Here is a 55,367-nt window from a genome sequence, read left to right as displayed (position 1 = left end):
AGCCCTGACCGCGTCCTGACGCGGCCTGCAGGCGCTCGATCTCTTCGGATGCCTGCGCCTTGGTGAGGTCGGCGGGCACCTGCTCCCCGGCTTCGCGCGCGAGGGTGTCGAGGTAGGACCGCTGCGGGCCGGTCATGGGCTCGTCGCCCGTGACCCACGTCGAGGGGTCCTTCTCCGCGGAGTTGTCGGAGCCGGCATCGGGCTCGGTGGCGCCGAGCATCTCGCGGTCGTCGTCGGGGGTGGGGTTCGTTGTGGACATGGGTTGACGGTAGGCCCGCCCGTCGACACCCGGTCCGGGGTTGACAGGCCCGGGTGGACAGACCCCGCGGGATCAGTCGTCGACGACGGTGACCGTGACCTCGATGTTGCCGCGGGTGGCGTTGGAGTACGGGCACACCTGGTGCGCCGCGTCCGCCAGCTGCTGGGCGACGGCGTGATCGAGTTCGGGGATGTTCACTTCGAGGGCGACGGCGAGGCCGAATCCGCCCTGTCCGTTCGATCCGAGGGCGACGCGGGATCCGACGCTCGAGCCTTCGATCGAGACCTTCTGGGCGCGCGCGACGCTCTGGAGGGCGCTGTGGAAGCAGGCCGCGTAGCCGGCGGCGAAGAGCAGTTCGGGGTTCGGTGCGCCGCCGGCGCCGCCGAGCTCCTTCGGGGTGCGGACGTCGGTGTCGAGGATGCCGTCCGCGGTGCGGACGTGACCGTCACGGCCTCCGCCGGTGGCGAGCGCTTCTGCGGTGTAGAGAGTCTCCATGGGGGAGTTCCTTTCTTTCGGGGGAGGGGTACGAGGGAAAGACAGGGGAGTCAGGATGCCGCGCGCAGCCCGCTCGCGAGCGCACGCATGTTCGCCGTGATGGCCGTGAGCTGCTCCAGCAGTTCCGGCAGGCTGCGGCCGCTGTCGACGAAGGCGGGCACGAGGCAGCCCACCGCGCCGATGACTTCGCCGTGCACGCGTCGCCCGTCCTCGCTCAGCGAGACCCGGACCACGCGCTCGTCCTGATCGTCACGGCGACGGTCGACGAGTCCGCGGGTTTCCAGTCGGCGCAGCAGGGGCGACAGGGTGCCGGAGTCGAGGGCCAGTTCCTCGCCGAGGGAGCTCACGGTGCGCTCGCCGGTGGCGAGGACCACCATCGCGAGGTACTGCGGGTACGTCAGCGACCAGGGCTTCAGTACTTCGCGGTACGCCTGCGTCGTCGCGTGCGACGCGGAGTACATCGCGAAGCACACGAACTCGTCGAGCGTGGTGGCTGCCATTGCAAAAGCATTGCACGCAACTCAATTGCCCACAACCTAATGCCGAGACGCGCCTCCCCCCCCAACCCGCCCCGGATGTGACACTTTCGGACGATGCCCTCGCCCGACCCCGATTCCTACGCTGGATCCATGACCGCGAGCACGACCCCCACGGCCCCCACACCTCCCGCAGAACCACGAGCGACCGCCCCGACCCGTGCCCGCCGGGTCGGGCGCGAGATCGCCGCGATCGTCTCCGTCGGCCTCGCGGGTGCCCTGATCTTCATCATCAACTTCGGTCTGAGCGTCGATTCCGGGGCTGACGACACCGCGCTGCGCTTCGCCGGCATCTTCTTCCTCGACCTTCTGCTCGGGCTTCTCGCCGTCGGTCTCGTCCCGCTCCGCCGGTACGTCCCGCTCACGACCGCGATCCTTCTGGCGGTCGCGGCGGCCCTGTCGTCGTTCGCGGTTCCGGCGGCTCTGCTCGCGCTCGTGTCGCTCGCCACCCACCGCCGCACGCGTGACATCGCCATCGCGACCGCGGTCTGGCTCGTTTCCGGCGCCGCCGCCGCGCTTCTCGGCCTCGACCTGATCGGCGCCCCGCTCGCCCCCGTCGATCTCGCGATCACCCTCGCGGTCACGGCGCTCCTCCTCGCCGTCGCGATCGCCATCGGCGTCTCGATCGGATCCCGCCGCGCCCTCGTCGCCTCCCTCCAGGAGCGCGCGATCCTCGTCGAAGAAGAGCAGCGCCTCCGCGAGGATGCCGCGCGTGACCACGAGCGCGCCCGCATAGCCCGTGAGATGCACGACTCGCTCGCGCACCGCCTGTCCCTGACGGCGATGCACGCGAGTGCGCTCCGCTACCGCGACGATCTCGACGCCGACGAGCGCGCTGCGGTCGTCGAGACCGTCCACGACAACGCCCGCGCGTCGCTCGGTGAGCTCCGTGACATCCTCGCCGTCGTCCGCGCTCCCGGGTCGGCCGAGTCCGACCACCCGCAGCCGACCCTCGACGACCTCGAGGCCCTCATCGCCACCGTCACCGCCGCCACCTCGGTCGACACCCGCATCGCCGTCGACACCGCGTCGCTGTCCCCGACGGTCAGTCGCCACGCGTACCGCATCGTGCAGGAGTGCCTCACGAATGCCCGCCGTCACGCCCCCGGTGCGCCGGTCACCCTCACGGTCGCCGGCACGGTCGGCGACCGCCTCGCCCTCACCGTCCGCAACCCCCTGCCCGCCGACGCCCAGACCCCCACACACGCTCAGGCCCCCACCCCCGGCTTCGGCCTGATCGGGATCGATGAGCGCGTCCGCGCCGTCCAGGGCACCCTCGACATCACCCCGGGTCCCGACGAGTTCCGCGTGGAGGTGAGCCTCCCGTGGTCGATCAGCGCATGACGGATGCCGTCACCGTCGTCCTTGTCGACGACGACCCGCAGGTGCGATCGGCGCTGCGTCTCGTTCTCGGAACCGACGCGGCCCTCACCGTCGTCGGCGAGGCGGCGGACGGACTCGAGGCCGAAGCGGTCATCGCCCGTCACCGCCCCGATGTCGTCCTCATGGACATCCGGATGCCGCGCTGCGACGGCCTCACCGCGACCGCCCGCGAGATCGCGCGCGATCCGTCGCAGGCGATCATCGTGCTCACGACCTTCGATGCTGATGAGGACGTCGTCCGCGCGCTCCGCGCCGGCGCCCGCGGATTCCTCCTGAAGGATGCTCCGCCGTCCGAGCTCGTCGCGGCGATCCGCGCCGCCGCCGAGGGCCGCCCCGTCCTCGCGCCGGGTGTCCTCGACACCGTGATGCGTCTCGCCGCCGACCACACCCGCCTCCCCGACGCCGCCGATCAGAAGGCTCTGGCGTCCCTCACTCCGCGCGAGCTCGAGATCGCGCAGGCCGTCGCGCGCGGCGCCTCGAATGCCGAGATCTCCGCCGAGCTGTTCCTCTCCATTCCCACGGTGAAGACGCATGTCAGTCGCGTGCTCGGCAAACTCGGCGTCGAGAGTCGCACCCAGGCCGCCGCTCTGATCCTCCGCGCCGGTCGCGGCTAGGGTTCCCCCAGGAGCGAGCAGGAGGAGTGACGCATGACGATCGCTGAGATCACGGTCGTGCCGGTGCCGGCGGATCGCCGGGTCGCCTATGTCGACTTCTCGAAGAGGATGGCGGCGGTCTATCGCGACCATGGTGCCCTCCGCGTGACCGACTACTGGCAGTCGAGCGCATCCCCCGATCAGGCCGACTTCCATGCCGAGGGCACATCGTATGAGGCCGGCGAGCTCCGGAGCTTCGCCGACCTCGTCGGCGCGAGTGCGTCCGAGTCCGTCGTCGTATCGATTACCGTCTGGCCCTCACGTGAGGCACGGGATCGGGGAGCGGCGGCTGCGTCGCGAGACCCACGGGTCCTCGCGACGATGGACGAGGATGCCGTTTTCGACGGTGCGCGCGTGACCGGCGACGTTTTCGATATCGCGCTGACTGTCCCCGGCGCCGACTGAGCCCGCCCGCGCCCGTGTAGCTCCGCTCCGCCCGAAACGCAACCGCCGACACGTCCCACGCCCCGGTGGAACAGTGGAGTCATGCCTCGGAATCCGGACCCGAACCGGACCCGACCCGGGGCCAGCGATACGAAAGGCGAGAGACACATGACTGCACGATTCACCGACCGCACCGTCCTCATCACCGGCGCCGGCTCCGGCCTCGGCCGCGCGAGCGCCGTCCGCCTGGCTTCCGAGGGCGCGAACCTCTCCCTCGTCGACCTGTCCGAGGAGGGCCTGAAGGCGACGACGGATGCCGTCCGCGAGGTCGCGCCGGACGCCAAGCTCCTCACCGTCACCGCGGATGTCTCCAGCGAGGAGGACACGCAGCGCTACGTCGATGAGACAGTGTCGACCTTCGGCCGCATCGACGGCTTCTTCAACAACGCCGGCATCGAGGGCAAGCAGAACCTCACCGAGGACTTCAGTGCCGACGAGTTCGATCGTGTCGTCTCGATCAACCTGCGTGGCGTCTTCCTCGGTCTCGAGAAGGTCCTGAAGGTCATGCGTGAGCAGGGGAGCGGCGCTGTCGTGAACACCGCGAGCGTCGGTGGTATCCGCGGCATCGGTCGCCAGTCCGGTTACGCCGCCGCGAAGCACGGTGTCGTGGGTCTGACTCGCAACTCGGCCGTCGAGTACGGCGAGTTCGGTGTCCGCCTGAACGCGATCGCCCCGGGTGCGATCTGGACGCCCATGGTTGAGAACTCCATGAAGCAGCTCGACCCCGACGACCCCCGCGGCGCGGCCGAGCAGTTCATCCAGGCGAACCCCACCAAGCGCTACGGCGAGGCTCCCGAGATCGCGGCGGTGGTCGCCTTCCTCCTCTCCGACGACGCCTCCTACGTCAACGCCACGGTCATTCCGATCGACGGTGGCCAGTCCGCCAAGTACTGAGGAGTCCAACGGCGCGGGACACGGTGTCCGACCACGGACGCCGTGTCCCGCGCCAGCCCTGACGCCACGGATCAGCGCCTGCCCGCCTGCAACTCTGCGTCTTCCAGTCGGGAAACTTGATCTCATCGTCTGCTCAACGCCGTGGGCATGAGCAACTGGCACCCGTTCTGGCGACCTGACCGGCGGACTCGACGCCCCCGGCGTTATCGGCAGTGTTCGCGATCAGGCCGGCAGCCGGACCGCTTTGACCTCGAGGAACTCTTCGAATCCGAAGTGGCCGAACTCGCGCCCCAAGCCGGACTGCTTGTATCCGCCGAACGGTGCGCGGATGTCCATCCCGCCTCCGTTGACAGAGATCATTCCCGCTTCGATGCGTGAAGCCACGGCGAGGGCCCAGTCGCGATCGCCGCTGTACACGGCGGCGGCGAGACCGTATTCGGTGTCGTTCGCGAGGCGGACCGCGTCTTCGACGTCGTCGTAGGCCTGGATCGATAGGACGGGGCCGAAGATCTCCTCGCGCGCGATCGTCATTTCGGGTGTTACCTCGGAGAACACGGTCGGCCTCACGAAATAGCCTCCCCGGTTCTCCTCCGTGAGCTCCGGGTCCTCGGGCCCACCGACCACGAGCTTCGCGCCCTCATGGATGCCGGTCTCGATGTAGGAGCGGACGCGGTCCTTCTGCGCCTGTGAGGCAAGCGGCCCGATCTCGTTCTGTTCGCTCGAGGAGGGGCCGACCCGTCGGGTGGACATCATGTCTGCCGCGAGCTTCTCGACCTCGCCGAGCCGGTCGCGCGGGACGATCATGCGGGTGTAGCCGTCGCATCGCTGGCCGTTGTTCAGCAGAAGGTCTTCCACACCGAATCGGACGGCCTCTTCGAACGGCGCGTCGGGAAGGATCACGAGGGGACTCTTTCCGCCCAGTTCCAGTGCGACCTTGGCGACCTTCTGAGCGGCGAGCTCGCCGATGCGACGCCCGGCGCGCGTGGATCCGGTGAAGGAGATCATCCGGACGGTGGGGTGGGCGACGAGCGGTTCCCCCACGTCGGGGCCGTTCCCGAAGACGACGTTGATCACGCCCGCCGGCAGTCCCGCGGTGTGGAGGACTTCGGCGAAGACCGCGGCGGTCAGGGGGGCGACTTCGCTCGGCTTGACCACGACGGTGTTCCCGGCCGCGATGGCGAAGGCCGCCTTGACGGTGACGAGGTGAAGCGGGAAATTCCACGCCGTGATCGCCCCGACGACGCCGATCGGCTCGCGCACGATGAGGTTGTCTCCGAGGGATTCGGTGAACGCGTAGGTCTCGGCGATGTCGGCTGCAATGTCGAAGCTCATCACCGGAGTCAGGGTCTGCGACCCCGCGGAGATGGCCGCGTTGGCTCCCACCTCTCGCGCGATGAGGCTCGCCATCTGGTCGTGTCGAGCCTCGAGTTCTCGCGCGATGGCTCGCAGGTATTGGGCGCGGTCGCGTCCGCTTACGTTCCGCCAGCCCTCGAGCGCGTTCTCTGCGGCGGCGACGGCCCGCTCGACATCGCGGCCGTCGCTGAGCGGTGCGGACCCCATCACCTCCCCGGTGTTCGAGTCGAACACGTCCGCGGTCGTCGCGGTGGAGGGGGCGATCCACACGCCGCCGATGTAGTTGTGGGTGATGTCGAGCCGGTTGTCTGCGGCGTTCATTCGGGTTCTCCTGACTGAGGCGGGGTCTGAGGGCGGGGATGGATTCTGGGGGGTCGATGCGCGTCGACCGACGGCGGGACCTCGTCGAGGCGCTCGAGGTCGACGAGACAGGTATGGGCGGACGGGCCCTGGGCCAGCGAGGATGTGCCGATGTCTACGGTGAGCACGTTGGGATTGCCGTGTCGGTCGAGCGAGCCGGCTTCGGCCGGATCTACCGGGTCGTACCATGCCCCGGTGGGGAGGGAGAGCACTCCTGGACGGATGCCGGTGTCGATGCGAACGGCGGCGAGGCACGCTCCACGCGCGTTGAAGATGCGCACGACCTCGTCGTCGGTCACCATGCGTCGCGCGGCGTCCTCGGGCGAGATCCGCACCACGGTGCGCCCGTCGACCTTGTGACGACGGGATTCCGAGCCGTGGTCGTACTGACTGTGTAGTTTGCCGTCCGGCTGGGGCGAGACGAGGTGGAACGGGTAGGTCCGTGCGAGGTCCCCGCCGAGCCATTCCGCGGGTTCCATCCACCGCGCCCATCCGGGGCAGTCCGCGTACCCGAAGTCGTCGATCGTCGCCGAGTACAACTCGATCCTTCCCGAGGGCGTGGTCAGCGGGTTCTCCTGGGGGTTGCGCCGCAGCGAGGAGAACGCGGTCGGCGCGACGCGCGGCATGTCGAGCTGGATGCTCCCTCGCCGGCGGAAGGTCTCGAGATCGGGGAGGTCGAACCCGAGGCTCCGCGCTTTCGAGCGAGTCTCATCCCACAGCCGTTCGACCCATTGCGCAGGGCTCCGGCCTTCGGTGAAGGTCTCTCCGAAGCCCATGTGGGTGGTGATCGCGGCAAACGTTTCGTAGTCGGTGACGACGCCGGGAGGTGGGTCGGCGACCCGATCCATCCAGCTCAGCCAGTTGTCGGCCATGCCGATGGTGAAGTCCTCGCGTTCGAGGGATGTGGCGGCGGGGAAGACGATGTCTGCGCGCTTGGCGAGCGCGTTCCAGTAGGGCTCGTGCACCACGATGGTGTCGGGCTTCTCCCATGCGCGCATCAGACGGTTGAGATCTTGATGATGGTGAAAGGGATTTCCCCCGACCCAGTAAACGAGGCGGATGTCGGGATACCGCGCGGTGCGGCCGTTGTACTCGAAGGCCTCGCCGGGGTGGAGCAGCAGATCCGCGATACGGGCCACGGGGATGAACGAGCTCACGGGATTCTTCCCCTGGGGGAGCGCGGCGGCGGGGGACAGTCGATCCCACACGTGGGCGTTGTGCATCGAGGAGTATCCGGTGCCGAACCCGCCGCCGGGGAGACCCAGGGATCCGGACATCGCCGCGAGCGTGAGGGCCGCCCAGTACGCCATCTCACCGTGATGCTGCCGCTGCAACGACCACGTCACCGCGATCAGGCTGCGGTGCGATCCGATGCGATGGGCCAGGTCGATGATGACGGATTCGGGGACCTCGGTGATCTCGGAGGCCCACCTCGCGTCCTTGGCCTGACCGTCGATGCTGCCGGTCAACTCCGCCCGGACGCGTTCCCACCCCACGCAGCACCGTTGGAGAAAGTCGATGTCGGCGAGTCCCGCATCGAGGATCGTGTGCGCCAATCCGAGCATGAGAGCGACGTCGGTGTTCGGCCGGAGCGGCACCCACTGCCCTCCGAGCTGCTCCACGGTATCGGTGCGCACCGGAGTGATCAGTGTGAAGCTCACGCCCGCCTGTGCGGCGGCCTCCTGGCCGGCGAGATTGACGTGGGCGCCGACCCCGCCGGGATTCACTTGAGTGCTGCGGGCGGGGAGCCCGCCGAAGGCGACGAATTCCTGCGTGTGCTCGGCGATCTCCTTCCAGGAAGGGACGGAACGGAGGAACTCGGCGCGGTCTCCGACGAGGTGGGGGAGGATGACTTCGTCCGCCGCGTGCGAGTACGTGTTGACGGACCGCGTGTATCCGCCGATTGAGTTGAGGAACCGGTGGACCTGCGACTGCGCATGGTGGAAGCGCCCGGCGCTTCCCCAGCCGTAGGAGCCGCCGAAGATGCTCTCGTTGCCGTACTCGCGCCCGATCCGCTCGAGTTCGGACGCGACCAGTTCCACCGCTTCGTCGGCGGTCACCTCGACGAACTCGTCGGCGCCGCGGCCCTTGCGCGAGCGGTTCTCGAGCCACCCTTTCCTCACGGCAGGTGCCGTGATGCGCGGACCGCCCCGAAGGTTCCCCCGATAGTTCTGCCCTATCGGCGAGGGGGCTGGATCATCCGGAACCGGCGTGACGCCCACCACCTCGTCATCCACGGTGTCGACGAGATAACTGCCCCAGTGGCTGGCGGTGCGGCCGCGCCGAGCGTTGCTCACACGCCCACCTCGACCCCGTCGACGCGGCGCGGTAGGTGCCACGGGTTGGCGTCGCGGAGAGCCGGCGGAAGCATCTCGTCGGTCATCCCCTGATATGCGACCGGTCGCTGGAAGCGGCGCACGGCGGTCGCGCCCACCGAGGTGAACATGCCGCCCGCGGATGACGCCGGGTACGGGCCGGCGTGATTCTGCGCCCAGGTCACGGCGACGCCCGTCGGGACGCTGTTGAGGATCACTCGTCCGCTCTGCGCCTCGGCCGCGGTGATCAGCGAGGCGGTCGTGCTCTTCTCGTCGGCGTCTGCGGCGGTGGTATCAGCGAAGACCGAGACGGTCAGCGACGGCGGGACGACCCGCAGAGCGGCGAGGAGTTCCGGTATACCGTCGTACCGCACCACGAGCGTGGCGGGGCCGAAGCACTCGACGAGCGCCCGAGGCGAGGTGCGCAGAGCGGCAGCGGTGATCTGAGCGAGTCCCGGCGTCACCGCCGACCCGGCGGCCGGGTGTGGGGCCACCAGCAGATCCGCTCCGGCGTTGGCAACATCGCTCACGTGGGACACGAAGCTGTCACGGATGCCCTCGGTGAGGAGGAATGCCGCATCCATCGCGGACAGCGAGCCGACGAGGGCATCGACGATGTCGTCGCCCTCCTCGCCGGAGGGGAGGAACACCAGGCCCGGTTTCGTGCAGAACTGTCCCGCGCCGAGAGTGACCGAGCCGGCGAGGTCGCGGGCCAGGCCCGGGCGTCGCGCGGCGCTGGGCAGGACGATGAGCGGATTCAAGGAACCCATCTCCGCGTAGACCGGGATGGGCCGCTCACGCGCCGCGGCGAGATCCATGAGGAGTCGGCCGACGGATTCGCTGCCGGTGAATCCGACGGCACTGATCGCGGGGTGCTCGACCACTCGACGTCCGGCGTCTCGACCGAACACGATAGACACCGCATCCGGCTGACCGTGCGCGTCGGCGGTGCGACGCATCGTTTCCATCACGGCGGCGTCGAGCGCTGGGTGGGCCCCGTGGGCCTTCACCACGACCGGGCACCCGGCCGCCAGCGCGGAGGCGGTGTCGCCCCCGGCTGCGGAGAATGCGAACGGGAAGTTGCTTGCGCCGAACACGGCGACGGGGCCGAGCGGGATCAGCATGCGGCGAAGATCCGGTGCGGCTCCGGCGGCGTGGTCGATGACGACCTCGAACATTGCACCGTCTCGAAGCACCTTCGCGAACAGGCGGAGCTGTCCGGTCGTGCGACTGAGCTCGCCGTCCAACCGCGCGTGGCCGAGTGCGGACTCACGGTCAGCCAGGGCCACCAGCTGCTCGCGGCGACCGTCGAGGTCGTTGGCCATCGCCTCGAGCATCTCGGCTCGCTGCGTGGGAGATGTCGCGGCGAGGGCCTCGGCACCGGCGGCGGCTGCCGCGCAGATCCGGTCGACCTCGACATCGCTCGTCTCCTCGGCGACCCGTTCGATCGCGTCTCCCGAACGGGGGTCGACGGACATCACCTGACCCATGCGGGGGTCTCCTTTCCGAGGTGTTCCAGAATGCGCGTCGCGCAACGCAGGGCCATGGCGCCGATGGTGCTCGTAGGGTTCACGGCGCCCCCGGTCGGCATCGACGACCCGTCGCAGATGTAGAGGCCCGGCGCATCCCATGCCTGGTGGTCTGGATCGATCACCGAGGTCGCGGGGTCATCGCCGAGCGGTGCCGTGCCCATGAGGTGCCACGCGGGCGGCATGTAGTCGCCGCCGGCGCCGCGGAAGCGATTGACCTTCACCTCGCGCGCGCCGGCTGCCTCCAGGATGTCGACGGCCCGGGCGCAGGCGTACTCGAGCAGGCGCTCGTCGTTGTCGTCGAGACGATAATGAATGAAGGGTGCGGGCACGCCGTCCGCGTCCACGAGATCGGGGTCGAGCGTGACGCGGTTGGTCGGCGAGGGCAGGTCCTCGGTCTGAACGAGCACCGCCATCCCGCGGTTGAGGTGCTGATCCATCCACTGGTGGTGATCGGCGCCCCATGGGGCGACATTCCCCGAGTGTGAACCGTTGGCTTGGAAGCCCGGCCCGTTCATTCCCGAGCAGAGCAGCGTGAACCCGTTGATGAACCCGCGCTCGACGTCCGTCTCCGCGTACTCGGCCGAGTACGCGGCCGCGCAGATAACGCCTTTGTGCGGATCGAGCATCTCATCCGTCCACCCCTCGACGATTGCCAGGCCGTGGAACATGAGGTTCCGGCCGACGAGGTCGGAGCTGTTCGCGAGCCCCTGGGGGTGGCTGTCGGATGCTGATGCGAGCAGCAGGCGCGGGGTTCCGATGCCGTTGGCGCAGAGGATGACGCGATCCGCGGGCTGGAAGTAGCGGGCTCCCGTCTCCGCGCTCACGTAGGTCGCTCCAGTGACGCGCCCGGTGTCGTCGGATTCGATCCGGACCACGCGGGATCCGGTGCGCAACTCCACACCCGCCGCAAGCGCGCGGGGCCAATAGGTGTTGTGCGAGCCGGCCAGAGCGTCGATCGAGCAGCCGCTCTGACAGTCACCGCAGGCGTTGCACGCCGCGCGGCCGCGATATTCGCGCGAGTTCACCGCCATCGGGAACGGCCACCAGTGCCAGCCGAGTTGCTCGCAGCCACGCGCGAAGGCCTCTCCGCGGCGACCGATCGGCAGCGGCGGGTTGGGGTACGGATCGTGGGCGGGGAACGCGGGATCGCCGTCGAGCCCGCTCACTCCCATCGACCGGTCGTTCTCCGCGTAGAACGGGGAGAGGTCGTCGTAGGAATACGGCCAGTTCTCGCTGCGGCCGTGCTCGTCTTTCTTCACGAAATCCGTTGGGCGGAAGCGTGGCCAGGCGGCGGTGTAGATCGCGGTCGATCCACCCACCTCATTGAACATGAGCGGTTGCACGGCATCGGTGCCGATCGGGTAGTCCTCGGCCCACCCGCGCGTGTTCGGAGAGGTGCTCCACGCGTATTGCCGTTCGAGTTCGTAGTAGCGGTCGGCATGCGGGCGGGACCCGCCGGGCACCCACCGTCCCTGCTCGAGGCAGACGACCGGCACACCGGCTTCGGCGAGGGTGCAGCTGATCGCACCGCCGGCCATGCCCGCTCCGATCACGAGAACGGGTACCGGGGGAAGGGTCTCCGTCGGTGTTGTCATGATGCTTCCTTCAAACTCAGGCCGACGCGGTCGGCCGGGATCCACACACGTCGCGAGCGGTCGACGTTCGCGACGACATCCGGTGTCATGGGCGGCATCCTGTACCCGCGTGGTTGCGGCGCCTCGTTGATGTCGTAGCCCTGCTCGCGCAGCACCCGGATGACGACGGGCTGGGCGTAATAGCCGAAATACACGCATCGCCGCAGCACGTCGAAAAGATCGGGCGAGTCCTGCTCCAGGGCAGCCACTGCATCGTGGCGGGCGCCCTGGTTGAGGGTGCCGAAACGATCGGGTGCGCCGATCTGTTCGCACGCGAGGCGCAGCGTATCGGTCTCCGTGGGCCGGAGCCGACCTAGCAGGTCGACGCCGAGGTGCACCTCCGACGGTGCGGGGCGCCCACGCTCGGCGGGGATGAGCACGTCAGCGATCAGATCGATGGCACGCGCGAGGTCATCATGCGTCATCTGCCGACTCCAGGATCTCGTAGGGGCTCGCGGTCGGCCAGGTCGGCAGGAGCGGGACGAGCATGATGCCGCCGATGACGGCGAGGCGCAGGGTGGTGTCGCCGGTGCAGAAGACCCGATGATCCACATTGATCCTGTTCAGCACGGCGTCGCCGGTCGCGAGGGGGAAGTTCTCGCCCTCCTGCTCGACGTATCCCTCGCCCTCGATCACGTAGTACACCTCTTCGCAGTTGTGACGGTGGAGAGGGGAGTGGTGCCCGGGATCGATCTCGACCAGACCGAGGCATAGCGTCGACGCATCGAATCCGACTTCGGGATAGATGAGCTTGCGATCCCGCACGCCGGCGCGACCCACCTCCATCGGTGCTCCCGAACCGAAGTCCTCCGGGCTGATCACAACCCGCTGCCCCGCGGCGTTGTGGGTGGTGCTCTGGCTGATCGATGTCGTGGTCATTGTTCCTCCTTGGGTAGGTGTTCTTTCGTATAGGTGACGATCCAGTCGACGGCGTCGTCGAGGTGTGCCCGCATGGCGTCCCGAGCACCGACTTCGTCTTGACGTCGGATCGCATCGAAGATCTCCGAGTGGTCATCGACGGCGCGTTGGGTCTGACCCGGGACGCCGAGCGAGAGCCGCCGCTCAGCGCCGCCCTCGTCTTGGATCTGGTCGATCAGGCGCGAGATGGCGGGGTTGCCGATGCTGTGCCCGATGAGTCGGTGAAATTCTGCGTCCGCCGCCACGACGCGCGGGTGATCACGAGGGGAATCTCCCGCCATCTGCGTGATTGTCGCTTCGAGGGGTCCCAGGTGCGCTTCCTTCCTCTGCAGCGCCGCCAGTCCCGCGATGCCGGGCTCGACCGCCCGCCGCAGCTCGAACAGCTCGAGGATGTGGATGTCCTTCGCTATCCATGCGGCCAGCGAGCCGTCGGCGATTGGTTCCGGCAGCCGGGCATACGTCCCCGAACCGGGACGAGTCTCGACGTAGCCAGTGGATTGCAGAACGCGCAGCGATTCGCGAAGCGAGATCCTGCTGATTCCGAACTGCGCGCACAGGTCCCGCTCGGACGGCAGACGGGCGCCGACGGGTATGTCACCCGATTCGATTCGCTCTCTGATCTGATCAGCGGCTGCCGTCCACAGGGGCTTTGGAGTCAGTCGCTCGTAAGGCGTGTCGTTGCTCATAGCGTTCGATACTCCTCTACGACCTGCATGCGTGGTGCGGGACTGAGGCCGGGCCCCTCGTAGGGGAGCGCGCGGCGGGGACTGATCTGCAAGGGTTGCGAGAGCAGCTCGGTCCGCAGCGGCCACGGGCTGACATCCCGAAGTATCGGCGCGGGCTCGCCGACCACCGCGCACAGCGCGAGCATCGCCGCGAACCCGATATCCGACGCGTAATGATGCGTGCTGTAGGTGAGGTCCGCCCCGCGCGCTGCCCGCGCTCCGGCGATGGCTGCGCTGAGACCGCCGACTCGGGCGAGATCGGGCATGACCACTTCCACGGATCCAGAACCCGCCAACGCGGTGAGCTCCTCCTCGCAGTAGCAGTTCTCACCGGCTGCGATCGGCATCGTCGCCCGCTCGTGCAGCTCCGCGTAGCCGGCGACGTCGTCGCGGACGAGGGGCTCTTCGAGCCAGCCGAGGTCGTACGGCTCGAAGCGGTCGATCATCGCGGAGGCTTCGGCACGGGACCAGCCCATGTTGGCGTCGACAAGCAGCCCTCCTCCGATTCGCTTCGAGACGGTGCGCACGAGCTCTTCATCGACCTCCGGGCCGAATCCGACGCGGACCTTCACATTGGAGAAGCCCTCGGCGAGTGCGGATGCTGCAGCCGCGGCCGTCTCGGCGGGGGTCCCGCCGAAGCCCACGGCGTACAGCGGAACGGCGAGCTGCCTTCCGCCGAGGATCTCCCAGACCGGCTTCTCGATCGACTTGCCGTACGCGTCCCACAGCGCCATTTCGATGGCGCCGAGCGCGGCGCTGATCCCGACCGGTGACCACAGGCTGCGGAGCCGTTCGGTGCGTGTGCGAGCCGCCGAGATCGCGGTGCTGATGTCGGCCTGCTGATCGAGGGGAAGGCCGATGAACATCGGCGCGAGCGCCGCGACGGTCGCCGCGCGTTCTTCGAGCGACCACAGGGGGAAGGTCACACTCGTTTCACCCCAGCCTTCGACGCCGGAGTCCAACCGCACCCGCACGAGGCCGACGTTTCGCTCCGAGGCCGAGCCCCAGGAGAAGACGGCGGGAGTGGGGAGCGGCGAGCGGAGGCCGAGGAACGTGATGTCGGAGATTGTCATTGCGTCCTCACTTGATCGCGCCGCTGGTCAGGCCGCCGACGAGATACCGTTGCATGAAGACCGCGGCGATGTACACGGGGATGATCGCGGCGAGGGACGCGGCGGCCATCTGGCCGAATTGCACACCGCGATCGCCTTGGAACAGCGAGATCGCCACCGGCAGGGTCTGGGACTCGTTGCTCTGCAGCACGGTCAGGGCGAACAGCAGCTCGTTGTAGTTGAGGATCAGGATGATGATCCCTGTCGCGATCAGTCCGGGGGCGAGGAGCGGTATGACGACGCTGATCATCGTTCGCAGGGGGCCGGCGCCGTCGATCTGCGCCGCCTCCTCCAGCTCGACCGGAATGCGTTCGATGAACGGTTCCAGCAGGGCGGTGGCGACCGCGACATTGACCAGTCCGTAGATCAGACCGAGGCCGATGGGGCTGTTCGTCAGCTCGAGGGAGCGGAGGAGGAAGAAGAGGGGAATGATCGCGACGACCGGCGGGGCGACGAAGCTCGCCAGGACGTAGACCGGGAGGAAGCTTCCGCCGGTGCGGTAGCGCGCGATGGCGAACGCGACCAGGGTGGCGATCACCAACGACAGAACACACCCCAGCACGGCCGCGACGATCGAGTTGAGCGCGTACAGCAGGATCGGCATTCGTTCCCACATGGCGGTCCAGTTCCCGAGCGTCAGTTCGTCGGGAACGATACGCCCGGTCGCGATCTGCGACTGCGGCGTGAACGACAGCAGGATGAGGTAGATGATCGGCAGGAGTGTGCCGGCGAGGACCAGGCCCCACAGGCCGCCGCGGCCGACCCGACCGAACCCGCTGCGCACGTGGGCGCGCCCGGCCGAGCGGCGCCGCGGCATGCGGCGACCACGGGGGGTCGTCACCAGTGCCGTCGTGGGGGCGTTCGCGGTGTCTGTCGAGTACATCAGGACCACCTTGTGCGGTTGCGGAGCATGGTCACGGGGATGGTGACGAGGGTGACGACGATGACGAAGATCAGCGTCTGGGCGGCGGCGTAACCGACGTCGAACTCGCGCATCGCGGTGCGGAAGATCAGGAAGCCGGACAGCATGGAGGCGTCCGCCGGGCCGCCCGCGGTGAGGATGTAGATCAGGTCGAAGACTTTGAACGAGATGATCAGCTTGATCAGAAGCACCGCGGTGATGGTGGGAAGGACCATGGGGAAGGTGATGTAGCGGAATGTCTGCCACGGTCCCGCGCCTTCGACCTGCGCTGCCTCGTACACCGACTGCGGCAACGCCAGCAGTCCCGCATAGAGGATGAGAGCCACGAAAGGCGTCCATTGCCAGGAGTCCGCCAGGGCCACCATGATGATCGCCCAGAATGACGATCCCAGCAGGGAGATCGGTTCGGTGGTGAGGCCGAGCTGCATGAGCACGGCGTTGAACAGGCCACCGTTCGGCGCGAGGATCAGTTTCCACACCACCGCAGCCATGACGGGCGGGGTGAGCAGCGGAAGGAGGATGAGCGTACGGATGACGTTCTGTCCTCGCGTCAGCTGACGCATCAGCAACGCGATCATCAGGCCGAGCGCCACCTGGAAGACGGCGGTGCCGATCGCGAACGCGCTCGTCCGCACGAGGGCATCGACGAACGTGGTGTCTCCGAATGCGCGGCTGAAGTTCGCGCCGCCCACGATTTCCTGGAAGGGCTGCCCAAGGGTGGAGCGGCTGACGCTGGACGCCAGGAGGTAGATGAGGGGATAGATCGTAACGATCAGTCCCGCGACGAGAGCCGGGGCCGAGAAGGCCCAGCCGATACGGCGACCGGGCCCTCTCGTCACCTGGGTGGTGTCAGCCAAGGATCGACTCCCACTCGGCCTGCACCTGCTCCATGGTCTCCTGCGGGTCCGCTCGATCGGCGATCATGGTCGCCAACGCGTCCGTGAGTGCCTGGTTGAGAGCGGGCGCGTCGGCCGTGGTCGGCCAGGGGAGAGCGCCGTTGAGCGAGGCGGACGCGGCCTCCTGGACCTGCGGGTTGAACTCGATGTACGTCTCCGACTGGAGGGTTGAGAGGCGGTTGGGGTCGATGCCCGAGCCGTACGATGTGATCAGCTTGAGGTTCACCTCGCTGCTCGTCGCCCACAGCATGAAGTCCTTCGCAAGCTCCACGTTGTCTGCCTGCGACGACAGGGTCAGGGTGAATCCGGCGTCGAGGGCGGCGAGGCTGGACTCGGCGTCGCCGCCGACGGGGAGCTGGGAGACGCCCCACTTGTCGACGATCTGGGACTGCTCGGGATCCTGCGCGAACGTGCCGAGGTCGGTCCAGAACTCCATGAATGCGACCTTGCCCGACAAGAACGCCTGCAGCGCCTGGTCGAAGCCCGTCTCCAGCGGGGTCGGAAGGGCGGCATCGGTGACGTCGAGAAGGGCCTGGGCGGCGCCGATGGCTGCCGGCGTGTCGAGCGTGGGGTTGCCGGCGTCATCGGTGAACGAGCCGCCGAAGCCCGCGAGGCGGTTGGCGTAGGTGGACATCAAGATGATGGGGGTCTGCTGGCCCATGATCGCCGCGCCGTAGACGCCGTTGGCGCTTTCGTTCTCCGTGATCGTTGCAACGGCTTCGGCGTACTCATCCCACGTCGTCGGCGGTTCCACGCCATTTCGCTCGAGGATCTCGGTGTTGTAGAAGAGCACCTCGGTGTCACCGTCGAAAGGCAGGCTGTAGCGCTGTCCGTCGACGAGAGAGTACGGGTCGTAGATCGAGCTGATGAAGTCGTCCGGGTCGGCCTCTTCGACGATGTCGTCGATTGGGACGATGACGCCACCCGCCGCGAGAGCGCCGATCTCGGTGTACCACGAGTCGAAGACGTCGAACTCGCCCGAGCCTGACTGCACGTCGAGCGTCGCTTTCTGCTGGAGTTCGTCGTAAGGAACGAGGGTGACGTTAACCGTCACGCCCGGGTTGGCTGCCTCGTAATCCGCTTTCAGGATCTCGGATGCGCCGGCGTGGGTCTGGGGGAAGAGCACGTTGAGCGTGCCGCCCTCGGTGTCGCCGTCGGCTGTGCCTGGCGAGGAGGACGCGCAGGCGACGGCGGACGCGGCGGTGAGCGCGACGACGGCAACGGTGCCCAGCCCGCGAGTCAGCATTCGGGTGCTGTGCATTTCAATCTCCTTTGATTCATGCAAACTGGACAACTGGTCTGTCCAATTTGGACTGTATGCCCCCCACCCTCCATTCGTCAACCGCCTCTTGCATGACCTCGCGCTCATCGAGGCCGCCGACGGCCAGCTGGCCTGATCCCCACCGCTCCCGCAACAGAAAGACCGCCCCAACCCCTCATCCGGGTCGGGGCGGTCAGCCCTCCTCACCTACCAACGGCGGGTCAGCGGGACTTGCGCGGCCGCGCCGGCTCTGTGGCGGCCTTCGAGCGCTTGGCTTCGCGCTTCTCCTTGAGGCTGAGCTTCGGTTCCTTCTTCGTGTTGGCGTTCCGAGGCGACTTTCCAGACATGGCGATGCACGCTTCCTTTCCTTGATGGTCGTCGGGCTCTCGAGGCCCGCGTCGATCAGCGGGGGTCTGCTGATCCGTCACAGAGGTCTTTTCGAGGGGTTACCCGAGCGCGAGCCACTTCGCGGACGGCATCCTCTCGTCGACACGGCCTGCGTCGATCCGGCCTGCGACGACCGCCCGGCGGCTGTCCGTTCTCCGTCTTCGGAGGAACGCGGGTCCCCACCCGCGGGTCTCGGTCGAGGTCGGGGGAGTGGTGAACATGGTGTGCTCCTAGATCGTGGGGTCAGAGGTATTCGTTCATTCCGGCGGCGCCGATCGAGGTGTGGGCGATCTCCTGCCAGCGCAGCGCGATTCCCGCGTCGAGGGATTCGCGCTCTCGTGCGCGGGTGATGACGCGTTCGGCGAGGCGATCGCGGTCGTTGCATCGTTCGGCCAGGACGGCCGTGATCACGACCGATCGCGCGTATGCCTGCTCGAGTCGTGTGTGGATGCGTCGTGTGGCGCTGTCGCAGATCCGCAGCACGCTCGGCTCCGAGACGACGGGCGAGCCGTTGAGGACGAGAACGATGTGTTCGAGTCCTCGCAGCCGCGCGCAGAGCGTGGCGCATCGGTCTTCGATGTCGCGAAGTGCCGAGCGCAGGTGTCTCCGCGTGCGCAGTGCACGGATGTCGATGCCGATGACCACCGCGCGAGGGTTCCCTGTCACGGCGTCGACGCCGGGGAAGTTTTCGACTTCCGGCGCTGCGGCCAGCGCCGCCAGGCACGGCAGCGGGTCGCCGATCACTGCGATCAATGGTGTTCGCGAGGGTTCCGTGCCGAGGGTCACCGCATCGGTGACACCGACCGCAGGGTCAACGTTTATCGACACTGCGCTGGCAATCGATGCAGTTCTCGGCGTACGGCATGATCTCCAGCCGTGCCGCGACGATCGGTCCGCCACAACGGATGCAGCGGCCGTAAGTTCCGGCGTCGATGCGCTCGAGTGCGGCGGTGATCTGGTCGATCACGCGCTGGGTCGCCTGGCTCGTCGCCCAGGAGACGGGGTCGACGTTGGGAGCGGAGGTCGGGCGGGATTCGCGGATGGCCGCTTCTCGCTCCTCGAGTTCCTTCTGCAGGAACTGGCGAGTACGCGTGTAATCCACGGTCGGTGCGGACGAAAATGCAGTGTCAACGGACATGAGAACTCCTGAAAGTGGGCGCGACGAATAATGGTGCAATTCAGGCACCGTCGTGCGGATACAAAAAAGGCGCCGCATATGCGACGCGCTGGGATAAGAGAAAGAGCCGTGAAAACACGGGTTCATCTACGGTGGCGCGCGACGGGTGAGGAGCGGAAGCGATCCGGCTTCCGCTCCCGTCTCCCGGGGCGGAAGCACCTCGTGACGGGCTCCGGCGATGTCCAGGACGTATCGCACGATTCGAGCGCTGCGCAAAGGCGCTGCGCTGACAAAGGGTGCGGTGACGGACATGCCCCTCACCATAGCCCGAAAAGAAAATAAAGCAAGTCGCCCAGATTCCCCCCGAATTCCCCGTCCCTTTTCTTTTCCCCCTTTTTCCCCACCCCGCCCGCACGCCACCTCGCCCGCCGGCGCTCCGCCCTCACCCGCGCGGCACCCTCACCGCTCGCGCAGCCCGCAGCCTTCCGGTGGTCGAGTAGCCCGCGCAGCGGGCGTATCGAGACCCAGGCGGCCCGCAACGCCAGTCCCGGCCCAGCCCCGCGTCGTCACCCCTGACGGATGCCGTGCTCCTCCGACGCCGCCTCAGCCGCGGATGCTGCCGGCCCCGCCTCCACCCCGTGATCGGCGTGCCAGGTCCCGAGCCATGCGAGGTACACCGTCAGTTCGGCGAGGATCGCGAACCGCCAGGGAGCCGATACCCCAGACGCCTCGAGTCCCACCGCGCAGAGCACCCCGAGCGCGACGATTCCCGCGAGCAGCGCGACCACGCCTCCGGTTCCGGCCTCGCGTTCCGGGCGGTGCCGTGCGAGCACGGTCGGCAGCAGTGCGAACAGGATGATCGCCCACAGTGTCCAGACGAATCCCCACGCCCACGCGTGCGCGATCGCCACGAGTGCGGTCGTGCCGACGACGGCGCCGATTACGAGGACGAGCTTTCCGCCACGCGCGCATGCGCGCCAGGCGAGGACGAACAGGGTTGTCGCGACGATGATCCCGAGGGCGAGCAGGATGATGCCCGCGAGTCCGCCGAGGGAGGTCCGGAACTCGATGATGACGAGGGTGGCGGTTCCGAGTGCGGCGATGGTGGCGAGGCTGACGTTGACCAGGTTCGCGGTGTCCTCGCCGATGTATGCGCGGACCGGTCGGGTCGATGTGATCACTGCCGCCAGGGTGACGATGCCGACGAGTGCCAAGAAGACGTTGAGCGACGTCGTCGCATCGCTGAGGTCCACCGCACGACTCTAGCCACACCTCTTCCCCGGTCCGACGTGGGTTACCCCCGTCGAGGGCAAGGGGTCGCGGAGCGACCCCGCGGCAGCCATCCCAGGAACGCGCGGACGCCGATGATCAGAACGGCGGACAGATCGGAGGCGATTCGCGATCCGGTTCGGATTCGGATCCGCGACCGGGATCCGATTCAGGGTCCGGATCAGGTTCCGGGATGAACATCACTCGGGGCGGCGGGTCTTCGATGTAGACCTTGCCCGACGGTGCGGTGAACTTCAGCCTCCCGCCGGGGAGTTGCTCGACGATCCACCCCGCAGCATGCCTGGTCACATGGTGTCGGGTGCAGCACGGACCGAGGTTGTCGCCGTCGGTCTTCCCACCGTTGGCGTACTCCTGGTGGTGGTCGATCTCGGATCGCATCGCGGGCCGCCGGCATCCCGGGAACGCGCATCGCACGTACCGGGCTTGCAGGAACCGCTTGATCCCTGCGGTGGGGGTGTACCGATCCGTGGTCAACACTTCCGCGGTGACGGGATGCAGGAACACCCGGTCGAATCCGGGCGCGTTCCCGGTGAGCATCCGCACCGTGGCGGGGTCGATCGCGCACTTCCCATTGAGCTCCGCCCCACCCGAGGTGGTTCCGGCGAGGGTGGTGGCGGGGATGCTGACTTGCACGCTCCCGCGGATCGCTGCGAGCCCACCGCCGGTGGGGTCGATGGTGGGGGCGGCGGTGAGGAGCATGTCCATCACGACATCCGCGCGGATCTGATCCAGGGTGCGCTCGTCAAACCACGGTTCCTCGGCCCTTTCACCGCGCGCCCGCCGCTCGGCGTACTCACGCCGGGCCCGCAGGTCGGCGGCCTTGATCTCCCGCGCCACCTGGGTCGCGCGGTCGTACGCCCCGTGGACGTAGGTGGTGGGCGCGATCGTTCCGAGCATCGACATCCCATCGGGCAAGTCCTCGACGAACACCCGCTGTTTACACGCCGCGACCTCGTGCCGCTCCTGCACCGTCCGCGGGTTGAGCTTGTCGGCCACCTGCTGCGCATACGGACGCAACCGGCCCGTCGCAGTCTTCACCGCGTAATCCAATACATCCTTCTCGTACGCGGCCCGCGCACCCGGGTCCGGCAGGTCCGACCCGAACTCCACGATGACCTTCGTGTGCGCCTGCGACACCTGCCCCGCCCGCCACGCCTCGAACGTCGGGGCGTACTCCGTCACCAACCGGTGGCACTCGAACAACCGGTTCTGCACCGTACTGTCATTCACCCGTGTCGCCGCACCGATCTCTGCCGCCATCGCCCGCAACGGCATCTCCCGCGCCTTCGCCGTCGCCGACCCGAGACACGCGGTCTGCTCCTGCGCGTACGCATACGCCTTCGCCATCGCCGCAGCCTCACCCGCCTGCGCCTCGGCCATCAGCCGACGCCAGCCCACGATCTCGTCGACGAATTCGCCCGTCTTCCGCGCCGCGACATCACGATCATCGCTGTCGCCCAACGGCTCCGAATTCTCGTTCATGCCTTCTCGTCTCGATCGATGTCCCGTCCTCAAAGTATAGAACACAAATACGACATTGAGAAGGGAATGATCCTCAGTGTGGATAACGAATATCGAACCTAGATACGCCCTTCGCGACCCCACCCGCCCGGACATCCCCGTCCTCCGCCCCCGCTTTCGGGTGGTCGAGAGTCCGCGTCGCGGACGTGCCGAGACCCGGACGACCCGCGATCCGCGCCGGCGAGCCGATCATCACGGCAGCCCTCTTCGACAACGACCACATGCACGCTCGCGATCGGCTCGCGACGTCGGGCGGTCGTAACCCGCCTTAGGCGTCGCGTCTGAGTGAGTGGTTCGCGGTGATGAGGGTAGCGCCGACGACGCACAGCGCGGTGACGATGAGTGCGGACAGGATCGGCAGGCCGAGGTGCTGGACGCCGTCGGTCGAGCCGGTGAGGAGCATGGTGGGGGTCCAGGCGGACAGGGCCGGGAACTGGCTGAGCAACGGCAGGACCAGTGCCAGGATCGTGGCGACGGCGATGGCCGGTGCGGTGCGGCGGGCGAGCGACATGACAAGGAAGCCGATCGCCATTGTCATGACGAGGTAGATCGTGGAGCCGGCCCACACTCCCACGACCATGTCACTGCTGATTCGGCCGATGGTGAGGTTCGTCATCACCACGGCGAGCAGGAGCCCGAGGGCGTAGGCGACGATCGCGGCGATCCAGGTGACCGCAAGTCGAGGGATGGTCACGGTGGAGAGGTGTGCCACGCGGGTCCGGTAGTAGATGGAGGACCCGGTGCGGGCGTCCCACGCCATCGAGGTGACGGCGACGGCGACGGCCAGGATGAGTCCGAGTTGCATGGCGCTCTGATTGAACAGGGTGATGCCGTCGTCGGGGGTCGCCGGGGCGGCGTGGATGGTGAGTTGGTCGGTGTTCGCCGCCGAGCCGAGGATCTCCGGCATGGAGAGGGCCAGGGCGGGGCCGGAGAGCCCGAAGAACGCGAAGGTGGCCAGCAGGCCGATGAGGAGTCCGGAGCGGGTGAGGCGGCGGGTTTCGACGCGTGCGGAGGCGAGGCAGGCAGCCATCAGTGTTCCTGTCTCTGGATGATTCGGGCGAATGACGCGTCGAGGTCTCGGTCCTGCAGGGTGACTTCGATGACGGGCGCGCGGAGCAGGGTGAGTGCGTGCGTCAGTTCGGTCGCGGCAGTGTCAAAGCTGGTGAATCGGGCCGTGCAGAGGGTGTCGGTCACGAATTCGAGTTGCGTGTGCGGCAACTCGGCGGTGAGTGTTTCGATGGTCGTGGCGGTGGGAGTTCCGAGTCGGATGGTCCATACCGGCTCCAGGCCGGCGGTGAGGATTTCGGTGGTGGTGCCGTGCGTGATCACCCTTCCGTCCCTGATGACGACGACGTCGTCGGCGAGTTGTTCGACCTCACTGAGCAGGTGGCTGGAGAGCACGATGCAGCGGTGCCGCTTCTGCTCGGTGATGAGGGCCCGGATGTCGGCTCGGCCGATGGGGTCCAGCGCGCTGTTGGGCTCGTCGAGGATGAGCACGTCGGGGTCGAGGACGATCGCCGCGGCGATGCCGAGACGTTGCAGCATGCCGCGAGAGAAGTCGGCCACTCGGCGGGCCGCCACTTTGCCGAGCCCGCACAGTTCGAGTGCTTCACGGGCGGTGAAGGTGCCGCGCATGCCGGCGATCGCGAGGGACGTTTCGACGACCTCGAGCGCGGTGAGCCAGGGTTCGAATTGCGGCACGTCGGGGCAGTAGGCCACCCGGCCGCGGCCGGGACCGAACGTGACCTGCCCGCTGTCGGCGCGGAGCAGGCCGGCGATGATGCTGAACAGCACGGTCTTCCCAGCCCCGTTGGGGCCGATCACGGCGGTGACAGCCCGGTCTTTCGCGGTGAAGGTGATGTCGTGGATTCCGGCGCCGCCGAGGAAGGTGCGGCTGACGCGTTCTACCTGGAACGCAAAATCGGAAGGGTTCTGGTCCCGGGCGGTTGTTGTGCGAAGCGGGGTCATCGGATGTCCTCGTCTCGGAGAGCAGCGCCTCTTTCACGCCCGACGATGAGGTACAGCACCGCGCCGAGCGGGATCAGAAGGACGACGAGCAGCACCCAGACCAGCTTGGGGAAGTGCCGTACGCGTGGTTTGAGGGTGATATCGATCAGGCAGAGGATGATCAGTGCCGCCGCGAGGATGAGTGGTGGCATGAACGCGGCGAGGAGCCCTGTATCGAGGTTGACGAGGTTCACGAGGTTCTTTCGGTCGGTGAAAGTGTCAGGACCCGAGGACACGGGCACTGCGGAAGCCGCGGGCGGTGAGTCGGATCATGAGGAAGGTCGCCAAGACGGTCAGCAGCAGGACGCCGCCGAGGGCGGGAAGCACCCATTCGGCGAGGAACAGCACCGACGGGACCGTCAGCAGCGATGGGGCCAACGCGAGCAGCCGGATCGGGCCGCCGTTCATGCCGGCTTTCGACTCCAGGCTGCCCGGATACAGCAGTGCCCCGAACAGGGTGGCGACGGCGGACCAGACCCCCATGGACAGCGACAGCACGACGAGGGCGGCGATGAACGGCACCGTGGGAGTGACCGACACCCCCAGAATCGTTGCGGTCGCTGTCGCGGTGACCGCAAAACCGACCAGGGCGACGATCCAGGATGCAGCGGTGAGGGTGAGGCCGGCGGCCAGGTAGGCGGAGAAGAGTGAGCGACGTGGAACAGGGCTCGCCAGCAGCACCTCGATGCCACCGCCGCTGACATCGTCGGCGACCACGCCGGGCAGTGTCAGCGTCGCGATCATTGCGACCAGGACCCCCAGGAACACCGGCATCATCAGCAGCATGTACGAGGTGAGGGTCAGAAGCTCACCGTCGGCGTCGCGGACGGACACCATGCCGGTGGCCAGCGAGGGGATGAGGTCCGAGAGCTCGGTGACCCCGTTCATCCCGCCCGCGGTGACGAAGGGAAGCACCCCGGAGACGCCGCCGATGATCAGTGCCAGCCAGAGCGCGGTGGAGCGCTGCTGCAGCCAGGCGCGTTTCGTGAGCGCGAAGATTCTGCGGCGCGGTAAGGACTGCATGGTGCTCATCGGTCCGACTCCAACACGTCGAGGATCATCGACTCGGTCACGTCCGCGCCCAGAGCGACGAGGCTCGTGCCGGTGACGGCCAGATGGTTGCGGGCGAGCTCGAGCGCTTCGGGCACGCTGTGAGTGGAATACAGCACGGTGCGGGTTTCTCCCCATGTTCGGAGCAGTTCGCGGGTGCGCGCCGCGTACACGGGGTCCAGTCCGGTCAACGGCTCATCGAGGACCACGAATGCCGGGTCGGTCATCGCCAACCGCGCGAGGTCCGCGCGTTGCTGCTGACCACGGCTCAGCGACTTCACTCGCTTACTCAGCAGTGGTGACAGGTCGAAACGTTCCACCAGCTCAGCGATGGGGGCCGAAATGGCGCCCGGGTAGGTGCTGGTGATGTCCCGCCAGAATTCGAGGTTCTGCTGCACGGTCAAAGCGGACGCCAGCGCAGACTCATGCCCCAGGTACCCGACCCGTGAACGCACGGCTGCGCCGTCGGCGACCTGTGCACCGAGGACGGTACATTTCCCGCCCAAGGCGGGGATGACACCGCAGATCGTGCGCATGAGCGTGGTCTTGCCGCCACCATTGCGGCCCAGCAGCGCCGTGACCCCGCGCCGCAGCTCGAAGTTCACCGAGCTCAACACCGCGGTTTTCCCGTAGCCGACGATCAGATCCGACGCGTGCGCCGTGACGACGTGCTCGTGCGCACTCATCCGGATGCCTGCCCCTCAGCGTTCCCCGGTCCGTCGGACTCTGCGCGTGGCACCAGGATCGTGGTGAGCTTCCGGCGGCGACGCCCCTCCCCGGCCGTGTTGCTGAGCAGTGGCGTCAGCGCCCCCATGAGGGCGCGGAAGAACTCGTCCACCTCTGCGGTGGTCGCCCAGAAGTCGGCCTGCGCGAAACTCACCCGATCAGCGGCCAGGTCCGGCTCGCCTGCCTGCACGTAGGCGGCGAAATCGCGGATCAGACCGGAGCTGAACACGGTGAACATCGTCAGCAGATCCTCCCGGCTCAGTGCCGCCAGCTCGTCCTGTGACGGATTCACCAGCCCTGGGTTGACCCGGTAGGTCTTCTCGCTCGCTCCGCGGATCTGGCGCTCCGACACCACCTCGAGCAGGCCATGACTCACCAACTGCGCCATATGCCGGTACAGCGTCGCGATCGGCACATCCGGCATCTGCTCGTGCACCCGAATCGTCGTCAGTTCGTCCACACCGAGGAGCGTCTGCACGATACGCAGCCGGATCGGGTGCAGCAGGACGGATGAAGTAGCCATGCGGAAATGATCTCAATATCAATAGTGAAAACAAAATTCGTCGCCGTTTTCACCCACGGGACTCGACCCGGACGACCCGCAACGCCAGCCCCCGCGACCCCGGCGACCCCCTCATGGTCGAATGGACCCATGCCCGCCCCCCAGAACGCCCCCCAGAACGCCATCTCCCTCACCCTCGACGGAACCCCCGACTTCCCGAGCGTGGTCCTCCAGGCGCTCTACCGCATCACGCGGCGCTCCACCCCTGAGCTGCGCCGCGCGATCCGCGCCGGCGAGCCGATCTTCACCGCTGCCCTCTTCGGCAACGACCACATCGATGTCGTCCCTCGCCTCGAGAAGACGGTCGACTACCTCGACGGTCTCAACATCCCGTTCACGCTCCACGAATGGGTCGACGGAACCCGCGATGAGATCACCGTCCCCCTCATGCGCGAGATCATCGAGGCCGCCGACGGCTCATTCGCCTGACCCGCGCGCCGCCGCACCTGCGCACACCCGCACCCGCCGGCCGAGCACACCGACGCCCCGGCTCTACCGCGCGTCGCGCTTCATCCGCTCGGCGTGCGTGCGCAAGGCCGCGGTCACCGCGAGCCGGATCACCCAGTACATGACGATCAGCCAGATGATCGAGATCAGCCACCCTCGCCCCCTAGGCTGACGCCATGACGGATTCCTCTGCACCCCAGACGGATGCCGCGGCGCCGTCGTCCCCGCTCATCGTCGTCGGCATCCGCCCTGACACCGTCCGGCGCGACCCCGAGCTCCCCGGCGCAGCCCGCCCCGAACCCACCGAAGCCCACCCCGCCCTCGCCTGGGCCGTTGAGCGCGCCCGTGCCACCGCAGCGGACCTGAAGCTCGTGGCCGTCGTCGATCCGAAAGCCGAGGGCCTTGACGCCCTTGCCATCGCACCCCTTGAGGCCCTCGCCATCCCCCTCCGCGCGACCGGCCTCGCCGTCACGGTCGAGGTCATCGACGACCGTCACGTCGACCGCGCCCTTCCGGATGCGGCAACGGATGCCGCCCTCCTCGTCATCGGCACCGACCACGTCCCGGGCAGCCGGCGTGAGCGCGGGCATCTCAGCCGACACCTCGTGTCGCACGCCCATTGCTCCGTCGCCGTGGTCCCCTCCCTCGACGAAGCCCAGCGACGCGAGGGTGTCGTCGTCGGAGTCGACGGTTCCGACGTCTCCCACCGCGCTCTCGCGTTCGGCGCTGACGAGGCCGCACGCCTGCGCGAGACCCTGACGATCGTGTCGACCTGGATGCCGGTGCCCGTTTCCCTCGATGTGAACATGACGTACGACCCGACGCCCTACGACCTGCAGGCCCCCACCGAGGCCTTCGCGCAGACGGCGGTCGACGAGGCGCACACCCGTCACCCCGGCCTCGACGTCCGCACGCTCGTCGCCGAAGGGGACGCCGCCATCGCCATCACCGACGCGTCGACGTCCGCACGTCTGACCGTCGTCGGCACCCACGGCCGCAGCGGCCTCGCCCGCCTCCTCCTCGGCTCGACCAGCACCGCGGTGCTCGAGAACACCACCGCGGTCACCGTCGCCGTCCGCTAACGAAACTCGCACCGCCTCCGGGCCACGACCCGACGCGAGCCCCCGCCACCCTGCGCGGCCCCCACGCGAGCCCCCTCAGAGCACCAGTCGCCCGACGCGCTCGCCGAACAGCTCCTCGCCGGTCGGAAGGAAGCCGAGCCGCAGGTAGAAGCCCAGCGAAACCAGCGCATCGAGCAGCTCTGCCGAAGGCGGTTCCAGTCGCAGGGATGACGTCATGCGTCGCACCTTCTGCCCACCGTTCGACACGCGCCCCGCGCGGCGGCTCAGCTCGCGCGAGTGGCGGCACTCGAATGGGCCGAGCACGGAATCCGCGTGAACCCGGTTGGGCCGCGTTCGGCGAATCCTTTTCCGCCACGACAGGTGCGCACCTCAGCGTTGACGGCGGCAACGATCGCGTGATCTGAGTCCACTCGTCACCCGGGGTCGGCGCCCCGATCGAGTGACCGCGGCCGCGACTCGCGTGTCGGGTGGGGACGACCGGACGGCATCAGGCGCGCTTTGTCCACGAGATGCCGTTGGCGTCATGCGTGGGCGCTCATCGACGATCCCGCGCCGGTGGGCGCGTCCGCCTTCTCCGCGCACAATCCGCCTCAGGCATGGATGCCGGGGCATCGTGCTGAAGGCTCCGCTGCACCGGGAAAATCGTTAGCGGGACCAAAAGTTCACCTTGTGTCGATACTTCCGCGAGCGCACACCCTCCGGGGTCCACGCCGAGCCAGAAAGCCCTCTAACCGGGGATTTTTGTTCCATGAGCGCCGGCGAACGGCCCGCGTGGGCTCGTCATCTAGGTCACGATCGCGTTCCCATGCTTGCTATTTACGTTGAAGTGTGGATTATTTGTACTTGAGCGTTCCACTACCCGATCGGGACGCACCCCACCGCCCACGGCAAAGGAGCTGAGGCATGGCTGACGACGCCCAAAATCGTCTTGACGACACCGCACCGGTGCTCGATGCTCGCGAGATCACGAAGCACTACGACGGCGTGACAGCCCTCGACCGGGCAACTCTCTCGGTTCAACGCGGCGAGATACACGCGCTGCTCGGCGGTAATGGCGCAGGCAAGTCGACGATCATCGGGGTGATCTCGGGGGCGACCAAGCCCGACAGCGGGACCATCGTGCTCGACGGCGAGACGCTGGCGGTCGCCGGACCGCACGGCGCGATCCTGGCCGGCATCTCCACGATCTATCAGGAGCTGTCGCTCGTCCCCGCGCTGTCGGCCCTCGACAACATCTTTCTGGGCCGCGAGCAGAAGCGTCGCGTACTCGGAATGCCGCTGGTGTCCGATCGTCAGCGCATGGAGGAGCGAGTCCGTGAGCTTGCGGGTGACTTCGGTATCTCGGATGCCGACCTGCGCACACCCGTGTCGCAGTTCGGGGCGCTGAAGAAGCGCTCGCTCGAGATCGTGAAGGCGCTCGCGTTCGACCCGAAAGTGCTCATCCTCGACGAGCCCACGTCGGGCCTCGAGGATGCCGAGCGGGCGTCGCTCTTCGAGTACATGCGGGCTCTCCGCGACCGCCACGTCGCTCTCATCTGGGTCACGCACCACCTCGAGGAGCTGTCAGGGCTCGCCGACCGCGCAACGATCTTCCGCGACGGCCGCAGTGTGGCCACGGTTCAGATCGCCGACACGAGCGTCGACCAGCTGCTGACGCACATGTTCGGTGACCAGCGAGAAGAGTTCGGCGCCGGAGACACCCGCCACCTGAACCGTCTCACTCCACTCGATGACGCGCCGGTCGTCCTGTCGGTGCGCGGGCTCAGCCGCGGCACGCTCGCGCGTGACATCTCGTTCGATGTCCACGAGGGAGAGGTCGTCGGGCTTGCGGGACTCGCCGGGGCGGGACGAACCGAGATCGCGCGCACCTTGATGGGACTCGACCCCCGCACAGCGGGAACGGTCGAGCTCGACGGCAAGCGGATCGCCCCGCGATCCTCGTCGTCGGCATACCGAGCAGGGCTTGCGATGCTGCCGGAGGACCGCAAGCAGCTCGGCATCCTCGCCGACCTGTCGATCGCGTCGAACATCTCGATCTCCAAACTCTCCACGGTGAGCCGCGCGAGGTTCTGGCTGAGCGCGCGGCGCGAGAAGGTGCTGGCGGAGAAGTACGGCACGCGGTTGGGCATCAAAGCCCCCGATTACGACACCCGCATCGGCAACCTCAGCGGTGGCAACCAGCAGAAGGCCGTCGTCGCCCGCTGCCTCAACACCTCGCCGCGCCTGTTGATCTTCGACGAGCCCACCCAGGGGATCGACGTGTCGGCCAAGGTCGACGTCCACGCGCTGATCCGGCATTTCTCTGCCGACGGCGGCGCCGCGATCCTCATCGCGTCGGAATTCGAAGAACTCCTCGAGCTCAGCCATCGCGTGCTCGTACTCAAGAAGGGACGCATCGTGGGCGAGATCCGGGACATCCCCAAGACCATCGCGGCCGGCGGTTTCGCGGAGCTGAAGACACGCGTGCTCTCGCTGAGCGCGGCGGGAGCGGTCGAATGAACCCCTCCGCCACCGTCCGCCGGATGCTGAACATCCCCGGCATCCCGATGACCTTCATCCTCATCGCTGCCGTCATCGTCTTCCAGGTGCTGAACCCGATCTTCCTCAGCCCGGGAACGATGGACAACTTCCTGACCAACGCAGCCCCCATCCTTCTGCTGACCCTGGGCGTCGCGATCGTCATCGTCGGCGGCGGCATCGACCTGTCTGTCGGTACCGTGGCCGGCCTCAGCGCGGGCACGACGATGGTGACGCTTGTCGGCGGCGCACCGCTGTGGGCGGGAGTCGCCGTGGGCGCCCTGACGGGCCTGCTCTTCGGTCTCCTCAACGGCTTCCTCGTCGCGGTGCTGCGCATCGATGACTTCATCGCCACCCTCGCGACGCTCAACATTGCGGCCGGACTGCTCGTCGTGCTGTCGCAGGCCGCGGTACTGCAAGGTGCGACCACGCCAGGATTCGCCACGATCACTCGCGGGGACGTCTTCGGCATCCCGATCTCGTTCGTCGTCGCCCTCGGCCTGTTCCTCATCGCGCACCTCGTGCTGTCGAAGACCGTCACGGGTCGCCGGCTCTATGCGATCGGCGTCTCTGCGGAGGCATCGAACGTCGCCGGCGTGAGCGTGCCTCGGGTCCGTCTCTTCACGTTCGTGGTCAGCGGCCTCCTCGCGGGCGTCGCCGGTGTGCTGCTGGCCTCACGCCTCGGCGCGGTGCAGGCGTTCCTCGGAATCGGGTACGAATTCACCGCGATCGCCGGCGCCGTCGTCGGTGGGATCGCGCTCGCGGGAGGCATCGGCAATGTCTGGGCCGCCCTCATCGGCGGACTCTTTCTCCTGACCATCCAGCAGGGGCTCCGCCTGAACAACGTCGACCCGGTCTACTTCAGCATCGTCACGGCGCTCGCGATCGTGTTCGGCGTCGTCTTCGACCGGCAGGTGAGGCGGGTGCTGTTGCGCGGCGCCCTTGCGAGAACGGCGGCCGCCGTCGACGAACGCCGTGTTTCCGAGGAAGGAGTCCGCTGATGTCTGAACGCACCACCCGTCGTAGCATCCACCCCCGCGCCGTCCTCGACAAGATTCTCGTCGACCCGATCCTCGGCGTAGCCGTGCTCCTGATCGTGTTCGCGATCTTCGCCGCCATCGCGCTGCCCGTCTTCTACGCAGGCAACAACTTGTTCAACCTGCTCGGCAGCTCGATCACGGTGATGATCCTCGCCATCGGGGTGACGGTCGTACTGATCTCGGGCGGTATCGACCTCTCCGTCGGCGCGGTGATGGCGCTCGCCGCCGGTGCCGCAGCCTCGGCGATGCGACTGGGCGCTCCCGTCTTCCTGGCCTTCATCGCGGCAATCGTCGTCGGCATCGCCGCGGGCCTGCTCAACGGCTTCCTGGTGACGCGGGTCGGCCTGCCCGACTTCATCGCAACGCTGTCCACGCTCGGCTTCGCGAGTGGCGTGCTCTACATCTGGACGCAGGGTGTGCCGATCATCGGCTACATGACACCCGAGTTCCGACTCGTGGGAGGGCTGCAGCCGCTGCTCGGTCCGATCACCCTGCCCATGATCATCGCCGCGGTCCTGGCGCTGATCATCGGATGGCTCCTGCGCAGCACACCCCTGGGAACGCGCTTCTTCGCCGTCGGCAGCAATGCCGTCGCTGCCCGTCAGTCCGGCATCCCGGTCCGGTGGGTGAAGACGCAGGCCTACATCGTGAGCGGCACGTGCGCCGGGATCGCCGGAATCATCCTCGCCGGGCGCAACAACAACGTGCCCGCCGACCTCGGCACCGGCTACGAGATCCAGGCGATCTCCGCGGCCATCATCGGCGGCGCCTCCCTCATGGGTGGTCGGGGGCGCGTGCTGGGTGCGGTGCTCGGGGCACTGACTCTGGCGCTGGCGATCAACATCATCAACCTGGCCGGTGTGCCGTCGAGCTTCCAGAAGATCGTCATCGGCGTGATTCTCCTCGTCGCCGTCGGCGCCAACTTCATCAGCGACCAAGTTCGCGCGGGCGTCCTACGCAGGCGGACCGCACATCTCGCAAGCAGAGCGGCTTGAGAGAACCCGATCGTCGGCGAGAGCCGGCGGAAACCGAGAGGAATCACATGTCACACCACATCGAGACCGACATCCGCGGTCGACGCGGCGCCTCGGCGCGGCTGAGCGGCGTCGTCCTGGTGAGCACGCTCGCACTCGTGCTCGCAGGGTGCACGACCGCGACCTCCACCACCACGGCCAATGGAGGATCCGGAGGCTCTGGGGTCGACTGCGGCAGTGAGGAGACGCAGGCTGCGATCACGGCGGCAGTCGACGGTCGCACGATCAAGATCGGCTACACGCCGCCCATCCTGTCGGAGTTCTACACGCAGGTGGAGAAGGCCGCCCACAACCGGATGCAGGAGCTGCAGGACTGCTATGGCGTCAGCTGGGAATGGTCGCGTCAGGGTGCGCTCAACGACGCGCATTCGGGAGTCGAGGCCGTCGGCATCGTGGAGAACTTCATCTCCAACGGCTTCGACGCGGTCTTCGTCTGCTCGGCGGCCCCGCACTCGACCATGCAGGAGATCTACGAGCAGGGCTCCGAGGCGGGCGTCGATTTCTACCAGTTCAACTCGACGGAAGAGCTCGACAATCCCTCGCAGGCTGACGACCCGACCGGTGGCCTCTTCACCATCTCGAACATCGGGTACGACGACCGGTGGCAGTCCGGTTATGTCGCCGGGCAGTACATCGCCGACCTGCTGGGCGGAGAGGGCCAGATCATCCAGATCCTCGGTCCGTCGGGGTCGAACTGGACCAAGCTGCGACAGCAGGGATTCGAGGCGGCGATCGGGGAGTTCCCCGGCCTCACCATCGTCGGCTCCGCCGACGGCGGTTACGTGCGCGACAAGGGCTTGACCGCCGCGCAGGATCTGCTCACCAAGTTCCCCGAGGTCGACGCGATCTACGGAGAGAACGAGGACATGGCGCTGGGCGCTTCGCAGGCGATCGATCTGGCGGGCCTCAAGCACTGGGACGGCACCGACGGGATCATCACCATCGGTGCTGACGGCCTCATCTCCGGCATGGACTCCATCCGGGAGGGGAAGCTCACCGCGACGGTCGACGTGAACTCGATCGAGATGGGCACGACCATGATCAACACGCTCTTCGAGCACGAGGTGCTGGGCATGGCCGTCTCGCAGTTCATCCGCATCCCGACCGTCGTCGTCGACGAGAGCAACGTCGACTGGGCGCAGGGGCGCATCGCCGACGCGCTGGCCGGCAACGGCAGCTACTGAACCACCGGACGGGTGCCCTGGCTCCCCCGAAGGCACCCGTCCGATCACCCACGGTCGACACGACCATCGCACGACTAGAAAGAGGTAAGAAATGGTGACTCGACTCGACGCGGTCGATGTCGTGATCGTCGGTCTCGGTGCCGGCGGTGGACCCGCAGCGAAGGTGCTGGCTGAAGCCGGCTACTCCGTCGTCGGATTCGACAAAGGCCCCTGGCTCCGCAACAGCGAGCACTACTCCGGCGACGAGCTGAAGTTCCAGAACCGCAGCTACCTGTGGCCTGACGTCGACCTGATGCCGCGCACCGTGCGCCGCGACGAGAACTCCGAGAGCCGCATCTTCAACTTCTCGCCGGTACCGTCCGCGGTCGGCGGAGGAACGACCCACATGGCGGGCTGGACCCCGCGCCCGCGACCGTCGGACTTCATCATGCACTCGCTGCACGGCGATATCGACGGTGCGAGCCTGGCCGATTGGCCCTATCGCTACGAGCACCTCGAGCCGTACCTCACGAAGGTGGAGTGGAACTACGGCATCTCCGGGCTCGACGGCGCGGAGGTCGGCGCGGGCTTCCGATCGCGGCGCTTCCCCAGTGGTCCCCTGGGGCCGACGAAGTTCGGCGAGAAGTTCTACGAGGGATGCCGCAAACTCGGGGTCAACGCGATGCCGTTGCCGATGAGCCACCTGACCGAGCGCAACGAGCTCGGGCGTAAGGCTGTCAACCGCACGAGCTTCTGGAACCAGTACGGTGACCCGACCGAGACGCGATCGACGGTTGCCACGACCTACATCCCCGATGCGCTGGCGACAGGCCGGTTCGAGGTGCGCGCCGACAGCTTCGTTCGCGAAGTCACGGTCGGACCCGACGGCAAGGCGACCGGCGTCATCTACGTCCGCCCGGACGGCTCGGAGGAGGAGCAGCGGGCTCGGGTGGTGATCCTCGCCCTCGGCGCGATCGAATCGGCGCGCCTGATGCTGCTGTCGAAGTCCGCGCTGTTCCCGGACGGCATCGCGAACGACTCGGGTCTGGTCGGCAAGAATGCGACCTTCCACGAGTACCTGTTCGCCGTCGGCCTGTTCGACAAGGAGGTGTCCGACCCGCTCAACGGGTTCACCGGCAATTACCAGAGCGGAGGCTCGATGCACTTCTACGAGACCGATGAGTCTCGTGGGCACATCGGCGGCGGGATCATCGCGACGACGCAGATCGGTCAGCCGATCAACCCGATCCTTCCCGGCAAGCCGATCTGGGGTGAGGCGGCGAAGGATGCCGACCGCGACTACTTCCTGCACTCGATGAAGATCGGCATGATCCTTCAGGACCTGCCGCAGGAGACGAACCGCGTCGATCTGGATCCCACGGTGACAGACCGCTGGGGCCTTCCCGTGGCACGGATCACGAACAAGCCGCATGCCAACGACACGGCGATGAGCCGGTGGCAGATCGACAAGAACGTCGAGATCCTCGAAGCAGCCGGCGCGGTGCGGACGATGCCCGTGTATCTGGGTGAGGAGTTCACCGGCAATGCGTGCCACCAGCACGGCACGGCGCGCATGGGAACGGACCCCGCGAAGTCGGTACTCAATGAGTGGGCTCAGGCGCACTCGGTGGAGAACCTCTTCGTGCTCGACGGATCGGGATTCGCCACGGCGCTCGGGGTCAACCCGACGCTGACGATCATGGCGCACTCGTGGCGCGCGGCCGACTACATCGCCAACACCTACCTGCGCGGTCGGAGCGAGCGCCTGGTGCTCGAGCCCGTCGGCGCATCGAACTGACACACGTAAGGAGTACAGCGATGACATCCAAGTCCGAATGGCGGAAGCTCGACCTGCGGATCGACCCCGACAGTGAGGAGCGGCTCTTCTTCAGCGAGCACGAGTGGGAGACGATCGAGGCCGCGGCCGCGAGGATCATTCCCACCGACCACGACCCGGGTGCTCGCGAGGCCCGCGTGATCGTCTTCATCGACCGGTACCTGTCGGGCATCGACTACATCTACGCCGCCGCCGACGGCAGCGGGTTCCTGCAGCTCGCCGGTGCCGAAGCGAACGCCGCGCGCGCCCGGAACGCGGTGTTCCAACGCATGTATCGCGACGGCGTGGTCGAGCTCGACCGGCTCGCCCGCCAGTACGGGGCGGACGACTTCGCCCGTGCCGACGAGGAGACGCAGGACAGCGTGCTGGTCGAGCTGAGCGGGGCGCCCAAGCCGGTGCACGTGCGTCTCGATGAGCACGCGGTGTTCTACTCCCGGCTTCAGGGAAACACCGATCAGGGCAAACCGTTCTTCGAGACCCTGTGCCTCCACGTGCGGCAGGGGTTCTATGCCGATCCCGTCTACGGCGGAAACAAGGATCGGGTCGGCTGGAAGGTGATCGGGTTCCCCGGCCCGGAATCACTCAAAGACACGATGGACGGCTCGTACACCACGGCGCCGTACTTCGCCGAGAAGTGGGACTGGAGCGACCTGCTCCTCCACTACGAACCGTTGCAGTGACGCGACACCCAGAGAGAGGAACTACACGACAATGACGAACTTCGCAGAGAAGCTGGACCGGTACGTCGACCGCACGTACCGACTCGTCCCCGACAAGATCGACCTGACGCGGACAGCAGTGCACATGCTCGACATCCAGAACCTGTGTCTCGACAAGCGCGGCGCGGACTACGTCCAGAGCGTCGGTGGCGCGCCCTCGGGTGAGGAGACCCTCACGCAGGCGAAGCGGTGTCTCGACGCCGCTCGCGAGAACAATCTCACCGTGAACTGGTCGATGTGGGGGATGGACCCCAACGGCTACGACATCGGTCTGTGGGGGGTGAAGTACCCGGACTGGAAGAAGCCGGATTCTCCGTTCAACCACGGAACGTTCGATGGAGCTCTGTGTGACGGCTTCGTGCCGGCCGAGGGCGAGGCGGTACTCCGTAAGCACCGCAACAGCAGCTTCTTCGAGTCGCCGCTGAACTCCTGGCTGATCACCGCCGACACGGAGTATCTGGTGATCGTCGGTTCGTCGACGGGTAACTGCGTTCCGACCACGGCGCGCGATGGGTTCGAGCTGGGCTACAAGGTGATCGTCGTCGCTGACTCCGGTACCGCGATCCCGCTGAACTGGCACGGACGCAACCCGGAGTTCGACCACGAAGTGCCCGACGGGTACGGGCAGTACTGGGAAGGGCTTCGCAACATGCAGGCGCAGTATGCCGACGTCATCACCACAGACGAGTTCCTCGCGCTGATCGAGGCGTCGCGCTGACGTAGAACGTCGGGGGCGGTCGATGTGACCGCCCCCGACGTTGTTCGCCGTGACGCTCCTACGACACCTCGTCGGCGGCGGGAGGACTATCGCGTATCGGCGATGTGTTCGTCGGCCTCCGCCTCGGAAGCGCGCACGAGCCAGTCCGTGTTCCCGGGGTCGGAGAGCAGCGGCTGGAATGCCAGCTCGGCAGCCCCGATCAGCAGATTCTCTGTACCGAGAGTCGGGCGGACGATGCGCACGGCAGACAGCTGTGGCGCCAGGGACTCGCGTGCGATGACGTTGCGCAGGCGCACCGGCTCGGCGTCGAGCAGGGAGCCGAGGAACCCGCCCAGGATGATCAGGTCCGGATTGAAGATCGTCACCATGGTGCCGAGAGCCGTGCCGAGGGCATCGATCTGACGATCGATCTCCGCCTGCGTGCGGGGGCTTCTGCGCCGTGCCAGTTCTTCATCGAGCCGATGGAAGTCGCGTCGGTCGAGACCGAGGCTATCCACGAGTGCATCGCGATTCACCTCGGACTCCAGCGTGCCCTGGAGGCCGGCCGAATCGCGCTCTCCGCCGCTGCGGATGCGGAAGTGGCCGAGTTCGCCGGCGTATCCACTCGACCCCTTCAGGAGATGACCACCGGACATGATTCCGCCGCCGATGCGATTCGCCCCGCCGTACAGATAGATGGCGCTCCCCGCATGGGAGCTTCCGCCGAAGCTGATCTCTGCAAGCAGGCCGAGGTGGGCGTCGTTGGCGGCGCGGACCGGCAGCCCGGTCGCGTCCCGCAGCTCCGAGGCGAGAGGTTCCGACCGCCACCCCAGCTGCGGTGCGAGAGATACCGAACCGTCTTCGTCGTTGGTCAGACCCGGGACGGCCACACCCACTCCGACGACGGACGCGTTCTCCGGGAGCATGGTGAGGATGCCCTGAATGATGACGGACGCGATCGACACCGTCTCGCGCATCGTCAACACGGAACCGGTCTCGTAGTGGATGATCTTCCGCACGCGACCGCCGAGCCCGACGACGCCGACTCTGATGGCGTCGACCTCGGGAGCGACCGCGATCGCGAAGACGTCATCGCTGACGTCGACGTCGACGCTCGGCCGGCCGACGGTCTTCTTGGCTCCGTCGTCGGGGGAGCGCACCGGCTCCACAGCCAGACCGAGATCGATCAGTTCGTTGACCAGAATGGTGACCGTCGAGCGATTCAGGCCGGTCGCAGCGGCAAGGCCGCTGCGCGAACGGGGGCCGTCATGGTGGAGGCTCGTCAGAACCGCCGACAGGTTGTACGCGCGCAGGCGATCGAGGTTCGAGCCCTTCACCGTGCGAAAGCGCTGGGGCCCTTCCCGGTCCGCCGGATCTTCTGGTTCCTGCATTGCTGCCTCCATGTCACCGTCGGAGTATTTCTCCATTTCGCGGGGATGAGGCGGCGCGGGCGCGAACGGTACCTCTGTCGTCGACGCCATACTAACCCCTCGTCGGGTTATTTTATGCTTGCGCAAAACATGCGTGCGCACCTAGCATCAGTGGCATGAGCCCCCTCAACGACTCAGTGCCGAGTCCGATCAAGACCGCGATCGTCGGCTACGGGCTGTCCGGCAAGGTATTTCACGCCCCTCTTCTCGCAAGCGACGAGAATTTCGAGGTGGTGGCGATCGTCACGGCGGACGCGGTTCGTCAGGCCGAAGCGCGCGCAGTTCACCCCCATGCCCGCATTCATTCATCCTTCGACAAATTGTGGGCTGAAGAGCGCAGTGTCGACCTCGTCATCCTGTCCAGCCCGCCGGACACGCACGTGGACTTCGCGATGCGAGCGCTCAGCGCCGGCGCCGCGGTGGTCATCGACAAGCCGTTCGTTGCAACCGTTGCGGAGGCCGCCGCCCTGAAGTCGGCCGCCGAAGCCGCGGGGCGCCCGCTCATGGTGTTCCAGAATCGCCGCTGGGACGGCGACTTCCTCACGATCCAACGTCTCATCGCCGAGGGAGAACTCGGTGAGGTGTTCTCGTTCGAGTCGGCGTTCGAGCACTGGGCACCTGTCGCGACATCCGGCTGGAAAGATCAGCTGCCGATCCCACAGGCAGGTGGAGTGCTGTACGACCTCGGGAGCCATCTGATCGATCAGGCCCTGGTGCTGTTCGGCCCGGCGGCCGAGGTGTCCGCGACGCTCCGTCGCGTACGAGGCGGTGGGAACGACGATCACTCGCGCGTGAGCATCGAGCATGCGGGCGGAGTCGAAACCCGTCTGCTGATGAGCCGCGTGAGTCGCGGGCTGGGACCGCGGTTCCGCGTTCTGGGGACACGCGGGTCGTTCACCACCTACGGCCTCGATGGCCAGGAGCCCGCGCTGGCCGCGGGTGTGGTGCCGGGGGACGCCGAGTATGGCGTCACGCCGGAGGAGGGGTTCGGATGGCTGGAGACCGACGGCCCCGCCGGAATCTCCCGGCGGCGGGTGCCCCTCGAGCGGGGCGACTACCCGGAGTTCTACCGGCGCGCCGCTGCGGCCGTTCGCGGCGAGGGAGACCTGCCGGTCTCGCTCGAGGAAGCCACCGCGGTCGTCGACATCCTCGAGCGCGTGACCCGCACCACCGCGGACTGAGCCGGCGCCCGCTGGTCGAGACCACCGAAGTCAAAAGAACCCGGGAAAGGGAAGCGCATGTTGTCTGAACTGAAGGCCATCGCCGGCTACGCCGAAGAAGAAGCCGCCAGAGTGGGGATCGCCGTCGTCGCCAGCGTTGTCGACATCCACGGCAATCCCGCCTTGCTGCATCGCATGGACGGGGCGCCGATGCACTCGCTCGACATGGCATTTCGCAAGGCGTACACCGCCGCCACGTTCGCCGTCGCCACAGAGGAGCTCACGGATCAGGTGCAGCCGGGCGGTCCGCTCTTCGGTCTTGCGGTGAATTCCGGCTCCAAGCTGATCGCCTTCGGTGGGGGAGCGCCCTTCACCGTCTCGAGCGGGGAGCGATTCGGCCTCGGGATCTCGGGTGGGACCACCGACGAAGACATCGCCGTTCTGGAGGCCGCGATCGCCCGCCACACGAGCGCGTAGCGCGTTCGGAGACGCATATCCCCTTCTTACCAAAGGTTATGCAATCATCCTTCGGTAAGATGAGCGTGTGTCCAACCAAAAAGCCACCTCGGATGCCGGCTGGCCGGCCATCACAACCGAGTCGCGACGGTGGGATATGGGCTGGGCGCGGCCAGTGGCGTCCCGCCGTCAGCTGCACATCGCCGCAGGCGACTACCAGGCAGCCGTCCCGCCGATGATCGCAGAGCGCGACGTTCCGCTGAGAGCTGAGACCCTCGCAGCCGCCGACGACGCGAGCCGAGAACTCACCCGCTTCGACGCGGAGGTCGGCCACATCGCAGCCCCCTTCGCCTCGATCCTGCTGCGCACGGAGTCTGCATCCAGCTCGGAGGTGGAGAACCTGACCTCGAGCGCGAAGCAGGTCGCTCTCGCGGAGCTGGATAGCACGGCGTCATCCTCCGGCAATGCGAAGCTCGTCGTCGCGAACGTCAAGGCGATGCAGGCCGCGCTGCAGCTCGCCGATGAGATCAGCGAGGGAGCGATCATCGCGATGCAGCACGCTCTCTTGGGTGAGAGCGCACCGCACGTCACAGGGAAGTTCCGCGACGAGCAGGTCTGGATCGGAGGCGGCGCCATCTCGCCGCACGCGGCGTCCTTCGTGCCGCCACACCACGACCGTGTGCCTGCGCTCATGGTGGATCTCGTCGCCTTCAGTCGGCGCACGGACGTTCCCGTGCTCGCTCATGCGGCGATCGCGCATGCGCAGTTCGAGACGATCCACCCGTTCCCCGACGGTAACGGTCGCACGGGACGTGCACTGTTGCACAGCATGCTGCGACACGGCGGCCTCACGCGCAACGTCACGGTGCCCGTGTCCGCGGGCCTCCTCCAGAGCATCAGCGCCTACTTCGACGCCCTCACTGCATTCCGGGACGGCGACCCGAACACGATCGTCGACGCCGTCTCCGACGCGGTGTTCGCAGCGGTCAGCAACGGCCGCCGGCTCGTGGATGATCTGAACAGCATCGCCGCCGGGTGGGAAGACGCTGTGCCTGCGCGTCGTGGCTCCGCAGTTGTCGCCCTGCGGACCCTGCTCCTGCAGCACCCTGTGGTCAACATGGGGCTGGTGGCAAGGGCGCTCAGGGTCTCCGACGTCGCGGCCCAGAGTGCCATCAACCGGATGGTCGATGCCGGAGTGCTCGTCCAGACGAACAACTACAAGCGCAATCGCATCTGGCACACCCCCGAGGTGCTCGCCGCGCTCGATGGCTTCGGCACGCGCGCTCGTCGGCAGCGGGTCTGAGCGCAGACATCGGCAGTCGTCCCACTGCGAACGGGCTCTCGCCCGCCAAGCCCGCCCCCGCGCCCGCCCCTCACGGCATCGGCAGGTCGCCCATGTCCCCGATGTACTCGAACGCGCTCGGCCACGACTCGTCCCCGTCGTCCGCCGGGTGGGTCTCGTCCACGAGCTGCAGCGACAGCGTCGCCAACTCAGGCACCTCGGTGTACGTGAAGCTCTCACCCGCGGCGTGCGCCGCCGCACCGATCGAGCCCGGCTCGTATCGGTCGGGGAAGCCCGGCCAGTCGGTCGCGAACGTGACGGTGAACTGCGTCGGGGTGCAGATCACGGTCATCGTCTTCGCGATGCTCGTGCCCCCGTACCACTCGCAGTCGTTCAGGCTCGACTCCGCAACCGCGTCGACGGTCGCCTCGTAGGTGACATCGCTCGCGACCCCGTCGCCCGCGACGGTCGTTCCTTCGTAGACGACCAGGTCCGGAAGCCCGGCGATCACCTCGTCGCTGTAGGCATCCGTGAAGACCGGCGCGTACAGCTCGTCGCTCGCCGTGGCGTCGACCTCCACCTCCGCGAACGACCCGTCGACCGGCGCATAGGTCACCTCGTATTCGTACGCGATCGGTTCGAATCGCGTGCCGCCCGAGTACTCCGCGGGAAAGGCGACGGTCGCTTCGTCGCTCACGACGACCCACTGCTCCTCCGTCAGGGCCGACCCGTCGGGCAGCGTCACGTCCACCCCGAGGTGCTCCCGGTCGTACGCGATCGCGTTGCTCATCTGCTCGCCGAGCACCGGCGCGAGGAACACCGGCACGTCGAGCTTCCAGGCGCCGTCCACCTGCGAGAATCCGACGAATCCCTCCCGACCGTCGACCGCGAAGGCGATCGTCCCGCTCGTGGCATCCGCCGGTAGGTCGGCCCCGACCTGCTCGGGTGCGCCGATCTCGGTCTCACCGAGCGCCACCACGTTCGACGCGTCCACATCGCCCGTCGACGCGACCAGCCCGAGCGCCGCCTCGTAGTCACCCGCGTTCATCGCGTCCACGTAGGCCGAGAGGGCGCCGGCCGGATCGGATGCCGCCACGGATGCCGACCCTCCGCCGGCACACCCCGACAACGTCAGCGTCGCCACGGCGGCAACGGCCACGACGGTCAGACGGTTCTTCATTCGCACGCTCTCCTCGATGATCCGGATGCCGGGACCACACGCCACCGACGATCCGACGCTACGAACCCCCGACACCGCGTCTGGACGGTTCCCGGCATCCCGCACATTCCCGGACACGCCGCCGGCTCGCCCCAAGAACCTCACCCCCGCACCGCGGCGATGTCCTGCTCCCGGAACCACGCCGCCGTCCCGTATCCCTGGTAGATGAAGACACGGTCGAAGTCGACGTTGTCATCGGTCGGCGGCATCCCCGGCTCGGCGCCCGGAACCTCCGCCGGCGTCGGCGCACCCGCGGGGCAGTAGACGATGTTCGCTCCTGATCCGGGATCGTCCGCGCCGATCCCCGCGAAGCACTCGCCCAGCTCCGCTTCGAACGTGATGGTCGAGGTTCCCCATTCCGTCACCGTCGTCCCGAGCACGATCGGGGTGCACGACGGATACGTGATCCCGCACCACGTGCCCTCGACGTCCTCCCATCGCGCGGGCGGCTCGGCCGCGAGGGTGGCGTTCACGAACCATGCCGGGAGGTCGCTGATCTCTTCGGTTCCGGCATCCGCGATGTAGTCGGTCGCGGTCTGCGAGATCGAGAACCAGGTCAGCCACCCGAGTCTCGCGATCACCTTCCGGGCCTTCTCCGCCCCACCCGAGACGAAGGCCGCCGCCCGGTCGGCCGCCTCGCCGGATGCCGCCTCCGCAACCTCCTCCGCCACCTCGCCGGCAACCCCCTCCCCGGATGCCGCGCCACGGGCGACCTCCTCCGCGGCCTTCTGCAGGGCGTCGGAGTCGAGCGTCTCCAGGCACGTCGACACGGCGCCCAGAAGCTCGGGCCATGGCGTGCCGGCCTCCCACTGCGCGAAGTCGCAGTCGCGCGCGAGGAAGAAGACGCCGAGCGCACCGCCGAAGAAGTCCTCCGGGTCGAGCTCGGCCAGCGCGACCCCGAGCACACCCGAGAGGAGCGCCTGCGGGAAGGTCGGCAGCGCGTACTCGATGACCCGGCCCGTCTCCGTCTGCGCCTGCGACGCCCGCACCGTGGCTTCGTCGACGGTGACCGAGTAGGTCTGCGTCGGCAGGATGAACCGTCCCGGGTTCACGAGCAGGTCGCCGCCGCTGGCGATGACGGCGTATCCGGCGTCGATGAGCGCCGAGGTCGAGATATCGAGCGCATCCATGCCGGCCGTCCGCGGTTCCAGTCCGGCGGGGAAGACGACCGAGAACCCGTACGCCCGGTTCGCCGCCGCCCGCACCTGCAGCAGCGCCGGATCCGCGGGGTCGGGTCCGGCGCAGAGCAGCACCGCCGCGTTTCCGCCTTCGAGGCCGAGCCCGGCGATCATGTTGTTGTCCGAGATCACGGTGTCGGTGATCCAGGGGACGGCGCCCTCGGCATCCGGTGCGCATTCGGGCACGTCGGCGGCCGTGCCGTACAGCTCGCGCGACGCGCGCATGACCCACTGCGAGCCGAGGGCGAAGTCGGCGCTCCAGTCGGCGGAGGCGTCGGCCCACCAGTCGCCGACACCGTCGGCCATCGAGATGACCGCCGCGCCGGCATCCGACAGCGCCCCTTCGACCCCCTGCACCGCACTGTCGATGCCGCCGATGACCGCGGTCCAGAGCCCGCCCGCCACGGTCGGCGCAGAGAGCGATGCCGAACGGATGCCGCCCACGCCGCCTCCGGAGGCAGACCCGCCCTGCACCATGGCCCGGGTGGTCACCGTCACCGCATCCGTCGCGAGGGTCGTCGTGACCGGCTCCCACGCGTCGATCTCGGGTGCGTACCGCGCGAAGGTCACGAACGCGCCCGGCGGCACCTCTGCGGGCAGCGTCAGCTCCAGCACCAGCTCGCCCGAGACGGCGGAGACGGATGCCGCATCCACGGCGAAGGGATGCAGCGCGAGGTAGCCGGGTGCGCCGAGGTCCGCCAGCGCCGCAGCCTGCGCATCGGTCGGCGCGGCCGGCTCCACCCCGGCGGGTGCGCCGTCGATCGTCGCCGTGACGGCGACGGCTCCCGGCTCGGCATCCGCATCGCGGCTCGTCCAGATGACGGCAGCGATCACGATGAGGGCGATGACGAGGGCACCGGCCACGAGGCTCAGGACGAGCGTGCGGCGCCGGCGGATGTCCGCGGGGTCGGGGGAGGGGATCGGGAGGCTCACACGCCCGACCGTAGGGTGACGACCCCGGCCGCATCGGCCCGGACGCCAACCCCGGACAACCTCGGACGCGGCATGTCGAGGGCGCCGGCTTCGCTACGATGGCGACGTCGTACGCGAGGCCGGGGGGTGGGGATGACGACTGTGGATTCGCCGTCCGACACCAGGCCGGATCCGCTCGGGGTGCTGGTGCGTGACCTGCAGCAGCTGCGGCTGGATGCCGGGGCCGTCAGTTACGGAGAGATCGCGCAGCGGATCGTCGCGCGACGGATGTCGGAGGGTGCGTCGGAGGCCGCCTCCCGCGTCGCCCGTTCGACGGTGTACGACGCGTTCCAGCCGGGTCGTCGCCGGCTGAACCCCGGTCTCGTCCGGGAGATCGTGCTCGCCCTCGGGCTCGATGCCGCGCAGGCCGACGAGTGGCATGAGCGCTGCGTCCTGACCCGGCAGCCCGCGCCCGCACCGACCGTCACTCCCGCAGCCCCCGCCCTCGACGCGCACCCCGATGACGCCGCAGCAACCCCGCCCGCACCCCTCGTTCCCCCGCAGGCCCTCCGCCGCGCGCTCATCGCCGTCCTCCTCGTCGCGTGCCTCGGGCTGAACCTCTTCGGCACGACCCTCGTGCTCCGCCTCGAGATCCCCCTCTTCCTCGACACGATCGGCACCGCGCTCGCGGCGTTCGCGCTCGGCCCCTGGTACGGCGTCGCCGTCGGGGTGGCGACCGGGCTGTTCGGCATGGTCAGCTCCACCCCCGAGACCGTCGTCTTCTCGGCCGTCAGTGTGGTCGCCGCCCTCCTGTGGGGGTACGGCCTCCGCCGCTACGCCCGCACCCCGCTGCGCTTCCTCGCGCTCGCCGTCTCGGTCGCGGTCGCGTGTTCCGTCGTCGCCGCTCCGCTCAACCTCGCGCTGTACGGCGGTGCGTCGACCAACGCCAGCAGCGCGTTCCTTCCGGTCACCACGTCGCTCGGCCTCATCGCGTCGGTCTTCGCGGTCAACCTCGGAGCCTCGCTCGTCGACAAGGTCTTGACCGCCCTCCTCGCCCTCGTCGCCGCGCGCTGGCTCGCTCCTCTCCAGCTGACCGGCCCACCCGCCGACCCCGGTGGTCGAGTGTCCGCGTAGCGGACGTACCGAGACCCGCCGACCCCGGTGGTCGAGTGTCCGCGTAGCGGACGTACAGAGACCCGCCGAGCCTCCGCCGACCCCGCACCCGCGACCCCCGCGCCCCCGCGCCCCGCCTTCGAGTGGTCGGGTGTCCGCGTAGCGGACGTATCGAGACCCGCCCCGCCGCGCTACGCGCCCATAGCCGCACCCCCGGATGGTCGAGTGTCCGCGTAGCGGACGTACCGAGGCCCGCCGAACCTCCCAGCCACCCCGACCCGCGCACCCCTCACGAATGCGCCGCATCCTCCCCACGGTGCGATTCCGTCTCCAACTGGAACGTCGCGTGCTCAATGCTCACCGGGAAGTGGTCGGCGACGCACTCCTGATGCCGGTGCCGGTCTCCCTCGATGTGAACATGACCTACGACCCGATGCCCTACGACCCGCAGGCCCCACCGAGGCCTTCGCGCAGACGGCCGTCGACGAAGCACGAACCCGCCACTCCGACCTCGACGTCCGCACGCTCGTCGCCGAGGGAGACGCCGCCATGGCCATCGCCGACGCATCGTCCTCCGCACTCCTGACCGTCGTCGGCACCCACGGCCGCAGCGGTCTCGCCCGCCTCCTCCTCGGCTCGACCAGTACCGCGGTGCTCGAGCAGGCCACCACGGTCACCGTCGCCGTCCGCTGACCACACCGCCGTCGGCGGCGCTCCCGCCCGCTCTATGCGGCGGTGAGCCGGTGCAAGCGCGTCGCCTGCCCGCTGGGGGAGCCGTGTGGAAGCCAGGTGAGGAGCGCGTCCCGCGCGAACAGGTGATCCGAGGCCAGGAGCGCCGCGCCGATGAGTCCCTCGCGGAAGTCGAGTGAGGCCGCTCGCACGGTCATCGATCGCGCCGCGAGGGGAACGATGCGCGTCGGCAAGGAGGATTCGAAAGTCGAGAAGTATCTGCCTCGCAGACGGGTTGCGCCGCCGCCCAACACCACGGTTCCCGGGTTGGCGAAGTTCACGATGTCGGCGACTGCCTCGGCGACCTCGGTTGCGGCGCGATCGACGACGCTCAACGTCAGGGCGTCGTCCGCATCGATGGCGCCGATAACGTCGTCGATCTGCAGAGGTCGCGTGCGAAGGATGTCCGAGAGGAAGGTGCTCTCGGCGGGGGCCCGTTCCGTAAGCCGCTCGACGATCGCCCATCCGGCGGCGACGGTTTCGAGGCACCCTACGAGACCGCACCGGCACAGCCGTTCCTCGCCGCTGCGGGCGCGGACGTGACCGATCTCGCCGGCGGCGCCACCCGCTCCCCGGTGGATCCGACCCCCCGAGATCATTCCGCTCCCGATACTCGTGCCGACCTTGACGTAGAGCAGATCGCGATCGGGTGCCGGAGCCGTCCGGTACTCCGCGAGTGCCATGACGTTCGCGTCGTTCTCGACCCAGATGGGAGCGTCGAAGGATGCCCGCAGGAGGTTCCGTACGTCGACGTCGTCCCATCCCGGCATGCTCGCCGGCTGTACGAGCCGGTGGCTCGCGACATCCACGGGTCCCGGAACGGCGATACCGATGCCCCAGACGGTGCGATTCGCGGTCTTCCGCAGGACCCGTTCGAACCCGTCTACGACCTCCGCGATCACCGCCTGCGGACCGTCCTCCAGCGTGGCGGCGAGGCTTTCCGTGCGCAGGATTCTTCCCCCCAGGTCGCAGACCGCTACGGCGCTTTCCCGACCCAGGTGAGCGGCGAGAATCACTGCCGTACCCTCCGCGAGGCGCAGCAGTCGAGGGGCTCGTCCTCGCTCGACAGCGGCGATGCCGGCGTCCTCGAGGATCCCAGCATCCATCGCTTGACGGATGCGGTCGCTGACCACCCGCCGACCGAGACCAGTCGCGACCTCGAGCGCGGGTCGGGTGGTTGCTGTGCCTCCGACGACGAGGGGGATGAGCCGCGAGAGCACCACCGCATCCTGAGGGGTGATATCCGACGTCATCGATGCCTCCGGTTCTGATCGGCACGCGGGAGCAAGACTATCGACCCACGTACTGGAGGATGTAGAGCCCGCCTCCGAGGCGGTCGGTCACGAAGACGATGCCCTCCGCGTCGACATACAGGTCGTTCATAGCCGACCACTCCTGTCCCTCCGCGGGGGGCGGCACGAAATACCCCTTCTCGCGCGGCGCGTACTTGTCCGAGATGTCGAAGACTCGCAGACCCGCGTTGGAGTAGGTGGCGAAGATGGTCTCCTCGCTGATGTAACTCCCGGGGCGGTTCTCGTGCAGGTTGTGTGGTCCGAACACGCCCGGTAGGTCGTGGTACGAGCTCACTCCGTGTCGAGCCGGAGGGCGCGGGTCGGGGAAGGTCGCGAAGGTGACGGGGTGTGTCTCCTGGGTGACGTCGATGAGCCAGATGCGTTTGTCGCCTCCCTGCAATGTCCGGGGGACCGCCTCGCTCGAGGCGACGACGAGACCCCGCGCGGGAAGGGGCAGGGTGGTGTGCGCGAAGCCGCCGAAGGGCGGTGACCACGAGATATGACTGATGAGCTGCGGCGTGGAGGGGTCGGAGATGTCCAACACGGCCATCCCGGCGTCGAAACAGGCTGCGTAGGCGCGGTCACCGTGCGGGATGACTCCGTGCACGCCGTCCTGTGGCTGATCCTCCGCGCGGGTCCACGTGTCGACGTCGTCCGGAAAAGTCCCGGGCACCGACCAGGACCCGACGGATGCCGGGTTCATGGGGTCGCTCAGATCAACGATCTCGTAGCTCTGGACGGATCCGCCCGGGAGGACGCTGCTGATGTGCGCGAGAGGTGGTTCGGAGAACCAGAGTCGGTGGGTTCCCACGCCGCTCGCGGGGTGAAAGCCGACCGGTCGAGGCTGCGTCGGATCGTCGAGCGTGTACACGGTCAGCCCCGTGATCGGCGCCGGATCCGCGCCCTTCGCCCAGTACGGGAGCTCGTTGTTCTGGATCAGAAGGTTCCCCGCGACCTGGACCTTGTGACAGCGCGTGTTGCGGGGGTGTTCGATCTGATGGAGGAGCCGTGGGTCGGCGGGGTCTGAGACATCGAGAACGCTCAGCGCCATCGGGCTGGTCCCCAGATGTGCGACGTAGAGGAGCTCGTCGCGACGGATGACCTGGAAGCCGTCGCCGTGGCCGCCGAGGTCCGAGTGGCCGATGAGGCGGAATCCTTCGATGTCGGAATGCTCCTGAGCGTGTTCGAGCCATCTCGTCGTCATGGTGTCTCCTTTGACCCTTTACGTGCGAAACCAGCCTAATGAAGATTTCCCGCAAAACAATGCTTGATTTCTGCGCTGGTCCACCATATGTTCATTCTGCACGTAAACCTCGATCACAAGGATGTGATGTAGATGACGCACGCACAGCACCCCCTCCTCAGGTGGGGCACGACCACTGCCGTCCTGCTGACGACCGCTCTGGCGGTCAGCGGCTGCTCTGATCCCGGCGGGAACGGCGAAGCGCAGGGGCCTGTCACGCTGACGCTCGGCTATGGCTCGGCGGCAACGGGTGAGGCGCAGCCTTTCGAAGAGATCGTCGAGCGCTTCAACGCCGAGCAGGATGAGATCGTGGTCGAGACCGTGGCCACGCCCATCGCTGACTACGGCAACCTTCTGCGCACGCAGCTGCAAGCAGGAAATGCGCCCGATGTGATCACCGGAGCGGCCGGACGCGGTGACGTTACGTCCTTCTTGCCCTACGCGGACGCGGGATACCTCCTTCCGCTCGGGGAGTACGCGTTCGTCACCGACCGCGTCCCCGCCGGTGCCGACGCGCTGTTCTTCGATGAGAGCGGCGAGATTTACGGGATGCCGCTGGCTGCCACGGTGCTCGGGATGGTCAACAACCTGACGGCGCGGGAGGCTGCCAGTCTCGAGCTGCCAGCCACATGGGACGCGCTGCTGGACCAATGCGCGGATGCCGACTCGGCGGGTCCCGCACTGATGACGGTCGCGACGACCAATCCCGCGAACGCGGGACTGTTCATGATCCAGCTGGCGGCCAACACCGTCTACGCAGCTGACCCTGAATGGAACGCGAAGCGGGTGGCGGGTGAGACGACTTTCGCGAGCACACCGGCGTGGACCGAGGCGCTCGAACACGTGGTCACGCTCCAGGATGCCGGCTGCTTCACCGCGGGCATCGAGCAGGCTGGAACGGAAGACTCTGCGGGTGCGCTCCTTGCGGGCGAGGCGTTGCAGCGCCCCGGACCGTCGCCGGCGCTCGCCGCGATTTCGGGAGGCAATCCCGACATGTCATTCGCGATGAGCGCGCTCCCGGCCGCGACGACAGCGGAGACCCGGGCCGTCGTGGACTACGCAGGTACCCTCGTCGGGATCAACAGCGAGACGTCGAACCCCGACGCGGCCGCCGTGTTCTTGGAGTACCTCACCCAGCCCGAGATCAACGAGATCTATGCGGCGGGTGGCGCGGAGATTCCGTTGTCGAACTTCGAGAACGGTTCGTTCCCGGAGCAGTACGCCCCGATGGCTGACGCGCTCGGCGATCCGGAGCGTGCGCTCAGTGCTCCTCAATACGACTGGCCGTCGGGCGAGATCTACGACGCGCTCGCTGGTGGATTCCAGGGGCTACTCACCGGCCAGGCCACGCCCGAGATGATCCTTGACGCGATGGACGCCGCGTGGGATCGTGCGGCGGGCTGACCCGATGCTCGTGCGAGAGAGCCCTCCGCGGTCTCGGACCTTTCCGCCCGCCCGGCGACGCGTGGGGGCCTCTCGTGCACTGTCCTGGTGGTGGGCGCTCCCGGGACTTCTGCTGCTGCTCCTCGTCCACTACGTTTCGGTGGCGCTCGGGGGGATGTACGCCTTCACCGATTGGCGCGGGATCGGGGACTTCGACTTCGTCGGCTTCGCGAACTTCGCCCGCATCCTCTCCGATCCGATCACCTACGGGGCGTTGGCCAACACAGCGTTCTTCGCGTTCTTCTACCTGATCCTGGCCAACGCGATCGGGTTGCTGTTGGCGATCGGTCTGAACCGGGCGCTGAAGGCGAAGTCCTTCCTGCGGAGTCTGATCTTCTTGCCCGCGGTGCTGAGCCCTCTCGCCGTCGGCTACATCTGGCGGTTCATCTTCACCTTCGACGGACCCGCGAACGATCTTGTCGTCGGGCTGTGGGGCGAGGAGAGCCGGATGCTGTGGCTCGCCGATGTCGCGGTCTCCCGATGGGTGATCGTGTTGGTCATGGTCTGGCAGAACGTCGGGGTCGTCATGGTCATCTACCTGGCGGGTCTCGCAAACGTCCCTCCGGAGCTCGAGGAGGCAGCGGCCGTGGACGGCGCATCCTCGCCCCGCAGATTCGTCAGTATCGTTCTGCCTTCGCTCCGCCCGACGGTCATCATCGTGTGCACGCTCCTGCTCATCACCGGATTGCGCGTGTTCGACGAGATCATCGCGCTCACCGGTGGCGGACCGTACGGCGCCACCGAGACTCTCAGTACTCAGGTGTGGCGGCAGTCGTTCGTCGCGGGAGAGTTCGGGTATGGCTCTGCCATCGCGATGTGTCTCACCGTCCTGATCCTGATCCTCGCGATCACGCAGAACACGCTCCTTCGCGAGCGCCGGAAGGGTGAATGATGTTTCGGTACACCCCGCTCACCCTCGCGCGGGAGGCCGGCATCCTCGTCGTCGCTCTCGTGATGATGCTGCCGTTCTACCTGCTCATCAACGTCGCGTTGAAGTCCGACGTCGAAGCGGTGAGCACCCCCGCCATCGTGCCTGCTGGTGCACCCTCGCTCGACTCGTTCGCTGTCGCGCTGACGGAGGGTTCGCTCCTCGCGGGGCTGCTGGGCAGCGTGATCGTCACGGTCAGCACCGTGCTGCTTCTCATCATCATCGGTTCGATCACCGCCTATGTGATCGCCCGCCGTGTGGGGAAGCTGAGCTCGATCGCGTACGTGTTCGTGCTGGTCGGGATCATCCTCCCGATTCAGATGGGAATGGTGCCCCTCTACGTTGCGATGCGGAGTCTCGGTCTCCTCGGAACCCTCGCGGGGATGGTGGTCTTGAACGTCGGACTGTCGCTGCCCCTGGCGATCTTCCTGTACGTCGGGTTCGCGCGATCCGTACCGCGTGAGTACGAGGAAGCTGCCGAGGTCGACGGAGCGGGTCGTCTGCAGACGTTCGTCCGAATCGTGTTCCCGCTTCTCGCGCCGGCGACCGGGACGGTGGCCATCCTGGCGGGCATGAACGTCTGGAACGACTTCCAGCTTGCCCTCATCTACCTCAGCGGGTCTGATGCGACCACTCTGCCGCTGTCGATCTACAGTTTCGTCGGCGCCGACGTCACCCGCTGGAATGTCATCTTCGCGGGGCTTATCGTCGCGATCATCCCCATGCTCGTCTTCTATCTGTTCGCCCAGCGTCGATTCATCCAGGGCTTCGCGGGCGGGATCAAGAGCTGACCCTCGCTCCCGAGTACCCCCGCGCCACGGGTGGTCGAGTGTCCACGTAGCGGACGTATCGAGACCCGCTGAACCTCCCAACCACCCCGCCCCCACCCCTCCCTCCGGTGGTCGAGTGTCCGCGAAGCGGACGTACCGAGACCCGCCGAACCTCTCAACCACCCCGCCCCCCGCACACCCCCGCCCCCGCCCCGCCCTCCGGTGGTCGAGTGTCCGCGAAGCGGACGTACCGAGACCCGCCGAACCTCTCGCAACCCAGCCCCGCTCCCTCACGTATGCGCCGCACCCTCCCCCCAATGCGCCCCCGTTTCAAGCTGGAACGTCGCGTGCTCGATGCTCACCGGGAAGTGTTCGGCGACGCATTCCTGAAGCCTCCGCAGCAGCTGAGCCGACTCTTCCGGCGCAAGAGAGTCGTCGACGACGACGTGCGCGGTCAGGATGGGTAGATCGGTCGAGACCAGGGAGGCGTGCAGGTCGTGCACGGCGACGACGTGGGGGAGCTCGAGGATGTGGCGGCGCACATCCGCGAGGTCGAGACCGGGCGGGGTGGCTTCCAGCAGGACGCTGCCGGACGCGCGGAACAGGATGATCGTGCGCGGAATGATGAGCAGGGCGATCAGGATGCCGGCGACCGCGTCGGCTCGGTACCAGCCGAGGGTGGCGATCAGGATGGCGCTGGCGATGACGCCGACCGAGCCGAGCGCGTCGTTGAGGACTTCGAGGAACGCGGCCCGCATGTTCAGGTTCCGTGCGCGGTCGCTCATCAGCACGAGCAGCGCTGCGATGTTGGCGACCAGGCCGACGATTCCGAAGAACAGCAGGCTGCCGGACGCGATCTCGGGCGGCTCGAAAAGGCGACGGATGCCCTCGACCAGCGCGAAGAGTCCCACTCCGAGCAGCAGCGCGGCCTGGGCGAGGGCCGCGAGCACTTCCGCACGCCGGAGCCCGAAGGTGTACCTCTCCGACGGAGGCCGATTCATCAGGTGGGCGGCCGTGACCGCCATCGCCAGACCGATCACGTCGGTGAGCATGTGCGCGGCGTCGACGAGCAGGGCGAGGCTGCCGGTGATGACCGCGCCGATGACTTCGATCACGAAGACGGATGCGGTGATGGAGAACGCGATCAGGAGCTTCTTCCGGGGCGTCGCGTCCCCGGTGGCGTGGCTGTGTCCTGCACCCATGATGCTTCCTCTTCTACACCCGATTGATGACGGGCATCCCCTCCGACGCGATGACGGATGCCGGGGCGGCGACCGGGCTGTTCGCGACGCGTCGCGCCTCAGTCGTCCCCCGGTGATCCCGGCGGAGAAGAAGATCCGCATTGTGTTGAGCGTGCTTCACGGTGAGATCTCGATCGCGGAAGCCGCGCGTCGGGAGAAGGTGTCCGAGCAGGCGATCGGGAACTGGAAGCGCCAGTTCCTCGAGGGCGGGAAGGCGGGGATTGAGACGGGCAAGTCGAAGCCCACGTCCCGCGAGCAGCAGCTCGAGGACGAGGTCGCCGAGTTCACCCAAGCGCTGGGTGAGGCCGCCGTCGAGATCCGGGTGTGGAAGAAGTCAGCTGAGGGCCGGCTGGGCCCTTCGAGGACCTCGAGGTGATCCGCACCGAGGCGGGCATGCCGACCGCTCGCCGGTCCAGCCGCGGGACGAGGATGGCCGCACTCGGCCCCGCCACGAACCCGGCGGTCGCCGTAGCGGTGACGGCCTGACCCGCCTGCCCCTCGCTCACACCGAGTGCCGCGGCCATCTGGGGCAGCAGGCTCGGCGGGAGGAACTCGGACAGGACGATGGCGAAGCTGGTCGCCATCAACATCGACACCGCCGCTCATGCCATGCGGGCGGGCGCAGGGTCGGCGTGATGCGTCCCGGTCTGCGGCGCCGTCATCCGCTCAGTCGGCGTGTGCCGCGACGTGCGCCTGGAGGTGCTCGCCGTCCGCGCTCACCCAGCCCTTCGACTGCGCGTAGGCGATCATTTTCTGCAGCCCGTCGCTCCACTGCTCGTCGCCCGCCGGAGCGTGCGAGCGGAGGAAGGCGACCGAGACGAAGGCGTGGTCGTTGTCCACGCGCCCGGCGCCGGCCGCCTGCAGCGCCGCATCGATCTGCGCCGCGGGAAGGGCGGATTCGACGTGGAATCGTGTGAAGTCGGCCGGGTCGAGCAGGTCTGCACCGCTCTCGGTGACGGATATGCGCATGGGATCGAGGATAGACGGGGTCAGCGGCAGTCCGGGCCGCGGTCCTGCCGCCGCTGATTCGGCGGCGTCGAACGCGCGTTCGGCTGTGCAGTCTGGCCCTGCGACCCCGGGTGTGGTGAGACTCGATCGCGCTGTGCGCGCGAAACGAAGGAGAAATCGTGGCGAAAGTCCTGCTCGTGCTGTACCCCGACCCGATCGACGGCTACCCGCCGCGCTACGCACGCGACGGCATCCCCGTGCTCGACGCCTACTCGAACGGGCAGACGCTGCCCACCCCGGAGGGCCTGGACTTCGTGCCCGGCGCGCTCGTGGGCTCGGTCCAGCTGTCGTACTTCGTCGCGGTCGCCCGCGAAGGGCATTTCGGGCGCGCCGCGGCATCCTGCTTCGTCTCCCCGTCCGCGCTGTCGGAGGCGATCCGCAAGCTCGAGGTCGAGCTGGGGGTCCCCCTCATCCGGCGCGGCCGCACCTACGAGGGACTCACTCCCGAAGGGAAGCGCGCCATCGTGTGGGCGCGGCGCATGCTCGCCGAGGACAGCGCACTGCGCTTTGCGGTCCACTCGGCCCGCGGGGCGCTGTCCGGGGACGCGCGACTGGGTGTCATCCCGTCGGCGACCACGTGGGCGACGGGCATCGTCGAGCGCGCGGTGGCCGCCCACCCGGATCTGCGGATCGCGCTGCGGCTGGGGCTGAGCAGCGAGGACATCATGACGGCCATCCGCTCACGCCCCTCGGCTCGGAGCTGTTCGTGCTCGTCACCAGCGTGCCCGCCGCCCGCCCCGCAGGATCCACCATCACGGCGCGCGAGGTCGTTGACCGGCCGCTGTGCCTGTTCGACCCGCTGCTGCGCGCGCGGATGCTCCTGGATGACGCCTGCGCCGGCGTCGGGGTCGTGCTGCGCCCGGTCGTGGAGACCAACTCGGTGGAGGGCCTCATCGCCGTGGCCCGCAGCGGGGTGGCCGATGCCGTGGTGCCCGCCTCGACCGTGGCCGAGGGGTGGCCGGATCTGCGCGTCGCGGCTATCAACGACCCCGAGATCCGGCTGCCGATCGCCTTGGCCCGGCTCGCCGACGAGCCGCGGCCGCCCGTGGTGGCGGTGATCGAGGCGCTCGTCGGG

56 protein-coding genes and 1 pseudogene (2 of these 57 only partly in view) are annotated in these 55,367 nt (G+C 67.8%); 24 read left to right on the top strand and 33 right to left on the bottom strand.

What is annotated here, in order from left to right:
• From KZC50_RS01825 to KZC50_RS01815, 3 genes are all read right to left on the bottom strand, one after another.
• Positions 1 to 259, bottom strand: the 5' portion of a protein-coding gene (locus KZC50_RS01825; protein WP_310890424.1) for a DUF3072 domain-containing protein. The gene continues 2 nt to the left of window position 1, outside the view; 259 of the gene's 261 nt are visible here — the first part of the coding sequence; its start codon is at positions 257 to 259; only part of the stop codon is in view: it crosses the left edge, with 1 base visible at position 1.
• Between the two features lie 72 nt (positions 260 to 331).
• The gene (locus KZC50_RS01820) at positions 332 to 754 is read right to left on the bottom strand and encodes an organic hydroperoxide resistance protein (protein WP_053546319.1); all 423 of its coding nucleotides are present in this window, start codon (positions 752 to 754) and stop codon (positions 332 to 334) included.
• A 50-nt stretch (positions 755 to 804) separates the two neighbouring features.
• Positions 805 to 1,254 (bottom strand): MarR family winged helix-turn-helix transcriptional regulator, encoded by a 450-nt coding sequence (locus KZC50_RS01815; RefSeq protein WP_236968028.1) that lies wholly within the window; start codon positions 1,252 to 1,254, stop codon positions 805 to 807.
• Positions 1,255 to 1,383: 129 nt separating this feature from the next.
• On the opposite strand from KZC50_RS01815, the gene KZC50_RS01810 reads away from it, so the two are divergent.
• From KZC50_RS01810 to KZC50_RS01795, 4 genes are all read left to right on the top strand, one after another.
• Entirely contained in the window at positions 1,384 to 2,634 is a 1,251-nt protein-coding gene (locus KZC50_RS01810) for a sensor histidine kinase (RefSeq protein WP_310890423.1), read from the top strand.
• The gene (locus KZC50_RS01805) at positions 2,616 to 3,287 is read left to right on the top strand and encodes a response regulator (protein WP_375294560.1); all 672 of its coding nucleotides are present in this window, start codon (positions 2,616 to 2,618) and stop codon (positions 3,285 to 3,287) included. Before KZC50_RS01810 ends, KZC50_RS01805 begins: the two co-directional genes overlap by 19 nt.
• A 33-nt stretch (positions 3,288 to 3,320) precedes the next feature.
• Complete coding sequence (locus tag KZC50_RS01800) at positions 3,321 to 3,731, top strand: DUF1428 domain-containing protein (protein ID WP_310890422.1); 411 nt, start codon at positions 3,321 to 3,323, stop codon at positions 3,729 to 3,731.
• Positions 3,732 to 3,878: 147 nt separating this feature from the next.
• A complete protein-coding gene (locus KZC50_RS01795; protein ID WP_310890421.1) occupies positions 3,879 to 4,664 on the top strand; it encodes a glucose 1-dehydrogenase in 786 nt (261 codons plus the stop codon).
• 222 nt (positions 4,665 to 4,886) lie between these two features.
• Here the strand turns inward: KZC50_RS01795 and KZC50_RS01790 are convergent, their stop codons facing one another.
• From KZC50_RS01790 to KZC50_RS01685, 22 genes are all read right to left on the bottom strand, one after another.
• Positions 4,887 to 6,338, bottom strand: a complete 1,452-nt coding sequence (locus tag KZC50_RS01790; protein WP_310890420.1) for an aldehyde dehydrogenase family protein — start codon at positions 6,336 to 6,338, stop codon at positions 4,887 to 4,889.
• Positions 6,335 to 8,674: a molybdopterin-dependent oxidoreductase gene (locus KZC50_RS01785; RefSeq protein ID WP_375294559.1), complete on the bottom strand. Its 2,340-nt coding sequence runs from the start codon at positions 8,672 to 8,674 to the stop codon at positions 6,335 to 6,337. Before KZC50_RS01785 ends, KZC50_RS01790 begins: the two co-directional genes overlap by 4 nt.
• Positions 8,671 to 10,182, bottom strand: a complete 1,512-nt coding sequence (locus tag KZC50_RS01780) for an aldehyde dehydrogenase family protein (protein WP_310890419.1) — start codon at positions 10,180 to 10,182, stop codon at positions 8,671 to 8,673. The genes KZC50_RS01785 and KZC50_RS01780 overlap by 4 nt, the downstream gene beginning before the upstream one ends.
• Positions 10,170 to 11,819 carry a GMC family oxidoreductase gene (locus tag KZC50_RS01775; RefSeq protein WP_310890418.1) on the bottom strand — a complete coding sequence of 550 codons (1,650 nt, stop codon included), beginning with the start codon at positions 11,817 to 11,819 and terminating at the stop codon, positions 10,170 to 10,172. The genes KZC50_RS01780 and KZC50_RS01775 overlap by 13 nt, the downstream gene beginning before the upstream one ends.
• On the bottom strand, positions 11,816 to 12,283 hold the full coding sequence (locus KZC50_RS01770) for a hypothetical protein (RefSeq protein ID WP_310890417.1): 468 nt from the start codon (positions 12,281 to 12,283) through the stop codon (positions 11,816 to 11,818). The genes KZC50_RS01775 and KZC50_RS01770 overlap by 4 nt, the downstream gene beginning before the upstream one ends.
• Positions 12,273 to 12,737 (bottom strand): cupin domain-containing protein, encoded by a 465-nt coding sequence (locus KZC50_RS01765; protein WP_310890416.1) that lies wholly within the window; start codon positions 12,735 to 12,737, stop codon positions 12,273 to 12,275. The genes KZC50_RS01770 and KZC50_RS01765 overlap by 11 nt, the downstream gene beginning before the upstream one ends.
• Positions 12,734 to 13,462, bottom strand: a complete 729-nt coding sequence (locus KZC50_RS01760; protein WP_310890415.1) for a FadR/GntR family transcriptional regulator — start codon at positions 13,460 to 13,462, stop codon at positions 12,734 to 12,736. The genes KZC50_RS01765 and KZC50_RS01760 overlap by 4 nt, the downstream gene beginning before the upstream one ends.
• Positions 13,459 to 14,574 carry a mandelate racemase/muconate lactonizing enzyme family protein gene (locus KZC50_RS01755; protein WP_310890414.1) on the bottom strand — a complete coding sequence of 372 codons (1,116 nt, stop codon included), beginning with the start codon at positions 14,572 to 14,574 and terminating at the stop codon, positions 13,459 to 13,461. Before KZC50_RS01755 ends, KZC50_RS01760 begins: the two co-directional genes overlap by 4 nt.
• 7 nt (positions 14,575 to 14,581) lie before the next feature.
• Positions 14,582 to 15,496, bottom strand: a complete 915-nt coding sequence (locus KZC50_RS01750) for a carbohydrate ABC transporter permease (RefSeq protein ID WP_310890413.1) — start codon at positions 15,494 to 15,496, stop codon at positions 14,582 to 14,584.
• A complete protein-coding gene (locus KZC50_RS01745) occupies positions 15,496 to 16,392 on the bottom strand; it encodes a carbohydrate ABC transporter permease (protein ID WP_310890412.1) in 897 nt (298 codons plus the stop codon). The genes KZC50_RS01750 and KZC50_RS01745 overlap by 1 nt, the downstream gene beginning before the upstream one ends.
• Positions 16,385 to 17,692 (bottom strand): ABC transporter substrate-binding protein, encoded by a 1,308-nt coding sequence (locus KZC50_RS01740; RefSeq protein WP_310890411.1) that lies wholly within the window; start codon positions 17,690 to 17,692, stop codon positions 16,385 to 16,387. The genes KZC50_RS01745 and KZC50_RS01740 overlap by 8 nt, the downstream gene beginning before the upstream one ends.
• Positions 17,693 to 17,913: 221 nt before the next feature.
• Positions 17,914 to 18,039, bottom strand: a complete 126-nt coding sequence (locus tag KZC50_RS01735; RefSeq protein ID WP_301132200.1) for a hypothetical protein — start codon at positions 18,037 to 18,039, stop codon at positions 17,914 to 17,916.
• Positions 18,040 to 18,322: 283 nt separating this feature from the next.
• Complete coding sequence (locus KZC50_RS01730; RefSeq protein ID WP_310890410.1) at positions 18,323 to 18,832, bottom strand: hypothetical protein; 510 nt, start codon at positions 18,830 to 18,832, stop codon at positions 18,323 to 18,325.
• A 58-nt stretch (positions 18,833 to 18,890) separates the two neighbouring features.
• Positions 18,891 to 19,217: a TraR/DksA family transcriptional regulator gene (locus tag KZC50_RS01725; RefSeq protein WP_310890409.1), complete on the bottom strand. Its 327-nt coding sequence runs from the start codon at positions 19,215 to 19,217 to the stop codon at positions 18,891 to 18,893.
• Positions 19,218 to 19,762: 545 nt separating this feature from the next.
• Entirely contained in the window at positions 19,763 to 20,449 is a 687-nt protein-coding gene (locus tag KZC50_RS01720) for a hypothetical protein (RefSeq protein WP_310890408.1), read from the bottom strand.
• Between the two features lie 115 nt (positions 20,450 to 20,564).
• Complete coding sequence (locus KZC50_RS01715) at positions 20,565 to 21,968, bottom strand: HNH endonuclease signature motif containing protein (RefSeq protein WP_310890407.1); 1,404 nt, start codon at positions 21,966 to 21,968, stop codon at positions 20,565 to 20,567.
• 307 nt (positions 21,969 to 22,275) lie between these two features.
• Positions 22,276 to 23,037, bottom strand: coding sequence for a hypothetical protein (locus tag KZC50_RS01710; RefSeq protein ID WP_310890406.1), 762 nt, complete (start codon positions 23,035 to 23,037; stop codon positions 22,276 to 22,278).
• Positions 23,037 to 23,975, bottom strand: a complete 939-nt coding sequence (locus tag KZC50_RS01705; protein WP_310890405.1) for an ABC transporter ATP-binding protein — start codon at positions 23,973 to 23,975, stop codon at positions 23,037 to 23,039. Before KZC50_RS01705 ends, KZC50_RS01710 begins: the two co-directional genes overlap by 1 nt.
• Positions 23,972 to 24,208: a PLDc N-terminal domain-containing protein gene (locus KZC50_RS01700; protein ID WP_310890404.1), complete on the bottom strand. Its 237-nt coding sequence runs from the start codon at positions 24,206 to 24,208 to the stop codon at positions 23,972 to 23,974. The genes KZC50_RS01705 and KZC50_RS01700 overlap by 4 nt, the downstream gene beginning before the upstream one ends.
• Positions 24,209 to 24,233: 25 nt before the next feature.
• Positions 24,234 to 25,046, bottom strand: coding sequence for a hypothetical protein (locus tag KZC50_RS01695; RefSeq protein WP_310890403.1), 813 nt, complete (start codon positions 25,044 to 25,046; stop codon positions 24,234 to 24,236).
• Positions 25,043 to 25,750, bottom strand: a complete 708-nt coding sequence (locus KZC50_RS01690; protein WP_310890402.1) for an ATP-binding cassette domain-containing protein — start codon at positions 25,748 to 25,750, stop codon at positions 25,043 to 25,045. The genes KZC50_RS01695 and KZC50_RS01690 overlap by 4 nt, the downstream gene beginning before the upstream one ends.
• Positions 25,747 to 26,313, bottom strand: coding sequence for a helix-turn-helix domain-containing protein (locus KZC50_RS01685; protein ID WP_310890401.1), 567 nt, complete (start codon positions 26,311 to 26,313; stop codon positions 25,747 to 25,749). Before KZC50_RS01685 ends, KZC50_RS01690 begins: the two co-directional genes overlap by 4 nt.
• A gap of 129 nt (positions 26,314 to 26,442) precedes the next feature.
• On the opposite strand from KZC50_RS01685, the gene KZC50_RS01680 reads away from it, so the two are divergent.
• Together KZC50_RS01680 and KZC50_RS01675 are read left to right on the top strand one after the other, a co-directional pair.
• Positions 26,443 to 26,781, top strand: coding sequence for a hypothetical protein (locus tag KZC50_RS01680; RefSeq protein ID WP_310890400.1), 339 nt, complete (start codon positions 26,443 to 26,445; stop codon positions 26,779 to 26,781).
• A gap of 194 nt (positions 26,782 to 26,975) precedes the next feature.
• Entirely contained in the window at positions 26,976 to 27,881 is a 906-nt protein-coding gene (locus KZC50_RS01675; RefSeq protein WP_310890399.1) for a universal stress protein, read from the top strand.
• 75 nt (positions 27,882 to 27,956) lie between these two features.
• Here KZC50_RS01675 and KZC50_RS01670 read toward each other — a convergent pair whose 3' ends face one another.
• Positions 27,957 to 28,097 (bottom strand): hypothetical protein, encoded by a 141-nt coding sequence (locus tag KZC50_RS01670; RefSeq protein WP_310890398.1) that lies wholly within the window; start codon positions 28,095 to 28,097, stop codon positions 27,957 to 27,959.
• Between the two features lie 687 nt (positions 28,098 to 28,784).
• On the opposite strand from KZC50_RS01670, the gene KZC50_RS01665 reads away from it, so the two are divergent.
• The 7 genes from KZC50_RS01665 (at position 28,785) to KZC50_RS01635 (ending at position 36,909) form a co-directional block, all read left to right on the top strand.
• A complete protein-coding gene (locus tag KZC50_RS01665) occupies positions 28,785 to 30,380 on the top strand; it encodes a sugar ABC transporter ATP-binding protein (protein ID WP_310890397.1) in 1,596 nt (531 codons plus the stop codon).
• Entirely contained in the window at positions 30,377 to 31,399 is a 1,023-nt protein-coding gene (locus KZC50_RS01660; protein WP_310890396.1) for an ABC transporter permease, read from the top strand. Before KZC50_RS01665 ends, KZC50_RS01660 begins: the two co-directional genes overlap by 4 nt.
• Positions 31,399 to 32,433 (top strand): ABC transporter permease, encoded by a 1,035-nt coding sequence (locus KZC50_RS01655; protein WP_310890395.1) that lies wholly within the window; start codon positions 31,399 to 31,401, stop codon positions 32,431 to 32,433. The genes KZC50_RS01660 and KZC50_RS01655 overlap by 1 nt, the downstream gene beginning before the upstream one ends.
• Before the next feature lie 47 nt (positions 32,434 to 32,480).
• Positions 32,481 to 33,656: a sugar ABC transporter substrate-binding protein gene (locus KZC50_RS01650; protein ID WP_310890394.1), complete on the top strand. Its 1,176-nt coding sequence runs from the start codon at positions 32,481 to 32,483 to the stop codon at positions 33,654 to 33,656.
• A gap of 91 nt (positions 33,657 to 33,747) precedes the next feature.
• The gene (locus KZC50_RS01645) at positions 33,748 to 35,433 is read left to right on the top strand and encodes a GMC family oxidoreductase (protein ID WP_310890393.1); all 1,686 of its coding nucleotides are present in this window, start codon (positions 33,748 to 33,750) and stop codon (positions 35,431 to 35,433) included.
• Between the two features lie 20 nt (positions 35,434 to 35,453).
• Positions 35,454 to 36,152 (top strand): gluconate 2-dehydrogenase subunit 3 family protein, encoded by a 699-nt coding sequence (locus KZC50_RS01640; RefSeq protein ID WP_310890392.1) that lies wholly within the window; start codon positions 35,454 to 35,456, stop codon positions 36,150 to 36,152.
• Between the two features lie 31 nt (positions 36,153 to 36,183).
• A complete protein-coding gene (locus KZC50_RS01635; RefSeq protein WP_310890391.1) occupies positions 36,184 to 36,909 on the top strand; it encodes a cysteine hydrolase family protein in 726 nt (241 codons plus the stop codon).
• Positions 36,910 to 36,995: 86 nt separating this feature from the next.
• Here KZC50_RS01635 and KZC50_RS01630 read toward each other — a convergent pair whose 3' ends face one another.
• On the bottom strand, positions 36,996 to 38,279 hold the full coding sequence (locus KZC50_RS01630; RefSeq protein WP_310890390.1) for an ROK family transcriptional regulator: 1,284 nt from the start codon (positions 38,277 to 38,279) through the stop codon (positions 36,996 to 36,998).
• A gap of 155 nt (positions 38,280 to 38,434) precedes the next feature.
• Here KZC50_RS01630 and KZC50_RS01625 point away from each other — a divergent pair, with 155 nt between their 5' ends.
• The 3 genes from KZC50_RS01625 (at position 38,435) to KZC50_RS01615 (ending at position 41,237) form a co-directional block, all read left to right on the top strand.
• Positions 38,435 to 39,499 (top strand): Gfo/Idh/MocA family protein, encoded by a 1,065-nt coding sequence (locus tag KZC50_RS01625; RefSeq protein ID WP_310890389.1) that lies wholly within the window; start codon positions 38,435 to 38,437, stop codon positions 39,497 to 39,499.
• Positions 39,500 to 39,556: 57 nt separating this feature from the next.
• Positions 39,557 to 39,955: a GlcG/HbpS family heme-binding protein gene (locus KZC50_RS01620; protein ID WP_310890388.1), complete on the top strand. Its 399-nt coding sequence runs from the start codon at positions 39,557 to 39,559 to the stop codon at positions 39,953 to 39,955.
• A 67-nt stretch (positions 39,956 to 40,022) separates the two neighbouring features.
• Positions 40,023 to 41,237, top strand: coding sequence for a Fic family protein (locus KZC50_RS01615; protein ID WP_310890387.1), 1,215 nt, complete (start codon positions 40,023 to 40,025; stop codon positions 41,235 to 41,237).
• A gap of 70 nt (positions 41,238 to 41,307) precedes the next feature.
• Here KZC50_RS01615 and KZC50_RS01610 read toward each other — a convergent pair whose 3' ends face one another.
• A complete protein-coding gene (locus KZC50_RS01610) occupies positions 41,308 to 42,396 on the bottom strand; it encodes a hypothetical protein (RefSeq protein WP_310890386.1) in 1,089 nt (362 codons plus the stop codon).
• A gap of 140 nt (positions 42,397 to 42,536) precedes the next feature.
• The gene (locus KZC50_RS01605) at positions 42,537 to 44,546 is read right to left on the bottom strand and encodes a hypothetical protein (protein WP_310890385.1); all 2,010 of its coding nucleotides are present in this window, start codon (positions 44,544 to 44,546) and stop codon (positions 42,537 to 42,539) included.
• Positions 44,547 to 44,678: 132 nt separating this feature from the next.
• On the opposite strand from KZC50_RS01605, the gene KZC50_RS01600 reads away from it, so the two are divergent.
• Positions 44,679 to 45,659, top strand: a complete 981-nt coding sequence (locus KZC50_RS01600; protein ID WP_310890384.1) for a hypothetical protein — start codon at positions 44,679 to 44,681, stop codon at positions 45,657 to 45,659.
• Positions 45,660 to 45,959: 300 nt separating this feature from the next.
• Positions 45,960 to 46,331 carry a universal stress protein gene (locus KZC50_RS01595; protein WP_310891512.1) on the top strand — a complete coding sequence of 124 codons (372 nt, stop codon included), beginning with the start codon at positions 45,960 to 45,962 and terminating at the stop codon, positions 46,329 to 46,331.
• A gap of 32 nt (positions 46,332 to 46,363) precedes the next feature.
• Here KZC50_RS01595 and KZC50_RS01590 read toward each other — a convergent pair whose 3' ends face one another.
• Together KZC50_RS01590 and KZC50_RS01585 are read right to left on the bottom strand one after the other, a co-directional pair.
• On the bottom strand, positions 46,364 to 47,620 hold the full coding sequence (locus KZC50_RS01590) for an ROK family protein (RefSeq protein ID WP_310890383.1): 1,257 nt from the start codon (positions 47,618 to 47,620) through the stop codon (positions 46,364 to 46,366).
• A gap of 37 nt (positions 47,621 to 47,657) precedes the next feature.
• On the bottom strand, positions 47,658 to 48,863 hold the full coding sequence (locus KZC50_RS01585; protein WP_310890382.1) for an LVIVD repeat-containing protein: 1,206 nt from the start codon (positions 48,861 to 48,863) through the stop codon (positions 47,658 to 47,660).
• A gap of 132 nt (positions 48,864 to 48,995) precedes the next feature.
• Here KZC50_RS01585 and KZC50_RS01580 point away from each other — a divergent pair, with 132 nt between their 5' ends.
• The 3 genes from KZC50_RS01580 (at position 48,996) to KZC50_RS01570 (ending at position 52,064) form a co-directional block, all read left to right on the top strand.
• Positions 48,996 to 50,306, top strand: coding sequence for an ABC transporter substrate-binding protein (locus tag KZC50_RS01580; protein WP_310890381.1), 1,311 nt, complete (start codon positions 48,996 to 48,998; stop codon positions 50,304 to 50,306).
• Positions 50,307 to 50,367: 61 nt separating this feature from the next.
• A complete protein-coding gene (locus KZC50_RS01575) occupies positions 50,368 to 51,237 on the top strand; it encodes a carbohydrate ABC transporter permease (RefSeq protein WP_310890380.1) in 870 nt (289 codons plus the stop codon).
• On the top strand, positions 51,237 to 52,064 hold the full coding sequence (locus KZC50_RS01570; RefSeq protein ID WP_310890379.1) for a carbohydrate ABC transporter permease: 828 nt from the start codon (positions 51,237 to 51,239) through the stop codon (positions 52,062 to 52,064). The genes KZC50_RS01575 and KZC50_RS01570 overlap by 1 nt, the downstream gene beginning before the upstream one ends.
• Positions 52,065 to 52,333: 269 nt before the next feature.
• Here KZC50_RS01570 and KZC50_RS01565 read toward each other — a convergent pair whose 3' ends face one another.
• Positions 52,334 to 53,245: a cation diffusion facilitator family transporter gene (locus KZC50_RS01565; protein ID WP_310890378.1), complete on the bottom strand. Its 912-nt coding sequence runs from the start codon at positions 53,243 to 53,245 to the stop codon at positions 52,334 to 52,336.
• 112 nt (positions 53,246 to 53,357) lie between these two features.
• On the opposite strand from KZC50_RS01565, the gene KZC50_RS01560 reads away from it, so the two are divergent.
• Positions 53,358 to 53,660: a helix-turn-helix domain-containing protein gene (locus KZC50_RS01560; protein WP_310890377.1), complete on the top strand. Its 303-nt coding sequence runs from the start codon at positions 53,358 to 53,360 to the stop codon at positions 53,658 to 53,660.
• Between the two features lie 290 nt (positions 53,661 to 53,950).
• Here the strand turns inward: KZC50_RS01560 and KZC50_RS01555 are convergent, their stop codons facing one another.
• Positions 53,951 to 54,253 (bottom strand): hypothetical protein, encoded by a 303-nt coding sequence (locus KZC50_RS01555; protein ID WP_310890376.1) that lies wholly within the window; start codon positions 54,251 to 54,253, stop codon positions 53,951 to 53,953.
• Positions 54,254 to 54,411: 158 nt separating this feature from the next.
• On the opposite strand from KZC50_RS01555, the pseudogene KZC50_RS01550 reads away from it, so the two are divergent.
• Together KZC50_RS01550 and KZC50_RS01545 are read left to right on the top strand one after the other, a co-directional pair.
• Positions 54,412 to 54,735, top strand: a pseudogene (locus KZC50_RS01550) (helix-turn-helix domain-containing protein); the annotation flags it as partial.
• 23 nt (positions 54,736 to 54,758) lie between these two features.
• Positions 54,759 to 55,367, top strand: partial view of a LysR family transcriptional regulator substrate-binding protein gene (locus KZC50_RS01545; protein ID WP_310890375.1) — the 5' portion only. The gene runs 9 nt beyond the window's last position; the window shows 609 of its 618 coding nt (coding positions 1-609); its start codon is at positions 54,759 to 54,761; its stop codon lies off the right edge, out of view.

Origin of the sequence: Microbacterium aurantiacum, from assembly GCF_031625015.1 — a bacterium.
GTDB lineage: Bacteria > Actinomycetota > Actinomycetes > Actinomycetales > Microbacteriaceae > Microbacterium > Microbacterium aurantiacum.
Note: the sequence above shows the minus strand (reverse complement) of the source record. Positions and strands in the feature narration are given on the sequence as shown.

Excerpts from the sequence above, each read along its gene's own strand:
- KZC50_RS01820 (WP_053546319.1), bottom strand. The coding sequence starts at position 754 with ATGGAGACTCTCTACACCGCAGAAGCGCTCGCCACCGGCGGAGGCCGT.
- KZC50_RS01815 (WP_236968028.1), bottom strand. The coding sequence starts at position 1,254 with ATGGCAGCCACCACGCTCGACGAGTTCGTGTGCTTCGCGATGTACTCC.
- KZC50_RS01810 (WP_310890423.1), top strand. The coding sequence starts at position 1,384 with ATGACCGCGAGCACGACCCCCACGGCCCCCACACCTCCCGCAGAACCA.
- KZC50_RS01800 (WP_310890422.1), top strand. The coding sequence starts at position 3,321 with ATGACGATCGCTGAGATCACGGTCGTGCCGGTGCCGGCGGATCGCCGG.
- KZC50_RS01795 (WP_310890421.1), top strand. The coding sequence starts at position 3,879 with ATGACTGCACGATTCACCGACCGCACCGTCCTCATCACCGGCGCCGGC.
- KZC50_RS01790 (WP_310890420.1), bottom strand. The coding sequence starts at position 6,338 with ATGAACGCCGCAGACAACCGGCTCGACATCACCCACAACTACATCGGC.
- KZC50_RS01780 (WP_310890419.1), bottom strand. The coding sequence starts at position 10,182 with ATGGGTCAGGTGATGTCCGTCGACCCCCGTTCGGGAGACGCGATCGAA.
- KZC50_RS01775 (WP_310890418.1), bottom strand. The coding sequence starts at position 11,819 with ATGACAACACCGACGGAGACCCTTCCCCCGGTACCCGTTCTCGTGATC.
- KZC50_RS01770 (WP_310890417.1), bottom strand. The coding sequence starts at position 12,283 with ATGACGCATGATGACCTCGCGCGTGCCATCGATCTGATCGCTGACGTG.
- KZC50_RS01765 (WP_310890416.1), bottom strand. The coding sequence starts at position 12,737 with ATGACCACGACATCGATCAGCCAGAGCACCACCCACAACGCCGCGGGG.
- KZC50_RS01760 (WP_310890415.1), bottom strand. The coding sequence starts at position 13,462 with ATGAGCAACGACACGCCTTACGAGCGACTGACTCCAAAGCCCCTGTGG.
- KZC50_RS01755 (WP_310890414.1), bottom strand. The coding sequence starts at position 14,574 with ATGACAATCTCCGACATCACGTTCCTCGGCCTCCGCTCGCCGCTCCCC.
- KZC50_RS01750 (WP_310890413.1), bottom strand. The coding sequence starts at position 15,496 with ATGTACTCGACAGACACCGCGAACGCCCCCACGACGGCACTGGTGACG.
- KZC50_RS01740 (WP_310890411.1), bottom strand. The coding sequence starts at position 17,692 with ATGCACAGCACCCGAATGCTGACTCGCGGGCTGGGCACCGTTGCCGTC.
- KZC50_RS01735 (WP_301132200.1), bottom strand. The coding sequence starts at position 18,039 with ATGTCTGGAAAGTCGCCTCGGAACGCCAACACGAAGAAGGAACCGAAG.
- KZC50_RS01725 (WP_310890409.1), bottom strand. The coding sequence starts at position 19,217 with ATGTCCGTTGACACTGCATTTTCGTCCGCACCGACCGTGGATTACACG.
- KZC50_RS01715 (WP_310890407.1), bottom strand. The coding sequence starts at position 21,968 with ATGAACGAGAATTCGGAGCCGTTGGGCGACAGCGATGATCGTGATGTC.
- KZC50_RS01710 (WP_310890406.1), bottom strand. The coding sequence starts at position 23,037 with ATGGCTGCCTGCCTCGCCTCCGCACGCGTCGAAACCCGCCGCCTCACC.
- KZC50_RS01705 (WP_310890405.1), bottom strand. The coding sequence starts at position 23,975 with ATGACCCCGCTTCGCACAACAACCGCCCGGGACCAGAACCCTTCCGAT.
- KZC50_RS01695 (WP_310890403.1), bottom strand. The coding sequence starts at position 25,046 with ATGAGCACCATGCAGTCCTTACCGCGCCGCAGAATCTTCGCGCTCACG.
- KZC50_RS01690 (WP_310890402.1), bottom strand. The coding sequence starts at position 25,750 with ATGAGTGCGCACGAGCACGTCGTCACGGCGCACGCGTCGGATCTGATC.
- KZC50_RS01685 (WP_310890401.1), bottom strand. The coding sequence starts at position 26,313 with ATGGCTACTTCATCCGTCCTGCTGCACCCGATCCGGCTGCGTATCGTG.
- KZC50_RS01680 (WP_310890400.1), top strand. The coding sequence starts at position 26,443 with ATGCCCGCCCCCCAGAACGCCCCCCAGAACGCCATCTCCCTCACCCTC.
- KZC50_RS01675 (WP_310890399.1), top strand. The coding sequence starts at position 26,976 with ATGACGGATTCCTCTGCACCCCAGACGGATGCCGCGGCGCCGTCGTCC.
- KZC50_RS01670 (WP_310890398.1), bottom strand. The coding sequence starts at position 28,097 with ATGACGTCATCCCTGCGACTGGAACCGCCTTCGGCAGAGCTGCTCGAT.
- KZC50_RS01665 (WP_310890397.1), top strand. The coding sequence starts at position 28,785 with ATGGCTGACGACGCCCAAAATCGTCTTGACGACACCGCACCGGTGCTC.
- KZC50_RS01660 (WP_310890396.1), top strand. The coding sequence starts at position 30,377 with ATGAACCCCTCCGCCACCGTCCGCCGGATGCTGAACATCCCCGGCATC.
- KZC50_RS01655 (WP_310890395.1), top strand. The coding sequence starts at position 31,399 with ATGTCTGAACGCACCACCCGTCGTAGCATCCACCCCCGCGCCGTCCTC.
- KZC50_RS01650 (WP_310890394.1), top strand. The coding sequence starts at position 32,481 with ATGTCACACCACATCGAGACCGACATCCGCGGTCGACGCGGCGCCTCG.
- KZC50_RS01645 (WP_310890393.1), top strand. The coding sequence starts at position 33,748 with ATGGTGACTCGACTCGACGCGGTCGATGTCGTGATCGTCGGTCTCGGT.
- KZC50_RS01640 (WP_310890392.1), top strand. The coding sequence starts at position 35,454 with ATGACATCCAAGTCCGAATGGCGGAAGCTCGACCTGCGGATCGACCCC.
- KZC50_RS01635 (WP_310890391.1), top strand. The coding sequence starts at position 36,184 with ATGACGAACTTCGCAGAGAAGCTGGACCGGTACGTCGACCGCACGTAC.
- KZC50_RS01630 (WP_310890390.1), bottom strand. The coding sequence starts at position 38,279 with ATGCAGGAACCAGAAGATCCGGCGGACCGGGAAGGGCCCCAGCGCTTT.
- KZC50_RS01625 (WP_310890389.1), top strand. The coding sequence starts at position 38,435 with ATGAGCCCCCTCAACGACTCAGTGCCGAGTCCGATCAAGACCGCGATC.
- KZC50_RS01620 (WP_310890388.1), top strand. The coding sequence starts at position 39,557 with ATGTTGTCTGAACTGAAGGCCATCGCCGGCTACGCCGAAGAAGAAGCC.
- KZC50_RS01610 (WP_310890386.1), bottom strand. The coding sequence starts at position 42,396 with ATGAAGAACCGTCTGACCGTCGTGGCCGTTGCCGCCGTGGCGACGCTG.
- KZC50_RS01600 (WP_310890384.1), top strand. The coding sequence starts at position 44,679 with ATGACGACTGTGGATTCGCCGTCCGACACCAGGCCGGATCCGCTCGGG.
- KZC50_RS01590 (WP_310890383.1), bottom strand. The coding sequence starts at position 47,620 with ATGACGTCGGATATCACCCCTCAGGATGCGGTGGTGCTCTCGCGGCTC.
- KZC50_RS01585 (WP_310890382.1), bottom strand. The coding sequence starts at position 48,863 with ATGACGACGAGATGGCTCGAACACGCTCAGGAGCATTCCGACATCGAA.
- KZC50_RS01580 (WP_310890381.1), top strand. The coding sequence starts at position 48,996 with ATGACGCACGCACAGCACCCCCTCCTCAGGTGGGGCACGACCACTGCC.
- KZC50_RS01570 (WP_310890379.1), top strand. The coding sequence starts at position 51,237 with ATGTTTCGGTACACCCCGCTCACCCTCGCGCGGGAGGCCGGCATCCTC.
- KZC50_RS01565 (WP_310890378.1), bottom strand. The coding sequence starts at position 53,245 with ATGGGTGCAGGACACAGCCACGCCACCGGGGACGCGACGCCCCGGAAG.
- KZC50_RS01555 (WP_310890376.1), bottom strand. The coding sequence starts at position 54,253 with ATGCGCATATCCGTCACCGAGAGCGGTGCAGACCTGCTCGACCCGGCC.